The organism is Ruegeria sp. CJ9 (assembly GCF_056536625.1).
The window spans coordinates 1-54,915 of record NZ_JBQFPY010000001.1 but is presented as its reverse complement, the minus strand read 5'-3'; the positions used below and the strand labels follow the sequence as shown (position 1 = coordinate 54,915).

58 protein-coding genes, 2 tRNA genes and 3 pseudogenes are annotated in these 54,915 nt (G+C 53.9%); 37 read left to right on the top strand and 26 right to left on the bottom strand.

Features of this window, described 5'->3' with window-relative positions:
• Window positions 1-168 precede the first annotated feature (168 nt).
• The gene (locus tag ACR0AJ_RS00315; RefSeq protein WP_170348732.1) at window positions 169-522 is read right to left on the bottom strand and encodes a hypothetical protein; all 354 of its coding nucleotides are present in this window, start codon (window positions 520-522) and stop codon (window positions 169-171) included.
• A gap of 422 nt (window positions 523-944) precedes the next feature.
• Here ACR0AJ_RS00315 and ACR0AJ_RS00310 point away from each other — a divergent pair, with 422 nt between their 5' ends.
• From ACR0AJ_RS00310 to ACR0AJ_RS00295, 4 genes are all read left to right on the top strand, one after another.
• The gene (locus ACR0AJ_RS00310; RefSeq protein WP_170348733.1) at window positions 945-1,322 is read left to right on the top strand and encodes a hypothetical protein; all 378 of its coding nucleotides are present in this window, start codon (window positions 945-947) and stop codon (window positions 1,320-1,322) included.
• A gap of 205 nt (window positions 1,323-1,527) precedes the next feature.
• Complete coding sequence (locus tag ACR0AJ_RS00305; RefSeq protein ID WP_170348734.1) at window positions 1,528-2,538, top strand: branched-chain amino acid ABC transporter permease; 1,011 nt, start codon at window positions 1,528-1,530, stop codon at window positions 2,536-2,538.
• Complete coding sequence (locus tag ACR0AJ_RS00300) at window positions 2,535-3,848, top strand: branched-chain amino acid ABC transporter permease (protein ID WP_170348735.1); 1,314 nt, start codon at window positions 2,535-2,537, stop codon at window positions 3,846-3,848. Before ACR0AJ_RS00305 ends, ACR0AJ_RS00300 begins: the two co-directional genes overlap by 4 nt.
• Before the next feature lie 187 nt (window positions 3,849-4,035).
• On the top strand, window positions 4,036-4,287 hold the full coding sequence (locus ACR0AJ_RS00295; protein WP_170348736.1) for a hypothetical protein: 252 nt from the start codon (window positions 4,036-4,038) through the stop codon (window positions 4,285-4,287).
• 45 nt (window positions 4,288-4,332) lie between these two features.
• Here ACR0AJ_RS00295 and ACR0AJ_RS00290 read toward each other — a convergent pair whose 3' ends face one another.
• Window positions 4,333-5,874, bottom strand: coding sequence for a helicase HerA-like domain-containing protein (locus ACR0AJ_RS00290; RefSeq protein WP_170348737.1), 1,542 nt, complete (start codon window positions 5,872-5,874; stop codon window positions 4,333-4,335).
• 438 nt (window positions 5,875-6,312) lie between these two features.
• Here ACR0AJ_RS00290 and ACR0AJ_RS00285 point away from each other — a divergent pair, with 438 nt between their 5' ends.
• Entirely contained in the window at window positions 6,313-6,909 is a 597-nt protein-coding gene (locus tag ACR0AJ_RS00285) for an invasion associated locus B family protein (RefSeq protein ID WP_480646672.1), read from the top strand.
• Between the two features lie 66 nt (window positions 6,910-6,975).
• On the opposite strand, the gene ACR0AJ_RS00280 is transcribed toward ACR0AJ_RS00285, so the two are convergent.
• Genes ACR0AJ_RS00280 through ACR0AJ_RS00265 form a run of 4 tightly spaced genes read right to left on the bottom strand, consistent with a single transcriptional unit; the run spans window position 6,976 to window position 11,215 of the window.
• Window positions 6,976-8,184 carry a beta-ketoacyl-[acyl-carrier-protein] synthase family protein gene (locus ACR0AJ_RS00280; RefSeq protein ID WP_170375382.1) on the bottom strand — a complete coding sequence of 403 codons (1,209 nt, stop codon included), beginning with the start codon at window positions 8,182-8,184 and terminating at the stop codon, window positions 6,976-6,978.
• A gap of 9 nt (window positions 8,185-8,193) precedes the next feature.
• On the bottom strand, window positions 8,194-8,451 hold the full coding sequence (locus ACR0AJ_RS00275) for an acyl carrier protein (RefSeq protein ID WP_170348740.1): 258 nt from the start codon (window positions 8,449-8,451) through the stop codon (window positions 8,194-8,196).
• A gap of 32 nt (window positions 8,452-8,483) precedes the next feature.
• On the bottom strand, window positions 8,484-9,575 hold the full coding sequence (lpxD, locus tag ACR0AJ_RS00270) for a UDP-3-O-(3-hydroxymyristoyl)glucosamine N-acyltransferase (protein ID WP_480646674.1): 1,092 nt from the start codon (window positions 9,573-9,575) through the stop codon (window positions 8,484-8,486).
• A 35-nt stretch (window positions 9,576-9,610) separates the two neighbouring features.
• The gene (locus ACR0AJ_RS00265; protein ID WP_170348742.1) at window positions 9,611-11,215 is read right to left on the bottom strand and encodes a L,D-transpeptidase family protein; all 1,605 of its coding nucleotides are present in this window, start codon (window positions 11,213-11,215) and stop codon (window positions 9,611-9,613) included.
• A 3-nt stretch (window positions 11,216-11,218) separates the two neighbouring features.
• Between ACR0AJ_RS00265 and ACR0AJ_RS00260 the strand changes: the two genes are divergently transcribed.
• Complete coding sequence (locus ACR0AJ_RS00260; RefSeq protein WP_170348743.1) at window positions 11,219-11,437, top strand: hypothetical protein; 219 nt, start codon at window positions 11,219-11,221, stop codon at window positions 11,435-11,437.
• A gap of 132 nt (window positions 11,438-11,569) precedes the next feature.
• Complete coding sequence (mepK, locus tag ACR0AJ_RS00255; RefSeq protein ID WP_170348744.1) at window positions 11,570-12,139, top strand: peptidoglycan L,D-endopeptidase MepK; 570 nt, start codon at window positions 11,570-11,572, stop codon at window positions 12,137-12,139.
• A gap of 392 nt (window positions 12,140-12,531) precedes the next feature.
• Here mepK and ACR0AJ_RS00250 read toward each other — a convergent pair whose 3' ends face one another.
• Window positions 12,532-13,026: a hypothetical protein gene (locus tag ACR0AJ_RS00250; protein WP_170351295.1), complete on the bottom strand. Its 495-nt coding sequence runs from the start codon at window positions 13,024-13,026 to the stop codon at window positions 12,532-12,534.
• 178 nt (window positions 13,027-13,204) lie between these two features.
• Here ACR0AJ_RS00250 and ACR0AJ_RS00245 point away from each other — a divergent pair, with 178 nt between their 5' ends.
• From ACR0AJ_RS00245 to ACR0AJ_RS00205, 9 genes are all read left to right on the top strand, one after another.
• Entirely contained in the window at window positions 13,205-13,465 is a 261-nt protein-coding gene (locus ACR0AJ_RS00245) for a hypothetical protein (protein ID WP_480641185.1), read from the top strand.
• A gap of 212 nt (window positions 13,466-13,677) precedes the next feature.
• Window positions 13,678-14,193, top strand: a complete 516-nt coding sequence (locus tag ACR0AJ_RS00240; RefSeq protein WP_170533628.1) for a hypothetical protein — start codon at window positions 13,678-13,680, stop codon at window positions 14,191-14,193.
• 392 nt (window positions 14,194-14,585) lie between these two features.
• Window positions 14,586-14,679: transfer RNA gene (locus tag ACR0AJ_RS00235), tRNA-Ile, on the top strand.
• Window positions 14,680-14,696: 17 nt separating this feature from the next.
• The gene (locus tag ACR0AJ_RS00230) at window positions 14,697-15,119 is read left to right on the top strand and encodes a hypothetical protein (RefSeq protein WP_170351298.1); all 423 of its coding nucleotides are present in this window, start codon (window positions 14,697-14,699) and stop codon (window positions 15,117-15,119) included.
• The gene (locus tag ACR0AJ_RS00225) at window positions 15,112-15,609 is read left to right on the top strand and encodes a hypothetical protein (RefSeq protein WP_170351299.1); all 498 of its coding nucleotides are present in this window, start codon (window positions 15,112-15,114) and stop codon (window positions 15,607-15,609) included. Before ACR0AJ_RS00230 ends, ACR0AJ_RS00225 begins: the two co-directional genes overlap by 8 nt.
• Before the next feature lie 4 nt (window positions 15,610-15,613).
• Window positions 15,614-16,057 (top strand): hypothetical protein, encoded by a 444-nt coding sequence (locus ACR0AJ_RS00220; RefSeq protein ID WP_170351300.1) that lies wholly within the window; start codon window positions 15,614-15,616, stop codon window positions 16,055-16,057.
• 24 nt (window positions 16,058-16,081) lie between these two features.
• Window positions 16,082-16,903 carry an AAA family ATPase gene (locus ACR0AJ_RS00215; protein WP_170351301.1) on the top strand — a complete coding sequence of 274 codons (822 nt, stop codon included), beginning with the start codon at window positions 16,082-16,084 and terminating at the stop codon, window positions 16,901-16,903.
• Window positions 16,904-16,957: 54 nt separating this feature from the next.
• The gene (locus tag ACR0AJ_RS00210; protein ID WP_170351302.1) at window positions 16,958-17,200 is read left to right on the top strand and encodes a hypothetical protein; all 243 of its coding nucleotides are present in this window, start codon (window positions 16,958-16,960) and stop codon (window positions 17,198-17,200) included.
• Between the two features lie 243 nt (window positions 17,201-17,443).
• Entirely contained in the window at window positions 17,444-17,620 is a 177-nt protein-coding gene (locus ACR0AJ_RS00205) for a hypothetical protein (protein ID WP_170351303.1), read from the top strand.
• A gap of 332 nt (window positions 17,621-17,952) precedes the next feature.
• Here ACR0AJ_RS00205 and ACR0AJ_RS00200 read toward each other — a convergent pair whose 3' ends face one another.
• Both ACR0AJ_RS00200 and ACR0AJ_RS00195 read right to left on the bottom strand, forming a co-directional pair.
• Window positions 17,953-18,171 carry a GDCCVxC domain-containing (seleno)protein gene (locus ACR0AJ_RS00200; protein WP_226689765.1) on the bottom strand — a complete coding sequence of 73 codons (219 nt, stop codon included), beginning with the start codon at window positions 18,169-18,171 and terminating at the stop codon, window positions 17,953-17,955.
• A gap of 4 nt (window positions 18,172-18,175) precedes the next feature.
• Window positions 18,176-18,499, bottom strand: coding sequence for a hypothetical protein (locus ACR0AJ_RS00195; protein WP_170351304.1), 324 nt, complete (start codon window positions 18,497-18,499; stop codon window positions 18,176-18,178).
• Between the two features lie 99 nt (window positions 18,500-18,598).
• Here ACR0AJ_RS00195 and ACR0AJ_RS00190 point away from each other — a divergent pair, with 99 nt between their 5' ends.
• From ACR0AJ_RS00190 to ACR0AJ_RS00180, 3 genes are all read left to right on the top strand, one after another.
• Window positions 18,599-18,997 (top strand): MerR family transcriptional regulator, encoded by a 399-nt coding sequence (locus ACR0AJ_RS00190; protein WP_170351305.1) that lies wholly within the window; start codon window positions 18,599-18,601, stop codon window positions 18,995-18,997.
• Window positions 18,998-19,100: 103 nt separating this feature from the next.
• Window positions 19,101-20,504, top strand: a complete 1,404-nt coding sequence (locus ACR0AJ_RS00185; protein ID WP_170351306.1) for a sensor histidine kinase — start codon at window positions 19,101-19,103, stop codon at window positions 20,502-20,504.
• On the top strand, window positions 20,501-21,148 hold the full coding sequence (locus tag ACR0AJ_RS00180; protein WP_170351307.1) for a response regulator: 648 nt from the start codon (window positions 20,501-20,503) through the stop codon (window positions 21,146-21,148). The genes ACR0AJ_RS00185 and ACR0AJ_RS00180 overlap by 4 nt, the downstream gene beginning before the upstream one ends.
• A 75-nt stretch (window positions 21,149-21,223) precedes the next feature.
• Here ACR0AJ_RS00180 and ACR0AJ_RS00175 read toward each other — a convergent pair whose 3' ends face one another.
• Window positions 21,224-22,081 (bottom strand): hypothetical protein, encoded by an 858-nt coding sequence (locus ACR0AJ_RS00175; RefSeq protein ID WP_174820553.1) that lies wholly within the window; start codon window positions 22,079-22,081, stop codon window positions 21,224-21,226.
• A 159-nt stretch (window positions 22,082-22,240) separates the two neighbouring features.
• On the bottom strand, window positions 22,241-23,122 hold the full coding sequence (locus tag ACR0AJ_RS00170; RefSeq protein WP_170351308.1) for a cation diffusion facilitator family transporter: 882 nt from the start codon (window positions 23,120-23,122) through the stop codon (window positions 22,241-22,243).
• Window positions 23,123-23,356: 234 nt separating this feature from the next.
• Between ACR0AJ_RS00170 and ACR0AJ_RS00165 the strand changes: the two genes are divergently transcribed.
• Window positions 23,357-24,055, top strand: coding sequence for a hypothetical protein (locus ACR0AJ_RS00165; RefSeq protein ID WP_170351309.1), 699 nt, complete (start codon window positions 23,357-23,359; stop codon window positions 24,053-24,055).
• Window positions 24,056-24,518: 463 nt separating this feature from the next.
• Here the strand turns inward: ACR0AJ_RS00165 and ACR0AJ_RS00160 are convergent, their stop codons facing one another.
• Window positions 24,519-25,100 (bottom strand): TetR/AcrR family transcriptional regulator, encoded by a 582-nt coding sequence (locus ACR0AJ_RS00160; protein ID WP_170351310.1) that lies wholly within the window; start codon window positions 25,098-25,100, stop codon window positions 24,519-24,521.
• 124 nt (window positions 25,101-25,224) lie between these two features.
• Here ACR0AJ_RS00160 and ACR0AJ_RS00155 point away from each other — a divergent pair, with 124 nt between their 5' ends.
• From ACR0AJ_RS00155 to ACR0AJ_RS00125, 7 genes are all read left to right on the top strand, one after another.
• Window positions 25,225-25,815 (top strand): YceI family protein, encoded by a 591-nt coding sequence (locus ACR0AJ_RS00155; protein WP_170351311.1) that lies wholly within the window; start codon window positions 25,225-25,227, stop codon window positions 25,813-25,815.
• A gap of 65 nt (window positions 25,816-25,880) precedes the next feature.
• On the top strand, window positions 25,881-26,420 hold the full coding sequence (locus ACR0AJ_RS00150; protein ID WP_226689770.1) for a luciferase domain-containing protein: 540 nt from the start codon (window positions 25,881-25,883) through the stop codon (window positions 26,418-26,420).
• 208 nt (window positions 26,421-26,628) lie between these two features.
• Window positions 26,629-26,964: a hypothetical protein gene (locus tag ACR0AJ_RS00145; RefSeq protein ID WP_170351313.1), complete on the top strand. Its 336-nt coding sequence runs from the start codon at window positions 26,629-26,631 to the stop codon at window positions 26,962-26,964.
• 58 nt (window positions 26,965-27,022) lie between these two features.
• Window positions 27,023-27,490, top strand: coding sequence for a DUF411 domain-containing protein (locus tag ACR0AJ_RS00140; protein WP_170351314.1), 468 nt, complete (start codon window positions 27,023-27,025; stop codon window positions 27,488-27,490).
• Window positions 27,490-27,954: a c-type cytochrome gene (locus tag ACR0AJ_RS00135; RefSeq protein ID WP_170351315.1), complete on the top strand. Its 465-nt coding sequence runs from the start codon at window positions 27,490-27,492 to the stop codon at window positions 27,952-27,954. The genes ACR0AJ_RS00140 and ACR0AJ_RS00135 overlap by 1 nt, the downstream gene beginning before the upstream one ends.
• A 12-nt stretch (window positions 27,955-27,966) precedes the next feature.
• Window positions 27,967-28,311 (top strand): copper resistance CopC family protein, encoded by a 345-nt coding sequence (locus ACR0AJ_RS00130; protein ID WP_226689772.1) that lies wholly within the window; start codon window positions 27,967-27,969, stop codon window positions 28,309-28,311.
• Entirely contained in the window at window positions 28,308-29,186 is an 879-nt protein-coding gene (locus ACR0AJ_RS00125) for a CopD family protein (protein ID WP_170351316.1), read from the top strand. The genes ACR0AJ_RS00130 and ACR0AJ_RS00125 overlap by 4 nt, the downstream gene beginning before the upstream one ends.
• 170 nt (window positions 29,187-29,356) lie before the next feature.
• Here ACR0AJ_RS00125 and ACR0AJ_RS00120 read toward each other — a convergent pair whose 3' ends face one another.
• On the bottom strand, window positions 29,357-29,935 hold the full coding sequence (locus ACR0AJ_RS00120) for a hypothetical protein (RefSeq protein WP_170533625.1): 579 nt from the start codon (window positions 29,933-29,935) through the stop codon (window positions 29,357-29,359).
• Between the two features lie 316 nt (window positions 29,936-30,251).
• The gene (locus ACR0AJ_RS00115) at window positions 30,252-31,196 is read right to left on the bottom strand and encodes an aminotransferase class IV (RefSeq protein ID WP_425082159.1); all 945 of its coding nucleotides are present in this window, start codon (window positions 31,194-31,196) and stop codon (window positions 30,252-30,254) included.
• Window positions 31,197-31,390: 194 nt separating this feature from the next.
• Between ACR0AJ_RS00115 and ACR0AJ_RS00110 the strand changes: the two genes are divergently transcribed.
• Window positions 31,391-32,517 (top strand): IS3 family transposase gene (locus tag ACR0AJ_RS00110; protein ID WP_170351318.1). Its coding sequence is split into 2 segments (ribosomal slippage): window positions 31,391-31,652 and window positions 31,652-32,517, totalling 1,128 coding nucleotides; the frame shifts between segments, so codons are not numbered across the junction.
• A gap of 63 nt (window positions 32,518-32,580) precedes the next feature.
• Here the strand turns inward: ACR0AJ_RS00110 and ACR0AJ_RS00105 are convergent.
• Window positions 32,581-33,741, bottom strand: a complete 1,161-nt coding sequence (locus tag ACR0AJ_RS00105) for an abortive infection family protein (RefSeq protein ID WP_170351319.1) — start codon at window positions 33,739-33,741, stop codon at window positions 32,581-32,583.
• Between the two features lie 397 nt (window positions 33,742-34,138).
• Here ACR0AJ_RS00105 and ACR0AJ_RS00100 point away from each other — a divergent pair, with 397 nt between their 5' ends.
• Both ACR0AJ_RS00100 and ACR0AJ_RS00095 read left to right on the top strand, forming a co-directional pair.
• Complete coding sequence (locus tag ACR0AJ_RS00100) at window positions 34,139-34,342, top strand: hypothetical protein (RefSeq protein ID WP_170351320.1); 204 nt, start codon at window positions 34,139-34,141, stop codon at window positions 34,340-34,342.
• Window positions 34,343-35,071: 729 nt separating this feature from the next.
• Window positions 35,072-37,114 (top strand): ankyrin repeat domain-containing protein, encoded by a 2,043-nt coding sequence (locus ACR0AJ_RS00095; protein WP_170351322.1) that lies wholly within the window; start codon window positions 35,072-35,074, stop codon window positions 37,112-37,114.
• Between the two features lie 34 nt (window positions 37,115-37,148).
• Here the strand turns inward: ACR0AJ_RS00095 and ACR0AJ_RS00090 are convergent.
• Window positions 37,149-37,841, bottom strand: a pseudogene (locus ACR0AJ_RS00090) (integrase core domain-containing protein); the annotation flags it as partial.
• A gap of 1,178 nt (window positions 37,842-39,019) precedes the next feature.
• Here ACR0AJ_RS00090 and ACR0AJ_RS00085 point away from each other — a divergent pair.
• Window positions 39,020-40,051 (top strand): annotated as a pseudogene (locus tag ACR0AJ_RS00085) (recombinase family protein); the annotation flags it as partial.
• 493 nt (window positions 40,052-40,544) lie between these two features.
• Here the strand turns inward: ACR0AJ_RS00085 and ACR0AJ_RS00080 are convergent.
• From ACR0AJ_RS00080 to iscR, 10 genes are all read right to left on the bottom strand, one after another.
• Window positions 40,545-40,621, bottom strand: a tRNA-Arg gene (locus tag ACR0AJ_RS00080).
• A gap of 66 nt (window positions 40,622-40,687) precedes the next feature.
• The gene (locus tag ACR0AJ_RS00075; RefSeq protein ID WP_170358520.1) at window positions 40,688-41,908 is read right to left on the bottom strand and encodes a cysteine desulfurase; all 1,221 of its coding nucleotides are present in this window, start codon (window positions 41,906-41,908) and stop codon (window positions 40,688-40,690) included.
• 13 nt (window positions 41,909-41,921) lie between these two features.
• The gene (locus ACR0AJ_RS00070) at window positions 41,922-42,488 is read right to left on the bottom strand and encodes a Yip1 family protein (RefSeq protein WP_170375388.1); all 567 of its coding nucleotides are present in this window, start codon (window positions 42,486-42,488) and stop codon (window positions 41,922-41,924) included.
• Window positions 42,485-42,970 (bottom strand): YIP1 family protein, encoded by a 486-nt coding sequence (locus tag ACR0AJ_RS00065; RefSeq protein WP_170348747.1) that lies wholly within the window; start codon window positions 42,968-42,970, stop codon window positions 42,485-42,487. Before ACR0AJ_RS00065 ends, ACR0AJ_RS00070 begins: the two co-directional genes overlap by 4 nt.
• Window positions 42,970-44,253 carry a Fe-S cluster assembly protein SufD gene (gene sufD / locus ACR0AJ_RS00060; RefSeq protein ID WP_170348748.1) on the bottom strand — a complete coding sequence of 428 codons (1,284 nt, stop codon included), beginning with the start codon at window positions 44,251-44,253 and terminating at the stop codon, window positions 42,970-42,972. Before sufD ends, ACR0AJ_RS00065 begins: the two co-directional genes overlap by 1 nt.
• The gene (sufC, locus tag ACR0AJ_RS00055; protein ID WP_170348749.1) at window positions 44,253-45,008 is read right to left on the bottom strand and encodes a Fe-S cluster assembly ATPase SufC; all 756 of its coding nucleotides are present in this window, start codon (window positions 45,006-45,008) and stop codon (window positions 44,253-44,255) included. Before sufC ends, sufD begins: the two co-directional genes overlap by 1 nt.
• 39 nt (window positions 45,009-45,047) lie before the next feature.
• Complete coding sequence (locus ACR0AJ_RS00050) at window positions 45,048-45,923, bottom strand: FkbM family methyltransferase (protein WP_170348750.1); 876 nt, start codon at window positions 45,921-45,923, stop codon at window positions 45,048-45,050.
• Between the two features lie 39 nt (window positions 45,924-45,962).
• Entirely contained in the window at window positions 45,963-47,483 is a 1,521-nt protein-coding gene (sufB, locus tag ACR0AJ_RS00045) for a Fe-S cluster assembly protein SufB (protein WP_170348751.1), read from the bottom strand.
• An 18-nt stretch (window positions 47,484-47,501) separates the two neighbouring features.
• Window positions 47,502-48,545 (bottom strand): cysteine desulfurase family protein, encoded by a 1,044-nt coding sequence (locus tag ACR0AJ_RS00040; protein ID WP_480739779.1) that lies wholly within the window; start codon window positions 48,543-48,545, stop codon window positions 47,502-47,504.
• Between the two features lie 60 nt (window positions 48,546-48,605).
• Window positions 48,606-49,064 carry a Fe-S cluster assembly transcriptional regulator IscR gene (iscR, locus tag ACR0AJ_RS00035; protein WP_170348753.1) on the bottom strand — a complete coding sequence of 153 codons (459 nt, stop codon included), beginning with the start codon at window positions 49,062-49,064 and terminating at the stop codon, window positions 48,606-48,608.
• A 177-nt stretch (window positions 49,065-49,241) separates the two neighbouring features.
• Between iscR and ACR0AJ_RS00030 the strand changes: the two genes are divergently transcribed.
• From ACR0AJ_RS00030 to ACR0AJ_RS00005, 6 genes and pseudogenes are all read left to right on the top strand, one after another.
• Window positions 49,242-49,895: an alpha/beta hydrolase gene (locus tag ACR0AJ_RS00030; protein ID WP_170348754.1), complete on the top strand. Its 654-nt coding sequence runs from the start codon at window positions 49,242-49,244 to the stop codon at window positions 49,893-49,895.
• Window positions 49,895-50,140, top strand: a complete 246-nt coding sequence (locus ACR0AJ_RS00025) for a hypothetical protein (protein ID WP_170348755.1) — start codon at window positions 49,895-49,897, stop codon at window positions 50,138-50,140. The genes ACR0AJ_RS00030 and ACR0AJ_RS00025 overlap by 1 nt, the downstream gene beginning before the upstream one ends.
• The gene (locus ACR0AJ_RS00020) at window positions 50,137-51,294 is read left to right on the top strand and encodes an HD domain-containing protein (protein WP_480739778.1); all 1,158 of its coding nucleotides are present in this window, start codon (window positions 50,137-50,139) and stop codon (window positions 51,292-51,294) included. The genes ACR0AJ_RS00025 and ACR0AJ_RS00020 overlap by 4 nt, the downstream gene beginning before the upstream one ends.
• A gap of 392 nt (window positions 51,295-51,686) precedes the next feature.
• Window positions 51,687-52,022: a DMT family transporter gene (locus tag ACR0AJ_RS00015; RefSeq protein WP_226688434.1), complete on the top strand. Its 336-nt coding sequence runs from the start codon at window positions 51,687-51,689 to the stop codon at window positions 52,020-52,022.
• 76 nt (window positions 52,023-52,098) lie between these two features.
• Window positions 52,099-53,916 (top strand): translational GTPase TypA, encoded by a 1,818-nt coding sequence (gene typA / locus ACR0AJ_RS00010; RefSeq protein ID WP_170375397.1) that lies wholly within the window; start codon window positions 52,099-52,101, stop codon window positions 53,914-53,916.
• A gap of 459 nt (window positions 53,917-54,375) precedes the next feature.
• Window positions 54,376-54,915: pseudogene (locus tag ACR0AJ_RS00005) on the top strand (hypothetical protein); the annotation flags it as partial.

Below are 54,915 nucleotides of genomic sequence, written 5' to 3'. Positions count from 1 at the left end.
TTGTAGCGCTCTCCAACTTCGTCCTTGTTTCTGCAGTCGTATAAATTGGCTAATCAAATTTGGTCGTATTGAAATTGCTTCGGTAACTTTACGATAAATAGCTGAGGTGGGGTAAATAGGACTTATTCTCATTAGTACTACCTTCACCACCAATACATTCAGCCTCATTCACCCGATCGGATCACCACACGACCCGAAATCCTGCGCGGCATGCGGTCCTTTAATCGACATGTCGTAGTTCAGATCCTCAAAATCCACGACAAAGGTCACGACGTCCTTGTCCATGATGTGCAGAAAGGTCAGCGAGTTCAGACCGGCAATGATCGTGGCCTCTCCGCGGATGTCATCAGTGACGATAAATCCCTTATCCGTGGTTCCGGACCTCGCCAATGTCACCGCGCCGCCAGTATTGTCCGATACGCAATTAACAACGAAATCCGCCCCGTCCAGAGGGTCGCTTGTTGCGGCTAGCGCCATTGCTGGCAAAGCCGCGCTCAATATCACTACTGCACAGATTTTCATGATGTACCTCCCATTAGTCAGCGCCCTCGAGCACAGGGCAAGATCATCATTTAGATCAATAACTTCAACGGGCTGCACGACGGTCCTCACTTTCAGTTGATCCCAGGTGAAAGGCTGTGTTCGCGTGTCAACGCCTCTTTGACACGGTTAAAACGCGTGCTTTCATGCAACCAATCGTGGCGAGAAGATGGCGTTTGCAGCTTTGCGCCACTGGTCGGATAAACAACCTCCAATAAAACGGTTTATTCCCGGATGGTTATCCCACTCCCCTAAGAATTGTTAAAATTAATCCCTTCAGAATTCCGCCCTGTCTCGGCTCAATTTCCGCCACGATCCGCCCCTAATCACGAACGCGCGAACAGCGGGAATCCTGATTGGATTCTCAAATATTTCGGGCAATTGCCCCCTTCAGGAGACATATTATGAAATATCTGGCTGCGCTTGCCGCCATCGTTCTGCCTGCGACCGCGCAGGCCGTGTCGCAAGCCCCCGCGCAAGGTGAATTTGTTTACGAGTGCCAGATTACCGAAACCTGCAACCCCGGTGGGTGCAATCCAATTGAACCAGCCCACCAGGTCGTGCTGAAACAGATCGAAGGGCAATCCAAGGGCTTGCTGCTGGCCGAGGGTCAAGAGCATGAAGTCCTTGTGATCCCCGGCCTCGGCGCGCAGGAATTTCTACAAATTCTAAGCAACGGAAGTGTGGGATACACGGTTGCATCAGAGACCGGCCACCTTGAAGTTCGCGCCTCTGGCGGGCAACAGCGCAACGAACGCGGGGTCTGTACGCTCAAAAATTGACCACATTTACTATCGCAAGAACAGCAAAGCTGAACCAGCGACGCGTCTGACGGACATGATCCTGTCAGGCGCGCCTTGATTGCCCGAAAGGAACGCTGCCATATGCAGTTTTTCTTCGGAATTCGACCGTCCATAACCGTTGAAATATTGTGTCTTTGCGCGCGGGTATGCCATAAGGCCGCACCCGGCGGAATGAGAAGGTGAGATGGACATACTGAACGCGCTTGTCGCGCTTGCGAATTTTGTGTTGGTGCCTGCAATTGCTTATGGCAGCCAGCTGGCACTGGGGGCGCTGGGGGTCACGCTGATCTACGGTATCCTGCGGTTTTCCAACTTTGCCCATGGCGACACGATGGCCTTTGGCGCGATGATCGCCGTTCTGGTCACCTGGGGGCTGCAGGCCGTTGGGGTCAGTTTTGGTCCGCTGCCGACCGCCCTTTTGGCCCTGCCCTTTGCCATATTGGGCTGTATCGTTCTGGTGCTGATCACCGACCGAATGGTCTATCGATTTTATCGCGAGCAAAAGGCCAAGCCGGTCATTCTGGTTATTGTGTCGATGGGCGTGATGTTCATCATGAACGGTCTGGTGCGGTTCATCATCGGCCCGGACGATCAGAGGTTTTCGGACGGTCAGCGGTTTGTGATCTCCGCACGTGAATTCAAGGCCATGACCGGGCTGAATGAGGGGCTGGCGATCAAGACATCTCAGGGCATTACCGTCATCGTTGCAGTTGTTGCCGTTGTGCTGTTGTTCTGGTTCCTCAACAAAACCCGCACTGGCAAATCGATGCGTGCGTATTCGGATAACGAAGATCTCGCCCTGCTGTCCGGTATCAACCCCGAGCGGGTGGTGATGATTACATGGATCATCGTGGCGGCGCTCGCGACCACGGCCGGGGTCCTGTACGGGCTGGACAAGAGCTTTAAACCTTTCGTTTATTTCCAGCTGCTTCTGCCGATTTTCGCCTCGGCCATCGTCGGCGGGTTAGGCAGCCCTGTGGGTGCCATTGCCGGCGGGTTCATCATCGCCTTTTCCGAAGTCACGATCACTTACGCCTGGAAAAAGGTGCTGACCTATCTTGCCCCGGAAAACCTGGAGCCGTCGGGATTGGTGCAATTCCTGTCCACCGATTACAAATTCGCCGTAAGTTTTGTCATTTTGCTGATCGTGCTTCTGTTCAAACCTACGGGTCTGTTTAAAGGGAAAGCGGTATGACCGAGCCTGTCAAAAATACGCTGCTTTTCGCTGTTGTTGGTGGCCTGATCCTGCTGACCGGATTCACGCAAAGCTGGAACGCCGCGATATTGATCCTGAACATGGGACTGATCTCGGCCATCATGGCGCTTGGGGTGAACCTGCAATGGGGTTTCGCCGGTTTGTTCAACGTCGGGGTCATGGGCTTTGTTGCGTTGGGCGGGCTTGCCGTTGTGCTGGTCTCGACCCCGACAACACCTGGCGCCTGGTCTGCCGGAGGTTTCGGTATTGTACTGGCCCTGCTGCTGGGCGCTGCAACCGTTGTGGCCACAGTTCTGGTGGCGCAGAAGATGCCCAAAGGTCGGGTTCGGACTTTGTCGATCATTGCCATTCTCATCATCGGCTTCTTTGTTTACCGCGCTGTTCTCGACCCCAACACCGCGGCGGTCGAGGCCATTGAACCGGCTGTTGCGGGCAACCTCGGCGGTCTGAATCTGCCTGTTCTGCTGGCCTGGCCCGCAGGTGGACTGCTGGCGGCTGGTGCAGCGTGGCTGATTGGTAAAACTGCTCTGGGCCTGCGCTCGGACTATCTGGCGATTGCAACGCTGGGGATTGCCGAGATCATCATCGCGATCTTGAAAAACGAGGACTGGTTGGCCCGGGGCGTCAAAAACGTCTACGGCATCCCGCGCCCTGCGCCGGTCGTTGGGTACGAGGTCGATCTGCAGAGTGACCCTGGCTTTGTCGCTCGCGCCGAATGGTTGGGGCTGGATACAGTCACGGCTTCGACGCTGGCGGTTAAACTGGGCTATTCGTTTCTGTTCCTGATCGTTCTGCTGGTCCTGCTCTGGATGGCGCAAAAGGCGCTGAACAGCCCGTGGGGCCGCATGATGCGCGCCATTCGTGACAACGAGGTCGCGGCCGAGGCGATGGGCAAGGACGTGACCCGCCGCCATTTGCAGATCTTTGTGCTGGGCTCGGCCATCTGCGGAATTGCAGGTGCTATGATGACAACGCTGGACGGCCAGTTGACCCCCAGCGCGTATCAGCCATTGCGGTTTACATTCCTGGTCTGGGTAATGGTGATCGTCGGTGGATCAGGTAACAATTTTGGTGCGGTACTGGGCGCGTTCGTGATCTGGTTCCTGTGGGTTCAGGTCGAACCTATCGGGCTGTGGCTGATGAACCTGATCACCGCTGGATTGCCTGATGGCAGCGCGCTTAAGGCACATCTGATCGAAAGCGCCGCGCATATGCGCCTGCTGACCATGGGGTTGATCCTACTGATTGTTCTCAGATTCAGTCCAAGGGGCTTGATCCCCGAGAAATAGATCACTTTCAGGGGAATATTCGGAACCGCGCCTCAAAATCGGCGCGGTTTCTTGATTCATGAACCGAACCTTAATAGACCGAATTATCGTTGGGCAGTTTCCGGACCTGCGCCAGATCGCCTTCACGGTTAATTAGTCAGTTGACGCTGATACTACAGGTCACCTCTCGAGAGTAAGAAGACGACACATGAAAACTTCGTTTATCCCAAAAATCCTAATGCTGACAGTTGTTGCCAGCCTGGCCGCATGTATCCCGTCACCCGAAGATCTGGAAACCGATCCAGTTCAGGTCCAGACCTCAAAGGGTGTGGTGACGTGCCAGTTGTACCGCCCGGATCGCGTCATCTGGGATCGTGCCATCGACTACCCCGCGACCAAGATGTCTGTGGCCGAGGCTGACGGCTACTGCCGGCAGGAAGGTCAGCGTCGTCTGAAGTAACCTAAATAGCGCCGCGCAACGAAACCGCTGTGCGGCGCCTTGGGCTTACCTAGCGCGGAACAACCCGCCCAGAATTCCACGAACAATGCGGCGCCCGGTTGTACCTTTTAGCTCTTTGATGACGGCCTCGCTCATTGCTGTAGCAAAGGTATCTTTCTGCCGTTTAACGCGAGAGGAAGATCGCCCGACCCGGCCACCGGAATAGCGCCTGGCCGTGGCGAACTCGCGTTCAGCAACAGATTGTGTCTCTTCTTGTTCTTCTGCTTTTGCAGCAGCCTGCGCGGCCTGATCGGCGCGTGCCTGCAGAATTTCAAAGGCCGATTTCCGATCCTTCAATGTACCATACTTGGCCTGCATCGGTGACGCTGTCATGATCGCCTGACGCTCGGACGCGGTGATTGGCCCAAGTTGTGTTCCCGGTGGACGGATCAGCGTCCGCTCAACAATACCTGGCACGCCCTTCTTTTGCAGCATCGACGTGACTGCCTCACCCACGCCAACCTCTCGGATTGCGGTTTCGGTGTCAAAGGCCGGGTTTTCGCGATAGGTTTCGGCCGCCAAACGCAGGTTCTTGCGATCCCGCGCGGTAAAGGCACGCAGCGCGTGCTGCACCCGGTTGCCGAGTTGCCCCAGAATATCTTCGGGAATATCCGCCGGGTTTTGAGAAATGAAATAGACGCCGACACCCTTGGAACGGATCAGCCGTGCGACCTGCTCTACTTTGTCTACCAAAACCTTGGGCGCATCTTCGAACAACAAATGGGCCTCATCAAAGAAGAACACCAACTTGGGTTTGTCGGGGTCGCCGACCTCGGGCAATTCCTCGAACAGCTCACTCAACAGCCACAACAGGAAAGTCGCATAGAGACGCGGCGACCCCATTAGCTTATCCGAGGCCAGGATGTTCACCATCCCCTGCCCGTTTGCATCAGTACGCATCAGATCGGCCAATTCCAGCGCGGGTTCACCGAACAAATTGGTTCCGCCCTGGTTTTCCAACACCAACAACCGCCGCTGGATTGCTCCAATCGAAGCAGTCGAGACATTACCATAGCGCAGGGATAACTGTGTGCGGTTCTCACCGATCCAGACCAGCAGGGCTTGCAGATCCTTGAGATCCAGCAGCGGCATCCCTTCTTCATCCGCCACTCGGAAAGCAATGTTCAAAATACCTTCCTGCGCCTCGCTCAGGTCCATGAGCCTAGACAACAGCAATGGCCCCATTTCTGTAACGGTCGTTCGAACAGGATGGCCTTGTTCGCCGAACAGATCCCAAAATGTTACCGGGCATGCGGCATAGGTATAATCCTGAAAGCCGATGCGCGCCGCGCGATCCTGAAACGCCTGGTGCAACTTGTGACTTTCACTGCCCGCCATTGCCAACCCGGACAAGTCGCCTTTGACATCGGATAGAAACACTGGGACGCCCGCAGCCGAGAACCCCTCGGCCAGGATTTGCAACGTCACCGTTTTGCCTGTGCCCGTCGCCCCTGCGATCAACCCGTGCCGGTTGGCATATTTGAGGGTCAGGTTTTGAGGCTGGCTGTAATCTTCACCCGCGCCGCCCAGAAAAATGTTTTTGTCCATGTAGGTAAGGCCTTAATTTCCACCGATCTGGACCCAGCATACAAAGTTAACCTTTGACTGCGATAGTCATTTTGCTGCCCTCGCTGTCAGAGGTCGGGTGCGGCAAACTTCCTCCCTGTCGACTGACCGCGCCTTCGGGCGCGGTTTTTTTAAAGCAATGCTGGTTCTTCCATTAAAATTTCAGGTTTTCAGTTGACGCATGCGACCGCCTTTCGTAACGTCTGCGCATAACTAAGTCGGCCAGTCCGACGGGGAGAAAAATTTATGAAAGGGAGCCGCTCCACCGGTTCCCTTTCTTTTTTGTTTCATCCTGGTTTCAAGCACTGGAAAGCGGCAAAAAGCTGACTACGGTCACCCATTTGTGCAGCTTAATGCCTGACACCATGATCCAAGGATGATAGACGGGTCAAAAAGCTCAATCACATTGCCGAGGCATTCATGATCAAGAACACTCTATCTCTCAGCCTTGTGGCCGCTGCGCTTTGGTGTGGTGCCGCTTATGCACAAGAAGCAACGCAGGATGCCGAGGCTCCGCAAACCCAAACCGGTGCTGACCTGGATCTTGGGGAATCCGGCCCGCGTATTGGCGAGCAGTACCTTAAGGAAGAGACCGGCGACTGGGCAGTCATGTGCATCAATACAGGAACTGACAGCGAACCTTGTGTCATGCGACAGATTCTGACCGGTCAGCAAGACCAGCCCATTGCGGAAATTACGATTGAAAAGCTGCCCGAAGAAGCTCCGGCCGTAGCTGCTGCGATCATCGTTGTGCCCCTCGAGGTGCTTTTGCAAGCTCAGATATCCTTGTCGATCGACGGAGCGCCGGGCAAACGATACAACTATCACCACTGCAACCCCGTTGGGTGCCTTGCGCAAGTGGGCTTTACCCAGCAAGACCTCGAAGCTTTGAAGAGTGGGACCAAAGGTACCTTGTCGATGGTTTCTGTTCTGGCACCTTCGCAGGCGCTGCAATTGGAAATATCTCTAGCAGGGTTCACTGCCGGGTTTGACCAGCTGGAAGTCATCAAAAACTAATACTAGTAAAACAGAAAACGCCGCCCAGTCCTTCGGGCGGCGTTTTGTCGTTTTGCTTCCGAAGCTTCAGACCCGTTTCAGAGCCAAAACCGCGTTCAACCCGCCAAAGGCAAACGCATTGCTAAGCGCAACATCCACCTTCGCGTCTCGCGCCTCATTTGGCACCACGTCCAAAGCACATTCGGGATCTGGATCTTCATAACCGATGGTTGGGGCGATCACCCCGTCGCGCAACGCCATGATACATGCCAGCAACTCGACCGCGCCAGTACCCCCAATCAAATGCCCGTGCATGGATTTCGTGGACGATATCATCAGGTCGTCTGCGTGCGGCCCGAACACACCGGCCACCGCCGCGCATTCGGTCTTGTCGTTCGCCGCTGTGCCCGTCCCATGCGCATTGATGTACCCGACTTGGTCCGCATTCAGGCGCGCATCGGTCAGCGCACCTGACATGGCACGTGCCGCGCCCTGCTTACTGGGCATCACGATGTCGGACGCATCCGAGGACATGGCAAAGCCGACAACCTCACACAGGATATCTGCCCCTCGTGCGCGCGCATGTTCGTATTCTTCAAAGACAAAAGCCCCGGCCCCTTCGCCCTGCACCATTCCATTTCGGTTGGCGCTGAACGGGCGGCAAGCGTCCTTGGACATCACGCGCAGGCCTTCCCAGGCTTTGACGCCGCCAAAACACAACATGGATTCTGATCCACCCGTGATCATTGCAGGTGCGGCGCCGCTGCGGACCATCTGAAACGCCAATGCCATCGCGTGATTGGATGAGGCGCAAGCGGTTGAAACCGTAAAACTTGGCCCCTTCAGGTTATGTTCCATAGACACGTGGCTGGCCGCCGCGTTGTTCATCAGTTTGGGCACCACAAATGGATGCACACGGTTTTTACCGTCCTCGTAGACGGAACGGTAATTATCGTCCCAAGTGGACACGCCGCCACCGGCGGTGCCAAGAACGACACCGGACCGAGCAGCAAGATCTCCGTGAAACTCGATCCCGGATTGGTCAATCGCCTCTTTCGCGGCGGTCAGCGTGAATTGCGTAAAGCGATCGTAAAGGCTCATCTGCTGGCGATTAAACCGCCCTTCGGCCTCGAACCCGCGCACTTGGCCGCCGATTTTGATGGAAAGCCGCTCAACATCGCGGAATTCAAGTTGCGAGATACCACAACGCCCTTCGCGCATAGCTTCAAGCGTATCAGGGACAGAGTGACCCAGCGAATTAATCGTCCCGGCCCCGGAAATAACAACGCGTTTCATAATTTCAGGTCAGACCTTTTCCGACACAAGCTTTTCGATCCCGGCAATGATCGCTGCCACATTTGAGATATCGAAATCGCTGGCTTGTGGTTCATTCGCGTTGAACGGGACCGAGATATCGAACTCTTCTTCGATGGCGAAAATGCTCTCGACCAGACCCAGGCTGTCGATACCCAGATCTTCAAGTGTACTTTCGGGCGTGACGTCCGAAGGCTCCAGCACGGCCTGCTCAGCAATGATTGCGATGACGCGGTCGGTGATGCTCATGTCGGTCCTCTGATTTTCCCGTTGCGGATGATTTAATCACTCGGGGGCTGTTTGAAAACAGCCTTTTTCAACGCCTCGACGTCACGCGCCATGCGGGGCAAACGACGTTGTGCTTTGTAGATGTCGGTATGGGTTTCCATTTTGATGGCCGGATATCCCATTAGTACCCGACCCGCAGGAACGTTGGACAGGATTTTAGTGCCGCCCGCCGCTATCACGCCGTCACCGATAAAGATGTTGTCGACCACGCCGGTCTGGCCACCCAGTACCACGTTATTGCCAATCTCGACCGAGCCGGAAACGCCAGCCTGACCACAAATTAGACAATCCTGCCCAACCCGTGTGTTGTGCCCCACATGCACAAGATTGTCCAACTTGGACCCGTTTCCGATGCAGGTATTCCGGATCGTTCCGTTGTCGACGGTACAATTGGCGCCGACCTCAACGTCATCCCCGATCTCAACTGCACCCAGCGAGTGAATGCGAAGCCAGCTTTGCGCCCGCGCATCACCTTTGTCGCCCATTGTTTTGCGGACATTCTCAACATCCGAAACCTCGGGGGTAACAAAGCTGAACCCGTCGCTCCCGATCCGTGCGCCGGGTTGGGCAATGAAACGATCACCGATCTGCGCCCTGGACCCGATGCTAACCATCTCACGCAACATGGCGTTTTCGCCCAGAACCGTATCCATGCCAATCACGCAATGCGGGCCGATAACTGCGCCTTTGCCAATACGAACCCGCGCACCGATGACGGCCAAGGGGCCGATGGCTGCGTCTTTGGGGATTTCCGCGGTCGGGTCGATCACGGCCGAAGGGTGAATACCCGGCGCTACGCCCTGCCCGCGATCCAACATTGTGGTGATCCCGGCCATCGCCATACGCGGACGGGGCACAAAGATGGCCGCCTCCAACCCTAGCGCTTGCCAATCCGCACCTTCCCACAACACGGCTGTCCGTGCCGAGCTGCCGCTCAGCGCCTCGGCATATTTCGGAGACATCGCCATCGCCAGATCAGTCGCCGCTGCATCACCCGGCTCAGCCGCGCGTTCAACGATCAGGCCAGTATCGCCCTGGCAGTCTGCCCCAAGAGCGTCGGCGATTTGCTGGATGGTATAGTGCATATCGGGCTTCCCGGTTTAAGGATCTGCCCCGCTGATTACCCCTGAACGTCCGGCAGGGCCACCCCTGCTTTCTGCAAGGCCTCCCAGATTTTCCGATCACGCTCATAGACATCCCGGCGATACTGAACCTCACCCTTGGGGCCGACATAAGCCGTGCGGTAGATCAGGTGAACCGGAACATGCTGTTCCAATTGCACCGTGGTTTCCTTACCCGTGGCCAGAACACGCTGAAAAAACGCCTTTGGGTTTTCTTCCTGCTTGGCCAACAACGCATAGGCGAAATCAAACGGATCTGCCAGGCGGATACACCCGTGCGAGAACGCCCGCACCTCACGCGCGAACAGACTTTTCTGAGGCGTATCATGCAGATAGATGTTGTACTTGTTGGGGAACATGAACTTCACCAGCCCCAGCGCATTGCTTTTGCTGGGCGGTTGGCGCATCGCAAACGGAAAGTTCCGCGCGTTGAACTGAGTGAAATCCACCGCGCCGCGATTGACCTGCCGACCGCTGCGGTCGGTGATCTGGATATGGCCAACGGCGTTGGGATTTGATTGCAGTTGGGGCAGGTATTCCTTGGTGATGATCGAGCGCGGCACATACCAACTGGGGTTGATGACCATATGCTCCATCTTGTCCGAGAACTCGGGGCTGCGTCGGTCATGTGTGTTCTTGCCGATCACCGCGCGCGTTTCGAACGTGACCAACCCGTCATCGACGATCTTGGCCGAGAAATCAGCCTGATTTACCAAAATGTGCCGCTCACCCCGTTCGCGCGGCAACCAGCGCTCGCGCTCCAATGCGACATAGACAGCCTTTAGACGGTCGGAGGCACTGCGGTTCAACTCAGAAATCGTGCCCTGACCGGCCACACCGTCCGGCGCAAGACCATGATCTGTCTGGAACGCCTGAACGGCACCCAACAAAGCCGCATCAAACTCCGGGCTGGCGGTAGGACGCAAATACCCCATGGAAACCAAACGATTGCGCAGTTTTATTACATTGGGTCCGGTGTCGCCATATTCCAACTTAGCAACAGGAACCGTCGCGCCCCAACCGCCTTGATGGATGAGGTCCTGCAGCACCAACTTCTGTTTCATCAAGGCCCGGTACTGGGTTGTTTGCGGGGCCAATTGATCGAAATACGAGCCATTTTCCCCTGCGATCAACCCCTGCAAGTGCTCCTTTGTCGAAGCCCTTTGAACCTTGCGCACTAACCCATCATCAATCTGGGATGGGCGCAGCGCGCCCGACTGGAGATTGCGCGCGTATTCAGCGAAAGCGCGGGTCAGACTGACCTCAACAGCGCCCAGATCGCGCGTCGTACGGGCCTCTTGCATCTGTTCCACAAGGGACTGGACGCTGTCCGAACCCTGCGGCAATCCATGCATATCGGTCGATGACAAGGCCTGGATCAGCCGTGCGCGGCGCGCCGAATGCAGCGGCGTTTCGCCAACCCAAACCGGGGCAAAACCATTCTCGCGGTAAAACTCGGCGATTCCTGACCCCGAGGGCGCAAATTCGGCAACAGCCATCTGAAACGCCGTCGCTGGCCGGGTGTCTGCATTCACTACGGACGCCGAAGCCAGAAAACATGCGGTGAAAATAATACCAGAACGGGTCCGAATACCTGAGAACATTGGATGGCCTTGATTATTCATTATTTTACGCAGCAGAAATGCGCGCGGATCAAATATGGTTACGCCTTGGGCGCGTTGTCTATTCACAAACGTATCAACCTGGCGCATCTTTCGGTGCGTGATGCGTCTTTGCATCGCCCGGCGGAAATGCGCCGCCAAATGTCTCAATATTATACATATTCGCATCACCTGCGCAAAAAACTGCCGAAATTTCCCCCTTGAATTGATGAATCCGAAAGACTTCTTGGCGGACAAAACCGACTGTGTCATAAATCCCGCATCTGGGATGGGAAAAAATTAATATCGCGCGCGTAACATCGTGTGCAGGCAGGAACAGTACGGGACGAAACTGAAATGACGATGAGCAGTACATCGGGCTTGACCCGGCGTGCCCTTCTGGGCGCATTTGCAGCTACGGCAGTTGTGGCCGCACCGACCTATTCCAATGCAGCAGGTTTCCTTCGAGGCGGCGGCGATATCCGACGTATTCGTATGTATTCCGGTCGCACCGGCGAACGGATTGATATGATATATTGGGTCGATGGAAAATACATCAAGGACGCTGTCAAAGAAGTGAACCACTTCATGCGTGACTGGCGGACTGATCAAAGCAAAGACATGGATCTGCGCACGATCGACATCATGGCTGCATCGCATAACCTTCTGGACGTAAATGAGCCCTATATGCTGCTGTCCGGCTATCGTTCTCCGCAAACCAACGCGATGCTTCGGTCTCGTTCTCGTCGGGTTGCCAAGAACTCATTGCACATGAAAGGCCAAGCGGCTGACCTGCGCCTGTCGTCGCGTTCAGTGTCGCAAATGGCCAAGGCTGCAATGTCCTGCCGCGCTGGTGGAGTGGGCAAGTACTCCCGCTCGAATTTCGTCCATATGGACTGCGGTGAGGTCCGTAGCTGGGGCGGTTAACACTTCCAAAATCTTAAAAAACAACGAGCGCCTCTGGGCGCTCTTTGTTTTTAAGTAACCTAGAATTACTCCTTATGAAAAGAACAGTTCAACCTCGATGAACTGCGTTCCATCGACCAGATATTGTCGCTTACCGGACTGTATCAGAACCAGTCATCATAGCGTCAAATTAAGGGACGCAGTCTCCAATATAAGACACTCAGAATAACTGCTAATGCGAGGTGGTATGGCGCCCCCAAACGAACAAACTTCGAACCGGATCTTGGAGGAACTCGCAGACTGGTCAAAGGTAGTAAATCAGATGATCTGCACCCCCTAGAATCCGCGTTCATTGGCTAACTCTGTGTTGTCACTTACCACAAGGAAAGGATAGTGACTCCTTGCATACCTGATTACATGTCAGCCCATTTAACTATGACTTTCCCCTTTCGCTTGGGTATGTCCTTGCGGTCGACAAGTTTGTGAGACAGGTCAAAGTCTTCGTTAATACGAACCACCAGCAGTTTGCTGAAGTTCCCATCCATGTTGACGACGACCTCGTCTCTATTCTTGAATGGTGTAATCGTCTTTACCTCAACGAAATCATTGCCCATGCGGCCGTCTGACCCCTGTGCGTAGTTCCTATGAAGTTCAAGGCCGTAGGTAATGGCGCCATAAAGCTCACCGATGTCACCGTAGACCTGAAGATGGCTGCCGGTGGCATCATAATACGCGGCAGCAGCATCCAATAGTTGCTCGAAAATAGGCACGAGTGAGAGCCGGGCGTTCGGATACCTTGCTCGCCATTCCTTGCACTGAATCTGCCAGTTGATCTCATCCCAGCTAATCCACTCACCGTCGCCGAGCCAAATTGCGTTGTGGGGACCAAGTTCATTTGGTGTAGTCAAGTTGTAGCTTCCGTTCGATCAAGTATTCGTTGTTAGCAATGCCTTGATACTGCTTGGCAATTGCAAGGAAAAGCAATCTCATCAAGCCATTTTTCCAGCAAAGACTGTTGCAGCGGGAACTTGGCTTATCCCTGAAACTGACCCTTTCTGAACTCTCTAAAAAATACAAAGGTTTGAAATGACCGACCAGACAATAAAGGTGGATTCGATGACAAAAACAGCGATTGAACAATATGAACACATCCAGTTCCGGATTCCGAAGGCGAAGCTGGATGTGTTTAATGCGATGGTCTACGAGCGCTATGGCATGAAGCACGGCGGCAAGACTAAGATGTTTCTCGATCTGATTGCGGAACATCAGACGTCGCAGAGGATCGCGCTGTTGAAAGCCGAGATCGCACGGTTGGAACAAGGCAAGCATGGGAAGCATGCGCTCTAGGAGAAAACCCCACGACCGAGCCAAAATTCCCTGAGGTCATGCGCGACGAGAAGCAGTTGCAAATCCGGCACAAAGAAACGCGACTTTCCTGTAGTAATAGATACTACAACTTGCAGTTGACACTCCAAGCAAAGACCATTTTGTCCAGCGAAGTGCTGCCGGAACCCAATCGGAGCTGACCCCCTACCGGCGGAATTCCAGGAGGACGCGGCATGTCCGAAACCGAAGCCACCATCAATGTGGTCGACTACGACGATATTAAAACAAGCGTTGAACACGAATTGGGTGAGACCCCACTGGGTTGGTCAGGGATCGTGACCGAGCTTTTTGAGCAGATCAAAGCACGCAGTGACGAGATTGGGATCGACTATCCAAAGATTCTCCAGATCAAAGAAAAATTCGGCGAGCTCCGGATCTACTTCAGCAAGGCATCTGAGGATGAACGCATCCGCAGCTGGGTCGCAGCTACTATCAATAGGGCAAACCAGAGCTGCGAGCGATGCGGGAACGCGGCACGCCCACAGATTTTAGAGAGCTGGATCATGACGTTATGCTGTTGGTGTGCACATGAAGAAGCTGCCAGACGGTTCAACGAGCACAAACGCCGCTATTTCCGCCGAACGGACGCAGCCGAGCACCTTACCTGTGCTGTTTGCGGTTATGTTGGACATATTGACCGTTCCGATGACAGGCGGAGGTGCCCCTGCTGCGTGAAAAAAGACTGGTGAGATCTGGGCGGGTTCCACGCCGATCATGAAACCCGTCGCACTACGTTCGATAAAACAAGAACCACTCTCCAGCGGTGTCAGCGAAGACGCGAATACATAAACCCCGGTTGCGCCGACCGAGAAACAGAACGTTCGGGCGCTCTTCATTAGATCAGAATCACCGACCGATTCTCACCTTGAGTGGCGAAATATACGTGCCTGATACGGTCGGGAGGCAGCAATTCACACAACCCATGATAGAAAGTTCCCGGAACTACGCGGTAAACCACGATGTATTGCTCACTTCATCTTGACACGACGGCCCGCGCTGGTTCAGCTTCACCGCATGACCAACACACGCATCCACTGCCAGCGAATATCGACCTGAGGTCGATAGCCCACGCGAAACACGCGGGAGGCAGCATTGGTATGCGGGCGGGGCTTATACCCCTGTGATAGCTCCAGATCAGAGTGCACGAGTCGGTTCGATTCCGACGCCTCCTACCATTCTTTGGAGGCATTCCATGTCACAAGACCCCAAAACAAATGAAGATCTGAGAAGACGCCTGAAGCTCTACGCCAACGACGAGCTTCTATCTGAAGTCAAAACGCGCATCGAGACTGGTGAGCTGAAAGAAACGCTTCTGTTCCATGGCGATACAGGTCGCATGTACTCAGACGATGGGAAGGAAGATAAGCGCCTTCTTCCTCCAGATGCCATTCTGCGGTTGGTATTCCCTTTTCACGAATTCGACCCAGACAGTATCAGGCATCAAAACGTCGCTGAATGCCTGTTCGACTTACCGGACGAACACTTCTCCGCTCTCAAATCGACGGTGGCGGCAGAGACAGAAAAAGGCCTGCATCGTCTCATTGCTGCGCTGGAGGAAATCGCTTCAGCGCAAGAGTCCGAGCCCCCTGGAACCGGGGATCTGACGGATGACTGACACCTTCGACTACGATGACATCCGCGGCTCCGTTGAGAAGCATCTGGGAAAAGACAATCTGGGCTGGGTTCGGATTGTCACTGAGTGTTTTGAAGCGATCAAGAAGCACTGCGATCAGCGAGAGGAAAGCTATCTCACGGTCGGACAGATCAAGCAAAAATTCGGCTCGCTTCGGATCTACCTAGACGGCGTGCAGGAAGACACATTCATTCAACTGCGGTTGCAGCAAGCCGTGCAGGAAGCAGAGATGTCTTGCGAGCGGTGCGGCAACGCCTCCACAACTCAAGTCATTGCTGCCTGGCATGTCAACCTGTGCTGCTGGCACGCGCACGAGGCGGCCAGTGAACGGATGGAGACCTTTCCCACAGTGCGTTTGAATACGCGTGCCAAGCGAGATGTGCTTCAATGCCGAAGCTGCGGCTATATCGGCCAAATTGCCTGGGGCGCATCGGGTCACCGCTGCCCTTCCTGTGTCGCGAAAGGTTGGTAGCCCGATGAGTGAAACAACCTGGGAAGAAGATGAAATCTTTGCGCTGGCTGGCTTCTGCCATGACGAGGCAGACATCCTCCGCCTTGTTTTAAGCGCTCTCAACTCCCGTGCATCCTGGGAAATCGTGAAGCAAATGATTTTGGAAAGAGCCAGTTCTGAAGACCTCCTCAAGGTGATCAAACAACGATCAGAAGAAACCGCAAGATTTAGCGATGATCCTGACAACTGGCGGCAGACGGAAATTAACCGTTTGAGGGAAATCGATCCTGCTCTGGCAGTCTTCGCCCAAGACACGGTGGAACAGATGCCGAGCCTGAAGCGCTGGAAAGAGGTCATGGGCCTCATTTCGGAACGTCACACTGCCGATATGAGCATGGAAGCTTCTCGTGCAGAGGGTGAGAAGACCACTGCTGCCCGATATCTTCTGGACAAAGTGGACTTTGAGTAACTGCCGCGCACCCTCCGAAACGAGATGCCGGAACATATCAAGCAACTCACAACCTGGAGCAATCAGTTCGCCCGACTGGCCTCACTTGATGAGTTGAACGAGCTTCGTGCAGTTTCCCAAAGGTTCCCTCATTGCAACTTCGTCATCGAGGGGATGGTCCACGATATCGAGTGTCGATGGAGCATCGGATCTGACATCCTTCATATCCAACCCACCCTACTGGTTGGCGAGCCCGGCGTCGGCAAAACAGCTTTTGCAAAGACAGCCTGTAAAGCTCTCGGCCTTTATGTGCAAAGCGCAAACGTCGGCGGCAAATCGGAGAACCATTTGTTTGGTCTTTCGGTAGGTTGGAGTAGCGCGCATGCAGGGATCGTGACGGAGGCCGTGGCAACGGCACGCCTCCTTAACCCAATGATCATCCTCGACGAAATCGACAAGACGCACGCGAGCCGCAACGGAGATATCACCGGCGAACTTCTTGCGTTGCTCGAGCCCTCTGAGGCCAGGAGATATCGAGAGAAATATCTGGCGGTTGACGTGGATGCCTCACATGTGAGCTGGATTTTGACCGCAAATCACTTGAGTGGCGTACCCGCCCCTCTTCTCAGCCGTTGCACAATCTATGAAATCCCGCCCCCGACCCAAGAACAACTGCCTGCGATCATTCAAAGCCTGGTGAGCGAATTCGCTGCTGAGTTTGGGTTGAGGCCTGAGTTCTTTCGGCTGGATCTCGGCGATGTTGAAGCTTTGGTGAGTACCTATGGACGGCACCGATCAGTGCGGGTTTTGAGACGGCTGGTGCGCGGCCTTCTGCATCAAAAGACCAAAACCCACTCGTGGAACTAGGACGGATCCACGAGGACCCAAGCATGCAGACACCACAAAATAGGAAAGGCGAAAATGCTAAGAGTTGTTGTTTACGTAAATCGTACCCCAATCGCGGAAGCCCGTGCAGGAAACATGTCCGGGCTTGCGGATATCTCCGACTACAAAGTCAGAGTATTCGAAGACGAAGCCCCGCATCTCGATATCCTGGTCAAGAATGTCACCGGCTGGATCAAGGGTCACGCGCGCCGCAGCAGCGTTTGGTATCTGGTTCGAAAAATCGCCGAGTTGGCTGTTCGGGAGAATGGCAACGTCTGAAAATGAGCGGGATGTGTCGCCAGATGACGCCCATCAAAACGAACAATGAGGAGTATCAGAGCCGATCTCCCGCCCTTCAACACCGTTGCAAATCACTTGCGCTGGAGGACGAGGTTGTTTGCAGAATTAGAGCCTCTCCTGAAGAAGCGCTCGCACGCCCGAGAACTGGCTTTCTTAGGGCGACGAAGTATTATGCAAAGTGAGCCAATTACCCGAAAGCGTCAGATACAGAGGGGAATGGGAATGTCAGAAGAAAGGCCCAATGAAACTACCGAAGAATTCGAGAAACGCTGCGAGGTAGACGCCATCACGGTGGCCTTTCTCCTCGTCAAAGCAGCTCAGTTCGCGTCAGAGGATGGGCTAGCGCGAAAAAGCATGAGCGCGGATGAGTGGAACAAACTCGCCCCAAAGCAGGTCTAAAAAGGGTCAGTGCCGGCGATTTCTGAAATGGTGCGATAGACCGCTCGCAGCCGAGGCTGTGTGAAAACTCTGACAGTCTGGCGAAATACGCCGAAAACACCTTCTATGTGCATTCTCTCGCACTTCTGAGAGAGCTTTTGCTCAGGCGCTCAAAACGAGCGCGACGAGAGAGCTCGTGGGCCGGAGTTTTCACACAGCCTCAGCCCAAAGCAGACATTGAACTCAAGACTTTGCAATTCCGGCTTAGCGCAAAAAGCAGACATTGCAAACTTTGGCGGACGAGCCAATTAAGACACTCAACATCTTTGTCGGATATTGCGGTTGCGGCCCGCTCATCCACAACAGCAATCACCTAACTGAATTGGCGGGCACGGGACAGTTGCGTAGGAACAAAAAACACAGCAATCGCCTTCTAACGGTTTCAAGACTGCCTTGCATGACTTGCATTCATAAAACCACTGGCACGATTCAGTTGGCATTTTCTCGGTTTCAACGTGCCCACACCGAGGGCAGGTCAAAATGCTATTCAGCACCACAGTTTGTTTTGTCATTGTCTCACATCTGCATGATTAGATAATCGTTGATTTGAGCCTCATTGAACACGATGACCCATGCCAACGCGGTAGTCGCCGTGCTTCCGACAAGCCACCATTTCAGATTTGCCAACGTCCCGTTTCGATGCGCTACGAACAACGAAACCGCGACCAGCGCTGTTGAGATGGCGAGAACATAGTAGCTTGCTGCCGCTATTTTTCCGAATATCGCCAACCAACTGCCACCCAAGCCGAGCAACATCATGGCCATTGGAAGAACACAGCATGTCGCGACCCCCAGAGCTGAAACCGATCCCAAGTAGCTGAGGCTCAAATATTTCTTCATCTTTTGCTCCCGAGGTACTCTATTTGATTGTGTTGAGGCACCGGCATTCAGAGCGTATAACTCCTGTAGTAACTACAGGATCAAGTGGAGGCACTTCACATGATTGCGATTGGTGAGGCTTCCCGGCAAAGCGGGGTCGGCATAGAAACTATCCGCTACTACGAACGCGAAGGTATCGTACCAGGACCCGCACGAGCTCTGAACAATCGTCGCCTCTATTCAGCAAACGATGTGGGAAGACTTCGATTTTTGAAGAAGTGCCGCGACCTGGGGTTTCCTCTATCTGACGCAAAGGTGCTTTTAGAGCTGTCAGAAGGAAGTGCTGAAGATTGCCGGTCAGTGAAAGAATTGGCCGAGGCACACATTGCCAGCGTTCGAAGCAAGATTGATGAGCTCAGACAACTGGAGCACGCCTTGAGTGAGCTTACGGCCAATTGTGATAGCGGTAACGTTCACTGCCCGATGCTGCAAAGACTGAGAACGATGGATGATATCTGACTCCGGCCACTGGGCAGAAGCTCAGTATCCGAGATTTAGCCAGATCACGTCAGACCAAGGTCCGTGGTGCGATAACAGATTGTAGTTCATAGTCGATTTCACGATGAGAGCCAAAGTAACTGACCTGACGATTGGAAATTGGTCGTTGTCGCGAGTCTTTCTTGCGGCCAGCATTTTCGTGATGGGTACTGCTACCGCAATCGTCGGGGTCTGGGTGTCTAATCGAATCCAGAACGCAGTCGTGCAAAACTCCGCCAACTCCGCGGCGCTGTATATGGAAAGCGTAGTATCCCCGCTCAGCCAGGAATTGGCACATGGCTACCGCCTTTCCGAGCAGGCGAGCCTAGCGCTGGACGAGATTTTCATGAGCCAGCCAATGCGTGACCGCATTGTTTCCTACAAATTCTGGAAGCAAGGCGGCGTGATTGCACATGCCTCGGATACAGACATCATAGGAAACCGTTTCAATCCAACGGATGATCTGAAACGAGCATGGGGTGGAAATATCTCCGGCTCTTTTGAAGAGCTTGATCATGCCGAAAGCGCTGCCGAGGCAGCACTGGGGATACCACTACTTGAAGTTTACAGCCCTATCCGCGAACTCTGGTCCGGCGAAATCATCGCGGTCGCGGAGTTCTACGAAAGAGCTGACCAGCTGGAGTTAGACTTAGCCAAGGCCAGGCGAACGAGTTGGTTGGTCGTCGGTTCCGCATTTCTTGCAAGTACGATTGTCTTGTATTCCATCGTCGCAATTGGCGACAAAACAATTCGACGACAGGGGACTCTTCTTAAACAGCGCTTGACAGAAAGTGAAAGGATGGCTGAGCAGAATGCCCTGCTGCGGTCGCGTGTGGTCGAGGCGTCAGAAAGATATGCCACGCAAACAGATCGGTTCCTCAAGAAACTCGGTGCCGAGCTGCATGATGGTCCTGCACAATACCTGTCGCTCGCTGCCCTTAGACTGGAGGCGGCGTTTTCCAAAGAGTCCGAAAGGCCTAAAGAGGCAGAGGGAATTCAGCAGTCTTTGCAAAAATCTCTGGTTGAAATTCGTGCAATATCGCGAGGGCTGTCCGCCCCGGACATCGACAACCTGGCGCTTGCCGATGTTGTGAAGAGAGCCGTAGAGGATCACGCCGAACACAGCCCGTTGCGACCGGATATTTCATTCCTGGGTAGCCAGGCCCCAAGGTTGTCATTGTCCGACAAGCTGTGCGTTTTTCGTTTCCTTCAGGAGACGCTTTCCAATGCCGCGAGATATGCTCCAGCTTCCAAGTGCACTGTTATTTCTGAGGCGCAGAACGACCGCATAGTTGTAAAGGTCAAAGACGACGGACCTGGATTTGACAGGTCAGAAGAAGCCGCGTTGCGAGACGATGGTGGCCAGGGGCTTATGGGCTTGCGAGATCGGGTCGAGAGTATTGGCGGCAGGTTCGAAGTCGCATCGAGACCGGGTGAGGGCACGACCATTTCTATGACACTCTTTCCCAGAAAGTTAGGCACATCATGACTACATCTGTCGTAATAGCTGATGATCACCCGATATTCAGGGATGGCTTGCAACGCACGCTGGATGAAGCTGATGGTTTTGAAGTTTTGGCTGCTGGGTCCAGCGCGGAAGATGCAGTATCGCTGGTCGTCACGCATCAGCCGGACATAGCCATTCTTGACCTCTCGATGCCCGGTGGCGGGATAAGCGCAACACGTGAAATTGCGGCAATGGCAAATCCGCCCATCATTGCAATCTTAACGGTCTCAGAGAACAGCAGCGATGTCGCGGACGCCTTGGAGGCGGGCGCGATTGGGTACATTGTAAAGGGCGTAACCGCGAGCGAATTGACCGCTTCCTTACACAGCATCGCCGCAGGTGAAGGGTTCGTTTCTCCGGGCTTGGCCTCGCGGGTATTGCTTCAAATCAACGCTGACACTGGCATGTCTATCAACAGCAGCATTCTCGATGATCTTACGCATCGTGAGGAAGAAATACTTCGACGCGTGGCCAAGGGACTGAGCAATCGTGAAATCGCTGATGAGTTAGACCTTCAGGAAAAGACCGTGAAGCACTACATGACGGCAATCCTGTCCAAGCTTCATGCGCGAAATCGGGTAGAGGCCGCGCTCATTGCGCATGATGTTTGGAACAAGGGAGATTAACTGCGGTCCCTTTGAAGACGATGACGGCCCCTCACTCAAAGAAGCCGCCAACGGATTATCGACTGGAGTTGCTGTTCAGTTGGCAACCGACTGCAACCTCCTGCGATCAGAGGCCGTTGCGTTTCTTTCAACAACAGTTCGGTTGTACGGGTCTTTCAACTCGTAGCGCCCAAACTCGATCTCCTCTTTCCAACCATTGGCATAGTTCACTTCGATGTTGTTGCCCTGGCGTTCGATTTTCGTGGGCCGACTTCCAGCAGCGCCGCTTTGCCCTGAAGAGCGCACGTTGCCGATTGAGATGCCATTTGCCAAAGACCGGAGCCTTGAGACGTCAGCACCAGTCGCGGGGCGCTCCTCAACAGTTCGGTTCTGAGCATTCTTTCTTTCATACCGCCCGTTTTCGATCTCCTCCTTGGTTCCGTCGGCGTAACGCACTTCAATGCCGTTAGCGTTTGTTTCGATCTTTGTTATCCCAGCCGAGCCCGACGGCTTGCCCCCTGTTTGAGACCGATCCTTCTTTCCGCTGCCTTTGTTGGAGCGTTTGGAGGCATCATCATCATCATCATCATCGTCATCGTCGTCGCGACCACTTTTTCCTGATCCCGAATTGTCGTCACGATCATCATCTCGGTCGTCGTCGCGATCATCGTCCCTATCGTCATCACGATCATCGTCCCGGTCACCACCACGGCCGCTATTACCTGACCCCGAGTTGTCGTCGCGGTCATCATCTCTGTCGTCGTTACGATCATCATCCCGATCATCGTCGCGACCATCCCCGTCTTTCCCCTTGCCGCTCTTGGCAAAGGCATAGGACGGTTCAAAATGTAGGCGACCATCGGCATCAAACGCTGGCACATAAGGCGTAGCCGCAATCAACGAAGCCAACGCTGCTGTACTAAGAAGTTGACCCAGCTTTCTTTGAATTTTCATGTTCGCCTCCATTTCTAAGCGTCACGCTTCGTGACGTTGGAGACAGGTTACTTCTGGTTCGGCTTTCCCACATCGGGCTTAGGTCTGACGAATTTCAAGCCGAACGTCTTAGTCAGATCAGTCAAACCAATAGAGTTTTTGCTGAGCCATTTGACCAGTTTAGTGGGAATTAACCCCGTCACCCTTCAACTCGTCATCAGGTTCGAGGTGAATGACAAAGACGGAACCCGGATACAAACGATCCAATTCTTCCTCGATGTCATTGCATATATCATGCGCCGCGCTGACTGGCATTGTGCCGTCCACAACAAGATGAAACTCCACGAAGATGACATTCGCGGATCTGCGCCCTTTGAGGTCGTGGTACTCTAAGGCTGCGCCGAGATTTGCTTCGATTGCGTTAGAAATAGCCCGCAAGTCATGGTCTGAAAGGCTCACATCCATCAGGCCATCGATGGATGCCCGAATAACTTTCCATCCCTCCCACAAGATGTTCAGTGCAACAAGAATTGCCAGAATCGGGTCGAGGATCAGCCAGCCGGTGACAAGTGCAAGTATCAGACCTGCTATGACACCAACTGAAGTCATGACATCCGTAAAAATGTGCCGGGCGCTTGCCTCCAATGCAGGCGAACCCTCGCGCCGGCCGATTTTGAGCAATAGGTAGGCCCATGCGCCATTCACACCTGTTGCAATGACATTGACGGCAATTCCAAGCAGCGGCGCATCCTCAAGATGCGGGTTAGGGAGCGCCAGCACAGCTTCTCTGATGATCAGGAAAGCTGCCAGCACAATCAGTACGCCCTCGGCGACGGCGGAAAGATACTCAGCTTTTTTGTGACCAAATGGGTGGTTTTCGTCAGGAGGCTTGTTTGCAACGCGAACTGCGAAATACGCCAGCAGCGCCGCAACGACGTTCACGGTTGATTCCATTGCGTCTGACAACAACGCCACCGAGCCCGTCAGCCACCAGGCCAGCAGTTTCAGAGCCAGTACCGCAATGGAAATCGGAATGGACCAAAGAGCAAATTTTTGTGTCATTCGGTCACGAGCCTCAGTCAATCGTTACAAGAGATCCTAGGAACAGATGAGCTATCGTGCTTAACACGTAAGACAGGATTAGGATAAAGATGAACAGGGCCGTAGGGTCGGTCATGCTCGACCGGCTGTCGTGAATGGCGCTGGCACCACAGCGTCATACATCTGTTACTCGGATGGACCCGATTGTTACATACGGCTAGCATCAGTGATCACACAGCACGAAGAGAGACACACATGTCGAAGTTCACCAAACGAAAAACTGCCCACGGGGTTGTTGCACTCCTAATCTGCTGTATCGCGGCGACCGCACAGGCGCAATCGGCAGGCGAGGAGATGTCGTTCTTCATCACTAGTGTGGGCAAGGGCGACGGTGCCAACTTAGGTGGCCTCGAAGGCGCCGATGCTCATTGCAATGCGCTTGCCTCCGCGACCGGTTCTTCCAAGACTTTCGCGGCCTATCTGAGCACCTCAATGTCCATTGATCGCAGCACCGACCCGATGACAATCACCAATGGCATTTCTGCACGCGACCGGATCGGATCAGGCCCCTGGTACAATGCCAATGGAGAGCTCATCGCCAACAATGTTGAAGAACTGCACCGCGACAGCGTGAACATTAGTCTACAGACAGCGCTCGACGAAAACGGTAACCCCGTCAATGGGCGTGGTAGCCAGCCGAACAAACATGACATTCTGACCGGCTCCGATTCCGCAGGTTACTTCTCTACGGCAGGCGGTGACACAACATGCAGTAACTGGACTTCGAACAGCGAGGATGGATCTGCGATTGTCGGGCATCATGACCGTATCGGTCTCAACGATGCCCGAAACATGGTGTCCTGGAACTCATCGCACGGCTCGCGCGGTTGCGGAGAGGAACATCTGCCACGTTCAGGCGGGGCAGGTCTGTTTTATTGCTTCGCAACGGACTAATCGGGCAGCATTGGTACGCGTGACGCCCGCATTGAACCTGACATTACCAAGTCAGTCTGGGGGATCGCGTTTTGGAAGCGGTTTTTGGGCGGAAATAGTCTAAATGCCGCTTCGTTGCGAGTTTACTAAATTGCAATGCTTGGGTGAGAAGGTTCAGTTTGGGCTGCTTCAAGTCACTTATGTGCAAGTCAGAGAAAGGCGCATCCGAGGAGGATACTGGACATTGCATTGTTTGGCCGGTTCCCGAAAGTCGACATTGCCGTGGGCGACACTGAACCCAAAGGTATTCATGTTGCATTGTGAATTAGCGGCAGCGACAAATCAGAGTGCAGTCGTCAACGTTGTGAGGAGCGCATCGAATTGACCCTGCGACGTGCTGATGTCAAGCGGCGAACGTAGCCATACTGCGATCTTGGAAACTGTTATGTTTATTGGCCGCTTTGTTTGCAATTTCAGGCGGTTCTCACCGTCCAGAATTGGTTTTCGCAAAACTGCAAAGCAGATCGACATGTCGATCCAACCAATCTTCGTCCAGGGCCTCGTGACGTATGAGCTTGCGAAAATAAGGTGCAGCGACTGCTAGTTCTATGAGCTGGTCAACCGGAACGTCGGCGGTGATCTCACCGCGGCCGATTGCGGCTGCAAATACTGCTTCTACACTTGCGAACCTGTCTTTCATGAATTCAGTTATCACTAACCGCGCCTCTTCGTCGGTGGACGCAGCAGCGACCACTTGAGGCGCGATCTGGCCCCATGGTGTGTCATTTAAGGCTCCCATCAGTACTCCGAGTAACCAGCGCAGATCAGATCGTAGCGGGCCATGGGTTTTGGGCGGTATGTTCGGCGGGGTTGCTATGCGCCTGAATGCTGCATCACGCAGACTGCGCGCATCTGGCCAGTGCCTGTAAAGTGTGCTGCGCGAAATGCCCGTTGCCTTTGAAACCGCGCCATGAGTTACGTGCAGCACGCCCTCATCCATCAGTATCCTTTGCGCCGCATCAAGTGCGGCCTGTCGTGTGGCGATCAGCCTGGGATCTTCTTTCAATCGCCCCTCCTATAGAACATATTGTTGCATAGCAGAACATTTTGTACTAAAAGTATGGCCAGCTAAAAACTAAAGCTCAATACTCAATTCCGCGAACACGTCTTGTCAAAATGGGAGCGTATCAATGTTCAAAGTGGCAGCAACCCCGCTGGCGGTACTCTTATCGATTGGTGCGACAACCGCGCTGTCCGAGAGTGGCACTTACGAGCTGGATCCTGGACACAGCCAGGTCTTGTTCAGCTACAACCACATCGGGTTCTCAGAAACGTTTGGAATGTTCTCAGGTTTTAGCGGCGAGATAGAGTTCAATGAAGATGATCCGTCTGCGTCATCTGTCACAGTGTCTATGCCTGTAAAATCCATGATCACCGGCTGGGACGCCCGTCTGCAACACTTCATGTCCGATGACTTTTTCAGCGCGAGTGACGATGACGTGGTCACCTTCGCCTCAACCAGCATTGAAGTGACCGGGGACAATACCGCGAATATTTCTGGCGACCTGACCATGAATGGCATCACCAAACCTGTGGTTCTGGAAACAACGCTTAACAAGTCAGCGCCATACCCGTTTGGCCAAAAAGAGGGCACGCCGACCTTGGGTCTGGCAGCCACGGCGACTATCGTGCGGTCTGAGTTCGGACTTGGGGCCTTTGCACCTGCGGTGAGCGACGAAATAGAGCTCTTGATCAATATCGAAGCGCTAAAAGCTGAATGATGTGTGCAGGGGCACCGATACGGCGCTGAGCACTCAATCTTTAATTTTGGCGGATGGTCAAAGCGATGAATGTCTACCTGAGAACATTGGCGGTTGCTGTAACGGTGGTGGCATTGATGTGCCCGATGGTATCCGCACAAGAGCGCTCCTTGCCAGAGCGCACCTCGCCCCGTCCGGAAACGACAAGCGGCGTACCGCATACTCAGATTGGTGTCAAAATTGATGCCGAATTGGCCCAGCTATTGCTGGAGCGTGTTGCGCAATTCCCGGGGGTCACACTAGGCCCCACACGCATATCACTACCTGGCGCGATTGGTTTTCAACTTGATCCCGACATGTTGTTGTCTCACCCGAACTCTATCGTTGGTGGGTTTGAGTTTGCGCACATGCATCCTGATGGCAGCTTGCACGCTTCGCTAGACCCCGCAATGGCGCGACGGGCAGTTGAGGCGGGTTGGGCCGTAGCGCACCCGTGGGCCAATCAACGTCCTGGGTGGAGCGGCTTTGTTATGATCTATACACCGACGACACCCGAAGAGTTGGATGTCGTCATCGATCTGGTTGAAAGCTCGTACACCTTCATCACCGGCAACACCTTGGGCTAAACGCCTACCTGCTGACATTGCCGTTGCCAACTAATGCGCAAGTCAGTCAATAATCAGTCTTACCGGAATTTCAGGTGATCTGTGTTCCACTGTTCCGGACGGGCATGATCCAGAGATGTGGCGCACCCATAATGAGTGCAACTAGGATGTATATGGCGACCCATCCTCGCAACTTGTCAAAACCACATACCCCCAGTAGGTATTTGGTATGTTTCGCCTGGTCCTGTCGATATTTCTAGTTGTTGCATTCTCTGGCGCATCCGCAGCGTCCGCGAAGCATGGCTTGACCCATGGATCGGATCATTCTGGTCATCATGCTCAAATGGCGGGCGACGATCCGTTGGCTGATGCCGAAAAAGCTGCTGCGGATTGTTGCGACACCAGTAGCGGCATGGGTTCAACATCCTGTTTTGGTGATTTTGTCGCCACGGCGGGGATTTCGCCGATTGCTCCATTGGTGATCTCAGTGGGTGGTGTGACGCACGCTGGTTCCGATTATTCGAGCCTCGCACTGGGTGTCCCCACCGGTCCTCCGAAAGCCTGAATGGCTACGGGCGCTCGCCCGCAATCCGTTCAAATTTCACTTCAAAGGACCGACAGACATGATCACACGTCGTTACTTCACAGCACTGTCTGCAACTGCTCTCATCGCGACCGCTCTTCCCGTTCGTGCAGGCACCCCAATGCACGTGCTCAGCTCACCAGGTTGCGGATGTTGTCACGCATGGGCCGACTTGGCTCGCGCACGTGGCTACGCCGTTACCGTTGAGGAACTGACCGACCCCGAGGCACAGAAGTCAGCGCGGGGTATCCCGTTGAACCTCGCATCCTGTCACACCATAGAAGCCGATGGTTATGTCTTTGAAGGCCATGTGCCGTTTGAAGCACTGGAAGCCGTGTTGAAGGATCGGCCTGACATCACAGGGCTTGCTGTTCCCGGCATGCCAGTGGGGTCCCCTGGTATGGGCGACGATCCGTCCGCCCGCTATGATGTCATTGCATTTGGGGGAAAGGCTGGAACCGGAACGGTGTACTACCGCGCGGGCACCGCGCAGCCGTTCGACACCTGATGGCTGGGCGCACAACATTATTGGTCACCGGCGGGCTTACGCTCGCCGGTTTCACCGTAGCATTCGTTCTGGCCCAGCCCACCAAAGCGGTCGGTCTATTGACACCGGATGACGCTGAACTGGTCGCCATTGGCCAAATAATTTACGCGGAACAATGTGCTGCCTGCCACGGAGCACGCCTGGAAGGACAGCCAAACTGGCGGATACGCGGCGAGGATGGTTTGCTACCGGCACCTCCGCATGACGCCACAGGGCATACGTGGCACCACGATGATGAAACGCTTTTCACCCTGACCAAATTTGGCCTGGCCGGGCTGATAGAGAATGCGCCCGCAACTGGTATGCCGGTCTATGAAGGTGTGCTCAGCGATGACGAAATCATTGCGGTGCTATCCTTTATCAAATCAACCTGGCCCGATGACCTTCGTGAGTATCATGACGAACTGAATGCCCAGTCCGAATAGGAAACAACTCAGATGATCAAACAAACTCTTTTCGGTTTGGCCGTTGCAATGGCTCCGATGCTTGCGGCTGCGCATTCAAAGTCTGAAGCAACGACACCGGCTGACGGCGCGACTGTCACGAACGCGCCGGAGATTTCCATGCGGTTCGATGATCCGATGCGCATCATTTCGATTACGCTGACCTCCTCAGATGGCGACGTCGAAATTGAACGCGAGACAGGTATGGACCCCGCCACAGAATTCCGGGCCATGCCGTTGGAAGAGCTTGCACCGGGAAGCTACCGCTTCGACTGGCGAGGTATGGCGTCAGACGGTCACCCGATGCAGGGCAGCTTCTCTTTCACGGTCGCTGAGTGACCGGACTGGCCCCCATTGACGGTGTTGTCGTCTTGGCCATTTTGGCGAAAGCACTTGGCTACGGCGCGGCGCTGCTGGCGATGGGCAGCATCCTGTTCACCGTTCTCTTTGCCACGCGCGCCGAGGCGTCCGTTTTGCGCCTTGCACGTCACCTCTCGGTCGGTGCGGCGCTTCTCGGTCTCGCCGTTCTGGCTCTACGTTTCGGCATCAGAGCGGCGCGGATATCCGGAATGGGCTTTGAGGGCGCGACGGACCCAATGATGCTTGGCATTGTCTGGGACAGCCCGCTTGGCACCGCTGCGATTTGGCGAGGGGTGGGCGAACTCGCGATATTGGCAATCCTGCTCCCCCGCGTAGGGCAGTGGGTCGCTTTGGCGGGCAGCCTTGCCATAGCGATTTCCTTTGCTCAGGTGGGACACTCGCTTGGAGAGCCCAGGGCGCCTCTCGCAGTCTTACTGGTTCTTCATCTTCTGGCAGTCGCCTTTTGGGTTGGCGCTCTTCTGCCCCTGCACAAAGCGGCGCTCACTCCCACTGGGGCCGATCTACTGCACCATTTTGGCAATGTCGCTGCTTACGGAGTTGCCGTCCTGATTGTTGCTGGCGCAGCACTCGCATGGCTGCTTTCGGGCTCTGTGGTCGCCTTGTTCGGAACGGCCTATGGATTGGTACTTTTGGCCAAGGTCGTTATCGTTTCTGCCCTTCTTGGCCTGGCGGCGCTGAACAAGCTGAGATTTGTTCCGGCTCTCAGGGCTGAGAAGCGTGGCGCGGAAATTGCTCTCCGGCGGTCGATTTCAATGGAGATGTTGGCTGTTGTCCTGATCCTGTTTGCAACGGCGATGCTAACCAGTGTGACGACACCTCCTATCAATCTCTGACGGCCTATGGTCCGAAGCAGGAGCTGAAAATACTTGTTACGAATGTCCGCTTGGGGCTGCCTGCGGCTTGTTGCAGTAGCTATATGGCTAGAGGTGGGAGAGTGAGTTTATTGGTTGATGCTCCCTGCGTTTCTTAAGATATGGGCTTCCCAGGCGTGCAGCTCACACGCTCAGCGTAGCCGCGTGGCACCCAATACCTGTGGGGCAACGAACGACACGACAATTTCTGCCATTACACCCATCTTAGCAACACTAGCTTTGTCGAACTCGACGTTTGGCATCGGACAGGCCAGCTGAGGATTTCCCTGCGGCATCTCGTCCATCAGAAACCGCATTTTGGCAGTCTGTCTCGGGTTGATATGCTTGAGCTTCACAGTGCATTCTTCAGCATCGGTTCTTTCGATGTCCCACAGAGACAGATATCCAGGTGGGAGATCAATAAAATGTCCAGGGATCAAGTAAGTGGAGCCTGGGAGTTGCACGACAACTTCTGCGTCCTCGACTGCGCTATGGCCGGAATTTGTAATTTCTAACGTCATCAATGTGGGCTCAGGAAGTTCCTCACCGCGATATAGTACTTTGAGATCTAGCGATAGATCAGGGTCGTCGTTTTTGACGAGCCTTTCGATGTCATAAGAGTAAGTTAGTTTTTTCATTGCAAACTGTCTCTTCGCCAGTTTCCAAGTCACAAACACTCCCAGAAGTGTTGCGACCACACCGGCCAATGCAATGTATTCAGCGTGTTCCAAATTGCTCTCCAAAAAAGAAATTTCCGCGGCGCATCCTGACACCGCTCACTTGGCACGGCATATCTGAACTGATGAAACCAAGCTAGTCTTCCCAAACAACTAGGTACGGGACGGTAAATGATGCACATCTATTGGTTGCCGAATACTAGTTCGGGGGGCTTCCGCGCAGCTGCTACCCGAGACTCGAATGTCCGCTTAGGGCTGAGACCGGTCACAGAAAAGCTCTGTTTTGGTCCGCTATTTTGGCGTGTCTTGCCGGGGTCCGTCTTGCAGAAAAGCTTCCGTTTCTCCGAGCCAACCAGACACCGACTGAAGGCTATTTGTCATCCAAGTATCTGACAAACATCCTTTTGTTCTCTTCCTTGTGCAGTTCCCAATAACTCATGGTAATCTGACTTGTGATTTGGCCGGGAGATCCAGCACCGATATTTCGTCCATTTACTTTGGTCACTGGCATGATCCCACCGGCGGTTGAAGATATAAAGACTTCGTCTGCAACTAGGAGTTGGTCTTGGGGTATGTCGACGGCTGAGCAGTCGATATCCAGGTTCGTGCAAATGTCGAAGACCGTCTGACGAGTGACCCCGAGAAGCACACCGAACTTCGGTGTTAGAACTTTTCCGTCGATGACGGCAAAAATATTGAATCCGGGCCCTTCAGATACGTTACCATTTGTATCGACAAGGATCGCAGTGTCAGCACCGCGGTCGTAAGCCTCGTAGAGGCCTTTGACCAGATCCAACCAATGATAGTTCTTCACGGTCGGATCGACTGACTTTGGAGAAATGCGGACTAAGGATGATATTGCTGCATTTAGTCCATGTTTCATCTGCTCTGGATTGGCCACCGATCCAAACGGTATTGCGAATGCAATGAACTGGTTGACCGCATCACGTGGATCCCGACTGAATGTCGGAGACATACCGCGTGTGCAAATGTACTCGACGTAGGAGTTCTTTAACCCTGACAGTGCGACGCAGTTGTGCAGTATCTCGATGACCTGTTCTCGGTCATACTCAATCGACATATGCAGCTTTTCCAAACCTGCAAAGAACCGATCAAGGTGATTTTCGAGTCGAAAGAAAGCTCCGTTCCAAACATGGACGACATCATACGTCGCGTCAGAATGAAGTAGCCCATAGTCCAGCACCGAAATCTTGGCTTCCGAAATCGGCAAATACTGTCCGTCCAGGAAAGCCACACCAGGAGGATATGTTTTAGGGTCTGAGTAATGCTCGGAGAGGTAAGGTAGTACATTCATAATGTGAAAGCTACCGGAGTACGGACTGCAATCGCAATGTCTGTTTTGGGCTTCCTTCGGTCGCTTGTCCGGGGCGCAGAGATTGGCAGCGGAGTGCTCGTTGTACCAACGTGCCTTCGCCCTGCGAACGTCTGGTCTTGAGCCTCCCCAACTGAACTGGTCCACCGTTATGTTTAGGAAACGGAGGGCCACGAATGGCAAATAAGAGACCGAAGCCTGAAGAGATTGTCTCGAAGTTACGGCAGGTTGAAGTTCTGATGGGGCAAGGCATGTCCCGTCTTGATGCGATCAGACAGATCGGAGTTGTCGAACAAACCTATTACCGCTGGCGGAGGAAGTACGGTGGAATGGGTGTTGATCAATTGAAGGAACTGAAACGGCTTCAGAAAGAGAACGAGCGGCTGAGACGCGCAGTTTCAGATCTGACGCTGGACAAACTGATCCTGACGGAAGCCACAAAGGGAAACTACTGAGCCCCGCTCGTCGTCGTGCTTGTATTAACCATGTACGCAACCAGCTGAACGTTTCCGAGAGACGCGCCTGCCGCGTGCTGGGGCAACACCGGTCCACGCAACGGCGCGTCCCACAAGGTCGCGCAGACGAAGACCGACTGGTGGCCGACATGATCGAGTTGACCCGACAGTACGGCCGATATGGCTATCGCAGGATCGCAGCGCTGCTGAGAGAGGCTGGATGGTCTGTTAGCGACGGGCGGGTTGAACGCCTGTGGCGACGAGAGGGGCTGAAAGTGCCAGTGAAACAACCGAAGAAAGGACGGCTCTGGCTGAACGATGGGTCGTGTGTTCGGCTGAGGCCGGAGTATCGCAATCATGTATGGAGCTATGACTTCGTTCATTGTCGAACCGACGATGGCAAAGCCTTTCGGACGCTGAACATCCTTGATGAGCACAGCCGGGAGTGCCTGACGATTAGAGTGAAGCGCAAGCTGAACTCAACGGACGTGATTGATGCTCTAACGGATCTGTTCATCCTGCGTGGCGCGCCCGGTTTCATTCGTTCAGACAATGGGCCGGAATTTGTTGCCCTGGCCGTCAGGGATTGGATGGCTGCTGTCGGGGCCAAGACAGCCTACATCGAACCTGGAAGCCCTTGGGAGAACGGATATTGTGAAAGCTTCAATGGCAGGTTCAGAGACGAGCTGCTCAACGGCGAAATCTTCTACAGCCTGCGCGAAGCACAAATCTTGATCGAACAATGGAGGAGACACTACAACACAAAACGTCCCCACAGTGCACTGGGCTACCGCCCGCCAGCGCCCGAAACCATCATCTCAATGGATCACAGGCCAATGATGCACTAACAATCAACTTGGACCAGTCAGATGAGGCTGCTCAGCCAAACCTGCCAACCAGTATCTGTGTTTCTACTTTTCTGCTTGCCTCGCGTTCCAAGTGGAAACAAGAAACGTGGCCATAGTACCTGACAAGTTGACGGCCAACTCTGCGTGTCTAGCCGCTGGTTTGATGCGCTTCGGTCCAATACTATGAGCATCTCCCAGCTTGTTTCTGAGCGCACCGAGTGCCGTCACAACCGATTGTGACCCACTCAAAATCTGTTTGAATACTTGTTCCGTGTAATCATCAGGGGCCAACCTTAGCGTCTTGGAGAGTTTTTTGTATAGAACTGGAAGATCATCTTTTTCTTCCCAGCTTTCACCTGCCTCGTGCAAGATCCACTTGCAAACGTCTTCCATTAGAGTTCGGGCCAATGTGATTGCGCGTTCAGCGTCTTTTGACCTGCTGTCGAGTGCACTTTGCCATCTTTCGCCAATTTGATCCGGGTTAAAGGTGCTCAGGGTCGCCGTGATCTCAATATCAGCCGGATTTCCTTCTGGCAGCGGGTTTACCTCGAAAATCGGTGATCCTGAGATTCTTCCGGCTTCAGACAGCGTGTACCCATCATGGCGCAGCAAATCGTCGACCTTCCCAGATAGTATCCTCTGGCGTTCCTCACTTTGATATTCGGCAGAGGTGAGCTGTTCGATAAAGCTAAACAACAAACGGGTGGAGCAAGTCAGCAGCCCAAGAGCTTCCAAGTACTCCTGTTGAGTCAGATCATCGTTTCGAATTGTGTGTTGGATTAAGTATTCTTCGAGTGTGCGATTATCATTTCGATGGGGTGCGGACATGTTTTCCAGTGGAAAGACAGCCGCCACAAACGTAAAATCATCAACTTCACTCACCAGTGGGCCCACGGTCAGCAGTTTGACTAATCTTCGGCGCGTGATGCTAGTAATCTCGGGCCGTTCCAGATCCGCGATCTTATCAACCAACTCAAGGAGGTTGAAAGCGTCGATCTCTTGAAGAAGCGAACGAGCCATTTTTACGAGTGGTTCGACCTCAACTGCTGCCAACCTGCTGGACGCATACTTGTACTTACTCTGAAACGCTTCTTCTTCGCTTCCTTCGGCCAAACCCAATCGTGCGCAGACACCCGGCACTTCATAGGCCTTATAATCTGATATCGCGGATGCTAACTCATCCCTCAAACTTTGTATCAGTTTTGTCGGAATTGCTCTGCTCATCGTATATCTTTGCTGAAACCAAACTCGCATAAACGTGCTACAATCTGTCACTGATACCCAGCATTAACGCAACGGCTTTCATATGTCTGATTTGACGAAGCAGCACAGCAGAGATGGCCACCAAACTTTGCAAAGTCCGCTTGCTGCGCATCGCAGACCTTTGAGTGCGAAGAAGCATTTTGAACTTAGGGCTCAAGGCTGTCACCTATCGAAGTTTCACGACTGGTCGATGTTCGGATGCAGCGGGTAGCAGGCTGACGAAAGCGCAATCACTCTATAATCGCAACTTATGTTAAATCCCAATCAGTCTCTGGATCGGGGCAAAATCCGCAATTCTTATACCTGAGATTAATTTCGACCTGCAATGGTTGCCCGGTATTCTAGATGAGGATTTGACATGAAAAAACTTGCAACCATCGACCTGCCCAGGACAAGCGGCAACGCCTTTGAAGTGCTGGCACGCTGCCAGACCGCAGCCGAAAAAGCCGGAGCCGAACAAGCCAGAGTTCGGGCCTTCCTCGAGGACGCCGTCCAGGGTGACTTTGAGCACTTGTTGCGTGTGGTGAATACCCATTTCGAAGTCTCTAGCGCAGGGTCTTGATTACACAGGGCAAAGACGAGCAGACCGCGTGTCGCAGTGTCAGTGATACTGTATGAGAGATTTGGCGGCTTCACTGAGTAGTATGCGTAAAAGGGGTTACTGAGCCCGTTGGACGCGCAACCTCAACCCGACCTTCCCTAAAAATGAAGATTGGTGTCCCGAGTATGTCTCTCGATTTGTTTCTTGGTGCTTGCCAAATATTGGCCATCTACAACGCAACAAGGAAGACGTTATGAGAAAATCAAAACCAATGACTGCAAAAGCTGCTGCGCGAGTACAGAGTGCCTCCGCGAAAAGCAACGGTGGCAAAGTGAGTAAAGGCAGCTTTCCGGCCCGTGCCCAGGCTGCTGCGGCAAAGCAGACAAAAAAATAATATCATCGAGGTGATGAGGCTTTCATCACCTCCCCCCAAATCTCACACATGAAGTACTGTAAAAACAGAGATATAGACAAAATGATCCGTCAAGAAGTAAAAGCAGGAGCACGCTTTGCAATTGGTCGAAAGCACGGCAAATTGCGGTTAGCGAATGGCGGAATTTTGGTCGTAGCAAGATCCCCAAGCTGCCGGAGAGCTTACCTGAACACGCGCATGCAGCTAGAGAATCTAAAACGAATAGCCTCCCAATGAAGCCAATCCCACAACCCGGCGAAATCTTAGAGTTTATACTTCGTAATTTCACGCACGTTGACGGTGAGAACAACTCTGCTCTCGACAAGAAACTTCAACGAATGGCTGATCTACAGGGTTTTCTTTCTGAAGAAATCCGCGAACTCTCACTTAAAAAGCTTTCGAGTTTGTTGAAGTCCTGCCCCGATTCTACTGGGATTCTAGAAACTCTGGTCAACTATAAGGACCACTACTTTTTTGCCGTCCGAGAACTCGAGTGCGGATCTCGTGGTGCTATTGAAGTTAGAAGCGTCTTTGACAGCTACGCTGTTTCTTTGTTTGTCGAACTCCTGACGCCGCTTTCGCAGAAACTCGGTTTCAAGGTTGAAGATGTTATTGGTCATCCTGCGGAAGGTGTCTCCGTTGTATGGAGTGCACGTCTTCAGGGTAAAACCATCCGGGCGCTATCTGCTGACCTACAAAAAAAAATTCCGATAGAGGCGCGCAGTTGGGAAACTGAGATCGGTCGATGGTCGCGTAAGTCCGGCATGAGCGTTTCGAAGATCTTAGCAATCCAGAGCAAATATGACTTTGATCTCGGTTTTGCTTTGGCACTTGCGAATGCATACAGAAACTATTGCTGTCTCGAAATGGTAGATACTTCTCGGCACACTTCGCGTTACGAGAAGTCGGTCGAGACGGTCCTTGAAGAAATAAAACTCCAAAACTCTATTTCGCATGAGCAATTTCGAGAAGCCCGTTGTAAAAACTTATTGGAGCTCTCGGAGCTCACAGCCCCTAGTAGAGAGAAGGTGGCTGGAGATGTAGCAAGGGCCGAAGCTTGTATCGAGCTGCTTAAGGAAGAGCTTTGCGATAGCTTCAGTCTGGCTAACCTTTCTTTGATGGAAGGGATGCACTTGGCACAGCTTGGAGATCGCAAGGCCGCGCTGAAGTGTTTTGATGAAGCGGGCGCAGCGTTCAGCTACCATAGTGCCGCCGGATTTGAATGCGCAATGACCTACTTGTTCGCCACTTCAGCCGCCATCAACGAAAAGCAAATTCGCAACCGCTGGACTGCGCGTTGTGAAACAATCGGACTAGAGGTAATGCCTCAGGAGACGGATACTTCTTTCAAGTCTTTGTTTCCAAATTCTTATCCTGAAGCACTTGGTTGCCTGCCAATAAAGACATCGAAAGTCGGGTTTCCCGCAGCAGCTAAATGGAAAGGCCGGACACCAGATTTATCTAACCCGGGCAGGAGACTTAGGGATTGGGGCGATGGACCCGTGAGCCAGCTTCATATTTACACATTCCTCCTCGACAGGGAAAATATCCAAGCACTTTTGAAGAAGGGAGCTGATCCAGGCGACCTCGATAAGCGGGAAAGGTCACCTTTGTTTTTTGCGATTAAGCGAGGTGACAAAGATGTCTTTTACGAACTAATCGACGCCACAAAGAAGGCTACAATCGATACGAAGGCAAAAAATGGCGAGACATGCTTGCATGAAGCAATAAAGGAGCGCCACTCGGGTTTTGTTGAATCTTTGCTTTCTAAAGGTGCAGATTTCGAAATTGAAGGGCCGCAAGGAGGTTCGCCTTTATTTGCAGCAGCAAATAACTTCCGGTCGCCACAAAGGTTGTTGGAAGACTTCCTTGATCCTCACCAACGTGCTCAAAAGGTGTCCATTTGGGGTGACCGGCATTGGCAGACACCATCTCCATTCAGGCATAGGCATGCAGAAGCGTGGGAGAGTTTTATCAACAAAAACCCTCGGATCGTGCCGCAAATGGATGAGTATTTTCAGAAGCAACAGAGCGAACTTGTAAACTGTAAAGAGATCGTTTTGTCCCTTCTAGACGCAGGGGCAGACATCACCACAAAAGTCTCTTGCGACGGAATGACTCCGTTTCTTTTTGCGGCTGAAATAGGAGATCCCTGGCTTTTTCGCACACTGATAGAATACGGAGCAAACGTGAGAGACAAACTTGACGACGGAACAACTGCACTAACGCAGCTCTACACGCACAATCACAACGAGTTGGCAAAGTGGTTCCTTCTCGAGGTATCCGCCGAAGATCGGCTCTGGTTTCGAGAGGCAACGCGAGTTGTAAGCACTGGAGCGAAGCTGGAGCTTGGTTTGAAACGGCTTACCGAAGAACAATGAGATGTAAAACTTCAGACTTGATCTGACGGACACCTCAGCGAACAGGGCTGAGAATGGGTTGTTGGCCGTCCGATTGATCGGAACCCCTGATTGTCTTGTCCACGGCGATGTGTAGCGTTTCTCGGAAGGTCTGCATAGGTGTTTTGCCGTAGCAGTATCTTCCCGAATGTGGCCGCTGTTCGTTGTATTTGGCCAGCCAAATATCCAGATCGGTCTGCAACTCCTCCACCGAGCGGTAGAGCTTTTTGCGGAAGGCAATGTCGTAGAACTCATCCTTGATGGTCCTGTGGAAGCGCTCGCAGATGCCGTTGGTCTGTGGGCTGTTTGCTTTGGTCCTGGAATGATCCACATCCACGACCGCCAGATAAAGCTGGTAGGCGTGGTTTTCGACCTTGCCGCAATACTCGGTGCCCCGGTCGGTCAGGATGCGCAGCAGGTTGATGCCTTGTTCGACGAAGAACGGGATCACCCGGTCATTCAGCAGGTCTGCGGCGGAGATCGCCGTCTTCTCGGTATAGAGCTTGCAGATCGCCACGCGGGCAAAGGTATCGACAAAGGTCTGCTGGTAGATGCGCCCCACGCCTTTCATCGTGCCCACATAGTAGGTGTCTTGGCTGCCAAGATAACCGGGATGGTGGCTCTCGATCTCGCCATGCGCCTCCCTCTGCTGCTTGGCCTTCTCCAGCGCCGCCATCTGTTCCTCGGTCAGCAGGATGCCGTCCTGGGCAGCACCGCTTACTATCAAGCGAACCGTTAGGGAGTGGTTTTTCGAGGAATACGAGAAAGCAACCGTCCGCGGCATGGAGATACCCTGCCCTGATTTCTTCGACATCCGGTGGACTGGCAATGATGGACTCATCACGCAGCATGAGGACACGCCCACGGCAGGCATCCTGGCATCGAGGCTGCGAGCGAAGCTCCAAGCCAACGTCATTCAGATCGAGAAGTTCATTGTTCGGTGGCAGTTGTGACTATCGTCAGTGTTGTTTTCTGCGATCTATCTATCATGGCTGAACGAGGCCAGTTTGCCTCCGCTGGCCATCCCTGGAGATGCCTGCGACCGTAGTGTTCAAAACTGATCCCACTTCATGAGCGGCATGGCGCTACCTGTACTTCCATTCGGGAAACCCCAAACTCAGGAATTTTCTCCTAAGTTGAGAAGACTTGGGACTCAAGTCAATTGCTAACAGGTAGGCCCGAAAATCGCGACAGCACTCCTGACTGATTCGCTTTTTTTTCTCGTAGAATTTTGAGTTTGACTGGCTACCATTTTCCCAATGGCAAATGGAATTCCACACCAAAATACTTACCAAGACTTCAAGGCAATATTCGTATTTTTAGATCTAATGGGTGCCAAATTTATTCTTGCCAACATGAATAGATGAGTCCGATAGGAGATTTTGAAAGAATAGACCTCACAGAATTTTAGCACCAGGAATTCAAGGATAAATGAACTGGTCTAGAATTAGTGACGCTACTCCACCGAGCTTGTTTTTTCATTACCCTTGACGAATTGAGTTTCATTTGAGGCAATAGGGAAGTCAGTTAATGTAATAAATGGTTTGTGAAATGATCCGATCAAAAAAGGAAAAGAAAGATAAGCCAAGCATCTCGTGGAAGTCGACCAAGGGAGCCAGCACAGTCGGCGCAATTTCAAATGGTTGGGGCGCGGTATGTTCAGACGTAGACGCGTTGGCTACGCGAACAAGTTCTCTATGTGTGACGGCGAAATTTAATGAGAATTTCGAAAAATATTGCACCGAGCTCAACTGGGTAGCGGGTCAAAGGAGAATTGGAAGATCACATTTATGGGCCTCATGGCAAATCGTGCTCGCTATTGCGAATATTAGTGAATGAAATATCAAAAATAGCGGAATTACATCGAATAAAAAGGGAGAATTAAAAATGAGCAACCTTGACACAAAGATCGCGGCAGTAATTTATGTCAGAGTTTCGAGTTCCAAGCAAATTAAGGAAGGCGATGGGTTAGAATCGCAGCTAACCATATGCCGCGAGTTTGCACTTAAAAACAACTTAGATGTCGAAAAAGAATTTAGAGATATAGCGTCGGGTCGATTGGATAAAAGAAAAGGCATGAGCAGTCTGCTTAGTTATCTAAAACGATCTAAAGGGCATACGAAAGCCGTCATCATTGATGACGTCTCTCGGCTTGCCCGAGGTATGAAGGCATACTTGCGAATAAAGGAGGAAATCGAAAGCGCGGGCGGTAAATTGGTAAGCCCTCGACTTCGCTTTGGCGAAAGCGCCGATGAAATCCTGTTTGAGATGATGCAAGCAGTGTTCTCTCAGCACTTTAGCCAAAAAAATGCAGAGACAAACAAGAGCCGCACTCGTGGTCGAATGTTGAACGGATATTATGCTTTCAGCCGCTTGCCGGTTGGCTACCTGTATGTTCGTTCGGACAATCAAGGGCGAAAAAAGGTTGTAAGGGACGAGCCCGTGGCATCCATTCTATCAGAGATGTTATCAGGGTTTGCCGCTGGTCGCTTCGAAACTGTGGGAGAATCCAAATCGTTCCTTGAGAATGATCCTACATTCATGCGCTATATCGGAAAAAGCAAACTTACTTACTCATACGTCTCAGCGATATTGCGGCGCCCGTTATATGCAGGGCGCTACAGCAACCTCAAGTGGAACATCCCACTCACCAAAGGAAAGCATTCTCCACTGATCTCATATGAGGAACATCAGAAAATTCTGAAGCGTTTGGATGGAAAGGTGGTGGCTCGTGTCAGGCAAGATGTCAGCGAGGATTTTCCTCTCCGTGGATTCGTCCTTTGTGAAGCTTGCGGGAACTTCATGACCTCGAATTGGTCAGGAGGAAGATCAAAGCACTATCCTTACTACATTTGCCGAAAACACGGATGCAGCAGGGCCGGAAAGTCAATTCGAAGAGAGCAGCTTGAAGGTGAGTTCGAATCTTTGTTGCGCCAGATTCAACCCGAGCCTGGTTTCGTGAAGGTCTTTTCCCAAATGCTGCGAGATGCGTGGGAGCTTCGGAGGCTCAAGGATAAACAGTCACGTAAGGAGCGCAGAAAGCGAATCTCTCAGATAAACAGTGAAATCGAAAAGACGACTGACAAGTACGTAGACACTGAGTTGGAAGTTGTGTCTTCGGCCCTGGAGAGAAAGCTAGAAAAACTACACAATGAAAAGGCCCATGAGGAGCACAAATTAAGAGAATTCGACCAAAACAGCCCAGACTTCTCAGATGCGTTCGAACCGGCAATGCGGATTCTCTCAAGCCCTTTTGATATATGGAAAAAGTCAACGCTCGAATGGCGAAAATCTATGCTTCGAATGATCTTTGCCGCTCCAGCGGTCTACAGCCATAAACAAGGGTTTCGAACCGTGAATCTGACTTTACCTTTCAGAGCGTTAGCGGATTGCAACGCTTCTGCGTCTGGTTTGGTGCACCTGAGAGGATTCGAACCTCTGGCCTCTGCCTTCGGAGGGCAGCGCTCTATCCAGCTGAGCTACAGGTGCCTTGGCCGTTAGCTATCCTTGTTCCGATCCGGGTGCAACTGAAAATCCACCCGGATCGACCAGCTTTTAGGCAAACAAATCATGCGCCAGTTCAAGGGCATCGACCAGCGTGTCGACCTCATCTTTGGTGTTGTACAGTCCAAAGCTGGCGCGGCAGGTGGCGGTCACGCCGAAAAAATCCATCAGTGGACCAGCGCAATGATGACCGGCCCGCACGGCAACCCCTTTTTTGTCGAGGATCGTCGACACGTCATGCGCATGCCCTGCCCCATCCAGCGTAAAGCTGAAAATAGCGGCCTTATCGGGACGTGTGCCTTGTACCTGCAGCCAGTTCAAACCGGTCAGCCGCTGCATCGCATAGTCGCGAAGCGCGCCTTCGTGGGCGGCGATGTTCTCCATCCCCAGGTCCATCATATAGTCAAGCGCCACGCCTAAACCAATCGTTTGCACGATACCGGGTGTTCCGGCCTCAAACTTCATTGGGGGGTCGTTGTAGATCACCTGATCTTTGCTGACCTCTTTGATCATGTCGCCGCCACCGATGAAGGGGCGCATCTCGGCCATGCGTTCGGATTTAATATAGATCGCGCCCGAACCGGACGGGCCATACAGCTTGTGCCCGGTGATTGCATAAAAGTCGCAGCCGATATCCGACACATTGACCGGCATATGCACGGCACCCTGGCTGCCGTCGACCAGCACCGGAACGCCTTTGGCATGCGCACCTTCGGTAATGGCCTTAACATCCACCACCGTTCCCAGCACGTTCGAGCATTGCGTGACCGCGACCAGCTTGGTCTTGGGACCGATTGCATCGATCACGGCCTGCGGGTCCAGCCCGCCATCCGCATCGATATCGACCCACTTCAGGACAACCCCCTGCCGTTCGCGCAGGAAATGCCAGGGAACGATGTTGGCGTGATGCTCCATGACGCTAAGGACAATCTCATCCCCGGCCTGAAGGCGCGGCATCGCCCAGCCATAGGCCACAAGGTTGATCCCCTCGGTCGTGCCCGAGTTCAGGACGATCTCATTCTCATCCGCCGCCCCAAGGAAACGGGCGATGGTGCCGCGGACGGACTCGTACTTTTCGGTCGCGAGGTTGGACAGGTAATGCAGGCCACGATGCACATTCGCGTATTCCTCGGCATAGGCGCGGGTCACCGCGTCGATCACAACCTGAGGTTTCTGCGCAGAGGCACCATTGTCCAGATAAGTCAGCGGTTTGCCGTTTACCTCACGCGACAGAATCGGAAAGTCCGCGCGGATTTTTTCTACGTCATACATGGTCTTCATATCCCTATACCGGGCCGCTGGGTGTTAGAGCGAGGACAAAGGGGGCTGCGATCAACGCAGACAACACTATGACCCCAAAGGATTTCCAAAGCGTTCCAAACTTATGCGCTTCATTGAGGAAATGCAGCGTGACGTAAAGGCTCACCAGCGCTGTGGCAAACAAAAACAGCACCATCAAAACCGGAACGAAAATTGCCAGCACAAGCGTTACGAACATCGCCGCGCTTTGCAGGAACTGCAACCAGACCGTCAGCGTCATGATCTCGTCGAATGACGCGCGCCCGCCCAGCAAACGCCCGACGAACAGGAACGCCGCAATGCTGAACATCATTAGGGCTGCCGAGCGGATAAGGCTCATGAAAATCGGTTCGGGTGCAGGAACATTCAGGCCTTCCGGCGAAGGAACCAGATATTCGATCCCAAACTGCACCAGCCCATTCAAAACGACGGCCAGACAGAAGGCCAGCCACAGAACTTCGCGCCCGACGCGAAAGGATAATAGGTGCCGGGCCGCTTCAGCCGGGTTGACCAGCGTCAGGACCGCAATGTTACCTAGGGTCGAGAAATTCATTCCGCCTGCCTTTGTGTTTGTCTCAGGCCCGCCAGCCAGAACCAGATAAACACGCCAAACCAGGCTGCCCCTACCAGGGTTAACGCAGGTCCTGGCCCGATGAGACCCGCCACCAGACCGTTCAACAACACCAATGGTGTCGACGACAGTAAAGCCCAAAACAAAGCCAGACGGGCACCGTAAGCCGTGCCGCGACCGCCAACCAAACGAGCGGCCCCGTAGGATACGAACGCCAGAAGGTAAAACAGCAACGGCAGTATGAAAACAGTGCCTAGCAAAGCCGCGGCCATCAGCGCGTTCAGCTCAAGCCCTTCCAAATGCGCCCGCCGCGCGAGGCCGGGAAGCTGTGCGATGAAAGCCACCACGCAAAACCCCATGACAAAGACCAAGGCCCTGTCTTCCCGCTGCCCCAAATCCAGAAGCCGACGCACGACGCGCCCCGGCCCCCGGTACGTGGCCACGATATCCGATGTGACTGGCATCAGCTGCGGCGCGCCAGCCAATCTTCCAAACGGTTCACGATCTTTTCAGCAACTTCGCTGTCTTCGATCTCGTCCACCGCTTCGGCCAGAAAGGCCAGTGTCAGCATGTTGGTTGCGTCTTTGACCGGAACGCCGCGTGATCGCAGGTAGAACAGAGCCGTCTCGTCAATCGCGCCCGAGGTCGAGCCGTGTGAACAGGCCACATCATCGGCATAGATCTCAAGCTCGGGCTTGGCGAGGAACTGGCTGTCGTCGTCCAACAGAAGCGACTGGCTGATCTGATAGCCATCTGTCTTCTGCGCGCCTTCTTTCACGAGGATCTTACCCTGGAAGACGCCGGTCGCACCGTTGCGCAGAACCTTCTTGAACACCTGGCGGCTTTCGCAGTTCACCGCGTCATGGGTGATAAACACTGTGTCGTCATGGTGAAAATCACCGTCTCCGACACATGCACCTGCCACATGGGCAACCGCATCATCTCCGGTCAGTTCCACGACCTGCTCATTGCGGGTCAGAACGCCGTTTGCGGTCAGGGTAAATGACTTATAGGTCGATTCCGTTCCCAGACGGGCGAACATATGAGTCATTGCCCGACGTTCATGATCGCGACCTTGCGCGCGCACATGATGCAGCGTCCCATTGTCGGCGATGTCGATCTCCATCACCTTGTTAAAGCGCGACGCGGCCGGACCAACCTCAAGCACGGTGACTTCGGCATCTGGTTCGACACGGATCACGTGATGCAGCATCGCGTCCGATGTTTCCGAGGCGTGACGATACATCAGGCAGATCGGCTTGGACGGTTTGCCTGTCACATGGATGGCAACACCATCTTTGGCAAAGGCTGTGTTCAGCGCAGCCAGCGGACGCGGCACTGGGGTCTGGCCACGGCTCTCTAACGCGCCATACAGCTCTTTGGCCCAGTGAATATCCTTGCCGCAGATATCCTCGATCCGGTCGATCATCACCCCCTCAAGTGTCAGATCATCGGATTCCTCGGGGCTGAATACTCCGTCGACGAAGACAATTTTCAGATTGTCCATGTCTTCGAAAATCATGGGCTCGCCCGCATCGAAAACCTCGGCGCGCGGTGCTTGAGCCGAGATCAGCGTATCAGGACGTGTGTACTTCCAGTACTCATCGCGACGGCCAGGCAGGCCCATCTCTTGCACACGCGCAAGCGCATCCTCGCGTGCGGCACGGGTGCATCCGCACATCTCGGGCATGGCCAGGGATGCCAGCCGCTCCTCGGTTGCGGTCAGTTTCTCTTGTGGCAAAGCCATCAGTTCACCTCGGCCAGAATGTCGGCATAGCCGTTATGTTCAACTTCCAACGCCAGCTCGGGTCCGCCGGTCTTCACGATACGACCGTCAGCCATGATGTGTACGACGTCCGGTTTGATGTGATCCAGCAGCCGCTGATAGTGGGTGATGACCAAAAAGCTGCGACCTTCGTTGCGCAGCGCGTTCACGCCTTCGGACACCAGCTTCATCGCATCCACGTCGAGACCCGAGTCGGTTTCGTCCATGATGCACATCTTGGGTTCCAGCATAGCCATCTGCAGGATCTCGTTGCGCTTTTTCTCACCGCCCGAGAAACCAACATTGACCGGACGCTTGAGCATATCGGCGTCGATTTTCAGCGTCTTGGCCTTGGCGCGCACTTCTTTCAGGAAGTCTGCCGCTGACAGCTCCTCTTCTCCGCGCGCTTTCCGCTGAGCGTTTACCGCCGTGCGCAGGAAAGTCATGTTGCCAACGCCGGGAATTTCGACCGGATACTGGAACGCAAGAAAGACGCCAGCGGCAGCACGCTCTTCTGGCTCCATGTCCAGCAGGTCTTCGCCTTCCAACGTCGCCGTACCTTCGGTGACCTCATAGCCGTCACGTCCCGAAAGCACATAGCTGAGCGTCGATTTGCCCGAGCCATTCGGTCCCATGATCGCGTGTACCTTGCCAGGCTCGACCGTCAGGTCCACACCCTTGAGGATTTGCTTATCTTCGTCTTCAAGCTGTACGTGCAGGTTTTTGATTTCCAGCATGTTTTCTCTTTCTGCCCCAGTCAGGGAGCGCGTATCGTTTCAGGTTGTTTTGTGCAATTGGTCAACATAACTATTCGCGGATTCCTCAGAAATTTCTCCACGTTTCAATAGTTCTGTCAGAGAAAGAGCCGCGACATCGAAGCTTTCGAATACCGAGTCGGCCAGAATGGCGAGGTGCTTTAGTTTTTCGCTTTCCACTTTATCCAAGTTCAACAAGTTTCGCAGAAACACTGCGTCCCCATCGGTCAACTGGTTGGCGTGAAACCTTGGGCGCAGGCGTTTGGACAACTTGCTTCCATGCAACGCTCTCGGTTTGAAGAAGAGAAACTTGTGAAGAGAGTATCCGTATCTTTCCAAAACAGTCATCTGAGCATTCAACAGTGGTTGGTCCTGGTAGATGGGAATCGCAGCCACTTCAGAAATAACCGCGCATGCCTCGCTCAGCTTTTTGCCACCTTCTTCAAAAATCTGGGTCTCGGCACCCTGAACGTCGATTTTGAGCAAATCAAACTCGGGCAAGCCTTCAATATCGTCCAGACGATGTCCGACAACATCCAACTTTTCTTTAAGCGTGAGTTGTTTGTCCCACTTCCCTAGAGTTGCCAACCAATCCGGATTTGGCTCGTAAAAAGACGTAAAACCACTGCTCCTGTAGACGTTGAGCGTTTGTTCACCTCCGCACCCCACAGCATACGGTAGATAGTGTTCCTGCGATCCTGCTGACTCAACCAATTGGGCATATGCCTCTGGTTGAGGTTCAAAACCCCACACTTCACACAGCTTCGCATCCCTGAGTTTGTAGTACGGTGATTCATCTAGTGGATTGGCTCCGATATCCACGACGCGCGTTAATCTTGCCGGACCGAGAAGATCGATCAGGTGGTGCAACCTGTTGATGTCAAAAAATTTTGGCATTTCACAGTCGTCCCAGAGGAAGCCTTTTCCAGAATCCTTCTACCCAACCGAGCCTTCCAGCGAGATTGCAACAAGCTGCTGCGCTTCCATGGCAAACTCCATCGGCAATGCCTGCAGCACGTCCTTGCAGAACCCGTTGACGACCAAGGCCACGGCTTCTTCCTCGTCCATACCGCGCTGGCGGCAGTAGAACAGCTGATCGTCGTCCACTTTGGATGTCGTCGCTTCGTGTTCCACACGGCTCGAGTTGTTCTTGACCTCGATATACGGAACCGTATGTGCGCCGCATTTGTCACCGATAAGCAGGCTGTCACACTGCGTATAGTTCCGGCTGTCCTTCGCCTTTGGGTGCATCGAAACCAGCCCGCGATAGGTGTTCTGCGCCTTGCCCGCGCTGATGCCCTTGGACACGATGCGCGACTTTGTGTTCTTACCCAGGTGAATCATCTTGGTGCCGGTGTCGGCCTGCTGATAATTGTTGGCAATCGCGATCGAATAGAACTCACCCTGGCTTTCATTGCCACGCAGGATGCAGGACGGGTATTTCCAGGTCACGGCCGAGCCGGTTTCGACCTGCGTCCACATCACCTTGGACCGGTCGCCCCGGCAATCCGCCCGCTTGGTCACAAAGTTATAGATACCGCCCTTGCCGTTTTCATCACCGGGGAACCAGTTTTGAACGGTCGAGTATTTAACTTCAGCATCTTCTTCGACGATGATCTCAACCACAGCGGCATGCAACTGCGCGGTGTCACGTTGCGGCGCGGTGCAGCCTTCCAGATAGGACACATATGATCCCTTATCGGCGATGATCAGCGTGCGTTCGAACTGACCAGTGTTTTCGGCGTTGATGCGGAAATAGGTGCTCAGCTCCATCGGGCAGCGAACACCCGGTGGGATGTAAACGAACGATCCGTCCGAGAATACGGCCGAGTTCAGCGTGGCATAGAAGTTGTCGGATACCGGAACCACAGTGCCCAAGTATTTCTTAACCAGTTCAGGGTGTTCCTTGATCGCCTCAGAGATCGAGCAGAAGATCACACCAGCCTTGGCAAGCTCATCCTTGAAGGTTGTACCAACAGAGACCGAGTCAAATACCGCGTCCACAGCGACCTTACGGCCTTCGGCGGGCGCATTCTCGGCGCCTTCGACGCCGGCCAAAATCATCTGTTCTTTCAGCGGAATGCCCAGCTTTTCATAGGTGGCCAGCAGTTTGGGGTCGACCTCGTCCAGCGATTTTGGCTTTTCTTCCATCGACTTGGGACGGGCATAGTAATACTGGTCCTGAAAGTCGATCGGCGGGTAATGTACCATCGCCCAGGTCGGCTCTTCCATCTTGGTCCAGCGTTCAAAGGCCGACAGACGCCATTCGGTCATCCATTCGGGCTCTTCGTTTTTGTCAGAGATCAGTCGAACGATATCCGGGTTCACACCTTTGGGCGCGTACTCCATTTCGATATCGGTATCCCAGCCGTATTTATAAGTGCCAGCCTCGCGCACCGCGTCCACGGTTTCCTGATCGACACCTTCTTTTACCTGGGTCTGGTCCAAAGCGGCCATTTCCTTCACTCCGTCAAGTCACGCGGCACGCGCGCGATGCTTTTTCTCTTTTTCCAGCCACGTTTCGGCGAAACGCAGCACATCTTCTTTCGTCGTAAAAGGTCCCAGCGAAACGCGTATTGCGCTGGCTGCCGTGACCTCATCATACCCCATTGCCGTGAGGACCGCGCTGGCGCGCACCTTGCCACTGGAACAGGCAGAACCCGCGCTGATGGCAAACCCCGCCAGGTCCATTTGCATGACCTGCGTTTCGCCTTTCCATCCCGGAGTGGCAAAACACAATGTGTTAGGCAGGCGATCCTGATCCTTCCCGACAAAAATAGTCAATTTAGAACCGGCCTCAAGGGCATTTTCTAGAATATTTCTAATTTCTTTGACCTGGTCCCAAACCCCATTGGCAAGATCCCGTGCAGCGGCTTCTGCTGCGGCCCCGAAGCCCGCGATTCCAATGACATTTTCGGTACCCGACCGGCGCCCCATTTCCTGACCACCGCCTTGAATTTGGGCAGGCAAATCCGTGCCGCGTTTCATCACAACAGCGCCGACACCCTTGGGGCCACCCAATTTATGCGCTGAGATCAGCGCCATTTGGGCACCCAGCCAGTTGAAGGCCGCCGGTAGTTTTCCAAAAGCTTGCGTCGCATCGGTTACGGCAAGCCCCGCAGGCAAAGCCTGCACGATACCGGTTTCCGAATTCGCCAGCTGCAGGGTCGATTGAGCAGGATCGGAGACTTGAACGCGGCCCGAGGTGTCCGTTGGCAAATCTTCTGTAATCCAGGATCTTACCGCGTCATGCTCAACAGCAGATCCATGCAGGCCACGCCCGCGTAACGTCAGCGCCGCCCCCTCGGTGGAACCTGACGTGAAAACGATATCCGCCCCATCCGCACCAAAGGCCGCCGCGATTTGCGCCCGCGCCTTCTCGATCAAGGCCTTGGCGGCACGTCCCTCGGCATGTACCGAGGACGGGTTGCCGCAAACCTCCATCGCCGCGATCATCGCCTCTCTGGCCTCGGAGCGCAAAGGAGTCGTGGCATTATGATCCAGGTAAACACGACTCATGGAGTCACCTTTTCACGAATGCGAAGTGGTATCGCGTTTTCATAGACCAAGTGCATAATCTTACTCGTCCACCACTGCAAACAGGCTCGGAACCGCGGGACACGGGGCCAAATCGTTCCTGATTACGTCCGACAGTCGGGTTTGATGCAGGAAAACATAAACATGGGCGCTTAGCCCTTCCCACAAACGGTTGCTTAGCGATTGCGCCCGGCTTCCTGATGACGCACCCGACGCCCCTGCGCCTTTTTGCAGCGCATCCACTGTTTCGTCGACCGCCGACAGAATCTCGACCACGCGAATTTCCGAAGGCGACCGCGACAACCGATACCCGCCACCCGGTCCGCGAACCGATGAGACCAGATCGGCTCGGCGTAGTTTCACGAACAATTGCTCAAGATAAGGCAGTGAGATGTCCTGCCGCTCAGAAATCTCACTCAGCGTTACAAGCGTATCTGTCGGTTGCAGGGCGATATCGGCCATAGCTACCATCGCGTAGCGACCCTTGGTCGAAAGCTTCATTCTCGTCCCCTTTTGGTCGATACCGCGCGAAAACATTGACGCCGCCGCTGCCAGTGCGTATCTCCGACGGGCAGCGCATTGCGCAATGCAAAATTATTAGAACCGTTCTAAGGTGCCTGACGATAACCGTCAAGTATATCCCGGCACCAAGAAGAAAAAGACAGGACCAAAGCACACATGCCCGAGGTGATTTTTCCCGGACCCGAAGGCCGACTGGAAGGCCGCTACCACCCGCAAAAGGAAAAAGACGCACCGATCGCCATCGTGCTTCATCCGCATCCTCAATTTGGCGGGACCATGAACAACAAGGTGGTCTACAACCTGCATTACGCATTCTACAACATGGGCTTTACCGTTTTGCGGTTCAATTTCCGTGGCGTGGGTCGCAGCCAGGGTGAATACGACCAGGGTGTTGGTGAGTTGAGCGACGCAGCCTCGGCGCTGGATTACCTGCAGTCAATGAACAACAACTCGAAACACTGCTGGGTCGCGGGTTTCTCGTTTGGTGCATGGATCGGCATGCAGTTGTTGATGCGGCGCCCGGAAATCACCGGCTTTATCAGCGTGTCACCCCCTGCAAATATGTACGACTTTTCGTTCCTGGCGCCCTGCCCGTCCTCGGGCCTGATCATCAACGGATCAGCCGACCGCGTGGCACCACCTGCGGACACAACCTCGCTGGTGAACAAGCTGCACGAACAAAAGGGAATCACCATCACCCATAACGAGGTTGATGGCGCCGATCACTTCTTCCAGGATCGTCACATGGATACTCTGATGACCGATGTCAGCGACTATGTGAAACGCCGCCTGACCGAGAACACACGCTGATGTCTGACACCATCACCACCCTGGCCGCCAAGCTGGCCGAGGACACAATGAAAGTGATGGATGAAACCGGCGACGACCGTTTCTTTGTCGAAGTGGGCGAACATCTGGGAGCGTCCTCGCAGACTTTGGAAGAGGCCTTCCTGACCGAAATTCGCGTGCGCTTGGCCGAGCGCAAAGCCCGCAAGTTCGTGATCCAGAGGCTCTCGGATCACCGCTCCAAATTGAAAGCGATCGAAAAACAATGACGAACAGACTGTCCGCGCAAATCGAATTTCTCAAACGCGTGGACAGGCTGAAATCGGTCAATCGCGCGAACTTTCTTCTGGATCAGTCCCGCGCTGAAAACGCCGCTGAACACAGCTGGCAACTCGCGCTTTGGGCGCTGGTTATGCAACCCTTGGCTGATGAAGGTGTCAGCATTGATCGGGTCATCCGCATGCTGTTGCTGCATGATTTGGTCGAAATCATTGTCGGCGATCATCCGATCCATCTGCAAACCGATTGGCAAGCGGTCGAACGGGCCGAGCAAGCCGCCGCATCAGAATTGTTCGATCTTTTGCCCGAAGATCAGGCCGAGGCTTGTCTGAACCTGTGGCAAGAGTTCGAGGCCGATCAGACCCAAGACGCCAGATTCGCGAAATCGCTTGATCGCTGCCAGCCGATGTTTCAGGTCCTCTGCGCCGCGGCCCCGAGGGCGGATCACAAAGCTATTGTTCAGGACAATCTGAACGGCGGGCGGGCCGCTTATCTGAAGACCGAATTTCCAGACGCCTATACCGCAGCGCAAAGCCTGCTGAACGGAGACACCCCTGCACAGACTTCGTTCTCAGCTCGCCTTGGATTTCTTGCCGAAAGCGACCAACTGAAATCCGTCTACCGGGCTTCGCGCCTGCTCAGCGGTGAGCGGTTCGAGAATTCGGCCGAGCATTCATGGCACATCATGCTGTACGCCTGGATTCTGTCCGAATACGCAGCACCCGATGTGTCCATTGACCGTGTTTTACAAATGCTTCTGCTGCATGATGTTGTTGAGATCGACGCCGGGGATAACCCCATTCATGGTCATGTCGACCACGCGGCCCAAGAAGCCGAAGAACAAGCCGCAGCAGAGCGCCTGTTCGGGATGCTACCGGATAATCAAAAGGCGACCTTTCTGTCTCTGTGGCATGAGTTCGAAGCAGCCGACAGTCCCGATGCCCGCTTTGCCAAGGCAGTCGACCGTTTTCAGGCACCAGTCGGAAACCTGGCAACGGGCGGCGGATCATGGGTGGATTATGATGTCAGTTATGCGCAGATCGAAACCCGTGTCGGCACTCCGGTCAAACGCGGCGCACCTGACTTGTGGGCTTGGCTGCAACCCCAGCTAGATGCCTATTTCGCTGCCACGGCCACCACGTAGGAAAAGAAAAAAGAGGCGCAAAGGCCTCTTTTTCCCTTGTTTCGGCAGGCGCTCAAACCTGAAAACTATCTAACCGTTCAACAAACTTGGCCGCGTTTTTGTCGACGGACCCCCCGCCAGCAAGCCACCCAAGCGCCACGATCAAAGCCGAAACAAAAACTATTATTCCTGCAAATTTAGTCATGCGATGTAACCTGGAAAACAAAAATCATTAAAAAACAACGCGTTTTTAACATAACCTAGGGTCAAAAAATAGTCAGGTTATCCATACTTCCCAAATGGCTAATGTTTTTGCCTTAGCGTCATTGCGCATGCCGAGATTCCGAAATTTTGCTTGCTCGCTTTGCCGTTTTCATGCTCAACCTCGCAAAACATTTGTCGAGATACCTACCGTGCCCAAAGCCTATCTGATCTTGTTGCTGGCGGTCATCGCAGAGACCATCGGCACAACGTCCCTGCAAGCCAGCCAACAGTTCAGTCGTTTCTGGCCCTCCGTTCTGGTGGTTGTCAGCTATGGCATTGCTTTTTACCTGCTGGGCCTGACGCTAAGATACATGCCAGTCGGAATTGTTTATGCGATCTGGTCCGGGCTTGGCATCTTTCTGATCGCGATCATTGGCTTCATTGTTTTCGGGCAAAGGCTGGACTGGCCAGCCGTCATTGGATTGATCATGATTTTGGCCGGAATCCTTATCATTCACCTGTTTTCCAAGACGGCCGGCCACTGATCGCCGGTTAGGGCTGGTCTATTTGGTCAAACCACGCTATGCGCGCGGCAACTTCCCGTTCAAAGGCTGACCTCTCATGGACCTGCGCAATATCGCAATCATCGCTCACGTGGACCACGGCAAGACGACCCTGGTGGATGAGCTGCTCAAACAATCCGGCGCGTTCCGGGAAAACCAAGCTGTGGCTGAACGCGCCATGGACAGCAACGATCTTGAACGCGAGCGTGGCATCACCATCCTGGCTAAAGCCACCTCGGTCGAGTGGAAGGGCACGCGCATCAACATCGTCGACACACCCGGCCACGCCGATTTTGGTGGCGAAGTTGAGCGGATTCTCAGCATGGTTGACGGCGTTGTATTGCTGGTCGATGCCGCCGAAGGCCCGATGCCACAGACCAAGTTTGTGACCTCCAAGGCGCTTGCGCTGGGACTGCGCCCGATCGTCGTTTTGAACAAGGTCGACAAGCCCGACGCCGAACCCGACCGCGCGCTGGACGAATGTTTCGACCTGTTCGCCAACCTTGGCGCTGATGATGACCAACTGGACTTCCCGGCAATGTACGCATCGGGCCGTTCGGGCTGGGCAGATATGGAACTGGACGGACCGCGCAAGGACCTGACCGCGCTGTTCGACCTGATCGTTGATCACGTCCCTGCCCCGCAACAGGCCGAACGCAAGGACGAACCGTTCCGCATGCTGGCGACCACGCTGGGCAGTGATCCCTTCATCGGCCGTATCCTGACCGGCCGCGTGGAAAGCGGCACGCTGAAGGCGGGCGACAGCCTCAAGGCGCTGTCCCGCGATGGCACCCTGATCGAGAACTTCCGCGCGTCGAAAATCCTGGCGTTTCGTGGCCTCGCGCAACAACCCATCGACGTGGCCGAAGCTGGGGACATCGTTACCATCGCAGGGATGAGCAAAGCCACCGTTGCGGATTCGTTGGTATCCCCGCAGGTCGAAGAAGCCCTGCCCGCCCAGCCCATAGATCCACCGACCATCACTGTGACCTTTGGCATCAACGATTCCCCTCTGGCAGGTCGTGACGGCAAAAAGGTCCAATCCCGCGTCATTCGTGACCGACTGATGAAAGAGGCCGAATCCAACGTCGCCATCCGCATCACCGATACCCCCGGCGGCGAGGCGTTTGAGGTCGCGGGTCGTGGCGAATTGCAAATGGGCGTTCTGATCGAGAATATGCGCCGCGAAGGGTTCGAACTCAGCATTTCGCGCCCTCAGGTTTTGTTCCGTGAGGAAGACGGCCAGCGTCTGGAACCCATCGAAGAAGTCACCATCGACGTCGATGACGAGTTTTCGGGCTCGGTGATCGAAAAGATCACCGGTGCACGCAAAGGTGAATTGGCCGAAATGCGCCCCGCCGGTGCAGGCAAAACCCGGATCATCGCACACGTCCCTTCACGCGGGTTGATCGGGTATCATGGCGAGTTCCTGACAGACACACGTGGCACCGGCGTTCTGAACCGCGTGTTCCACGGCTGGGCCGCGCACAAGGGCCCGATCCCGGGCCGTCGCGCAGGCGTTCTGATCTCGATGGAGAAAGGTCAGGCCGTGGCTTATGCCCTGTGGAACCTGGAAGAGCGCGGCCGCATGTTCGTTGCCCCACAAACTGACGTTTATCAGGGCATGGTTATCGGTGAGCATTCGCGCGACAATGATCTGGAAGTGAATCCGCTCAAGGGTAAAAAGCTGACCAACGTCCGCGCAAGCGGATCTGACGATGCCGTACGGCTGACGCCCCACGTTCAGTTCTCGCTAGAAGAGGCGATTGCTTATATCGACGATGATGAATTGGTTGAGGTCACCCCAAACGCTGTACGTCTACGCAAGCGCTTTCTGGACCCGCATGAACGCAAGCGTATGGCGAAGTCTGCTTGAGTCTCCCTTAAGTATAGTTGCCGCAATTGCAACAATGCCACACTTCTGACAATTTTGTGCGCGCATGAACTGCGCAAATATACGAAAAGCCCGCCGTTTTGGCGGGCTTTCTCTTTGTTTTAAGTGTATTTTTTTCGCGTAAAATTTGTTCCTAAAATTAATTCAAATTAAACACCACTTGTAAATGTGACCCAAAATGGGTGTAATTATGGTTGAAGTATGGCACAATTGATGTACCAAAACGTAAAGCACAAACTGTAGTGCAATAGTGTTAGTAACGAGTTCTGAAGGAGCGGCGCCATGCGCGTGAAATCCCATTTATTATCTTTTGTATTTGTCTCTGCAACATTACCGTTCATCACCGCCAGCGCGGCGCAGGCGGAAAGATGCAACATCAAAACAGCCCGACAATCGGTATCGACAGAAACGTTGTGCGGCTGCTCAGTCGTCGATACGCGCATGTTGCGCTATATCCAACGCCGAGCTGATTTCGAGGACATTCTGGCCCGTACACTTGATAGTTGTCCGGCTTTTGCGGCTGTCCTGACTGATTTGCCAACGGCGTCCACGGCTGCATCTGATCGCGATAGTGATAGCGACACCTTTGGCGATTCAGGCAACGGTGATAACGGTGGCGGCAGCAGTGACGACGGTGGCGGCAACAACGGCGGCGGTGGCGGCGGCGGCAATAACGGTGGCGGCGGCGGCGGCGGCAATAACGGTGGCGGCGGCGGCGGCGGCAATAACGGTGGCGGCGGCGGCGGCGGTAATAACGGTGGCGGCGGCGGCGGCGGTAATAACGGCAATGGCAACGGCGGCAATAATGGCGGCGGTGGCAATTCCGGTAACGGCAACGGCGGCAACAATGGCGGCGGTGGCAATTCCGGCAACGGCAACGGCGGCAACAATGGCGGCGGTGGCAATTCCGGCAACGGCAACGGCGGCAACAATGGCGGCGGTGGCAATTCCGGCAACGGCAACGGCGGCAACAATGGCGGC

What these genes read in the sequence shown, in the direction of transcription:
- ACR0AJ_RS00190 (WP_170351305.1), top strand. Translation starts at nt 18,599, where the DNA reads ATGATTGCGATTGGTGAGGCTTCCCGGCAAAGCGGGGTCGGCATAGAA.
- ACR0AJ_RS00315 (WP_170348732.1), bottom strand. Translation starts at nt 522, where the DNA reads ATGAAAATCTGTGCAGTAGTGATATTGAGCGCGGCTTTGCCAGCAATG.
- ACR0AJ_RS00195 (WP_170351304.1), bottom strand. Translation starts at nt 18,499, where the DNA reads ATGAAGAAATATTTGAGCCTCAGCTACTTGGGATCGGTTTCAGCTCTG.
- ACR0AJ_RS00210 (WP_170351302.1), top strand. Translation starts at nt 16,958, where the DNA reads ATGCTAAGAGTTGTTGTTTACGTAAATCGTACCCCAATCGCGGAAGCC.
- ACR0AJ_RS00025 (WP_170348755.1), top strand. Translation starts at nt 49,895, where the DNA reads ATGTCTGACACCATCACCACCCTGGCCGCCAAGCTGGCCGAGGACACA.
- ACR0AJ_RS00260 (WP_170348743.1), top strand. Translation starts at nt 11,219, where the DNA reads ATGGCCTTGATTATTCATTATTTTACGCAGCAGAAATGCGCGCGGATC.
- ACR0AJ_RS00130 (WP_226689772.1), top strand. Translation starts at nt 27,967, where the DNA reads ATGATCAAACAAACTCTTTTCGGTTTGGCCGTTGCAATGGCTCCGATG.
- ACR0AJ_RS00245 (WP_480641185.1), top strand. Translation starts at nt 13,205, where the DNA reads ATGACCGACCAGACAATAAAGGTGGATTCGATGACAAAAACAGCGATT.
- ACR0AJ_RS00095 (WP_170351322.1), top strand. Translation starts at nt 35,072, where the DNA reads ATGGCTGATCTACAGGGTTTTCTTTCTGAAGAAATCCGCGAACTCTCA.
- ACR0AJ_RS00150 (WP_226689770.1), top strand. Translation starts at nt 25,881, where the DNA reads ATGAATGTCTACCTGAGAACATTGGCGGTTGCTGTAACGGTGGTGGCA.
- ACR0AJ_RS00105 (WP_170351319.1), bottom strand. Translation starts at nt 33,741, where the DNA reads ATGAGCAGAGCAATTCCGACAAAACTGATACAAAGTTTGAGGGATGAG.
- ACR0AJ_RS00140 (WP_170351314.1), top strand. Translation starts at nt 27,023, where the DNA reads ATGATCACACGTCGTTACTTCACAGCACTGTCTGCAACTGCTCTCATC.
- ACR0AJ_RS00220 (WP_170351300.1), top strand. Translation starts at nt 15,614, where the DNA reads ATGAGTGAAACAACCTGGGAAGAAGATGAAATCTTTGCGCTGGCTGGC.
- ACR0AJ_RS00265 (WP_170348742.1), bottom strand. Translation starts at nt 11,215, where the DNA reads ATGTTCTCAGGTATTCGGACCCGTTCTGGTATTATTTTCACCGCATGT.
- ACR0AJ_RS00135 (WP_170351315.1), top strand. Translation starts at nt 27,490, where the DNA reads ATGGCTGGGCGCACAACATTATTGGTCACCGGCGGGCTTACGCTCGCC.
- ACR0AJ_RS00285 (WP_480646672.1), top strand. Translation starts at nt 6,313, where the DNA reads ATGATCAAGAACACTCTATCTCTCAGCCTTGTGGCCGCTGCGCTTTGG.
- ACR0AJ_RS00030 (WP_170348754.1), top strand. Translation starts at nt 49,242, where the DNA reads ATGCCCGAGGTGATTTTTCCCGGACCCGAAGGCCGACTGGAAGGCCGC.
- ACR0AJ_RS00170 (WP_170351308.1), bottom strand. Translation starts at nt 23,122, where the DNA reads ATGACACAAAAATTTGCTCTTTGGTCCATTCCGATTTCCATTGCGGTA.
- ACR0AJ_RS00100 (WP_170351320.1), top strand. Translation starts at nt 34,139, where the DNA reads ATGAAAAAACTTGCAACCATCGACCTGCCCAGGACAAGCGGCAACGCC.
- ACR0AJ_RS00230 (WP_170351298.1), top strand. Translation starts at nt 14,697, where the DNA reads ATGTCACAAGACCCCAAAACAAATGAAGATCTGAGAAGACGCCTGAAG.
- ACR0AJ_RS00065 (WP_170348747.1), bottom strand. Translation starts at nt 42,970, where the DNA reads ATGCCAGTCACATCGGATATCGTGGCCACGTACCGGGGGCCGGGGCGC.
- ACR0AJ_RS00115 (WP_425082159.1), bottom strand. Translation starts at nt 31,196, where the DNA reads ATGAATGTACTACCTTACCTCTCCGAGCATTACTCAGACCCTAAAACA.
- ACR0AJ_RS00215 (WP_170351301.1), top strand. Translation starts at nt 16,082, where the DNA reads ATGCCGGAACATATCAAGCAACTCACAACCTGGAGCAATCAGTTCGCC.
- iscR (WP_170348753.1), bottom strand. Translation starts at nt 49,064, where the DNA reads ATGAAGCTTTCGACCAAGGGTCGCTACGCGATGGTAGCTATGGCCGAT.
- lpxD (WP_480646674.1), bottom strand. Translation starts at nt 9,575, where the DNA reads ATGCACTATACCATCCAGCAAATCGCCGACGCTCTTGGGGCAGACTGC.
- ACR0AJ_RS00070 (WP_170375388.1), bottom strand. Translation starts at nt 42,488, where the DNA reads ATGAATTTCTCGACCCTAGGTAACATTGCGGTCCTGACGCTGGTCAAC.
- sufC (WP_170348749.1), bottom strand. Translation starts at nt 45,008, where the DNA reads ATGCTGGAAATCAAAAACCTGCACGTACAGCTTGAAGACGAAGATAAG.
- ACR0AJ_RS00185 (WP_170351306.1), top strand. Translation starts at nt 19,101, where the DNA reads ATGAGAGCCAAAGTAACTGACCTGACGATTGGAAATTGGTCGTTGTCG.
- ACR0AJ_RS00145 (WP_170351313.1), top strand. Translation starts at nt 26,629, where the DNA reads ATGTTTCGCCTGGTCCTGTCGATATTTCTAGTTGTTGCATTCTCTGGC.
- ACR0AJ_RS00280 (WP_170375382.1), bottom strand. Translation starts at nt 8,184, where the DNA reads ATGAAACGCGTTGTTATTTCCGGGGCCGGGACGATTAATTCGCTGGGT.
- ACR0AJ_RS00165 (WP_170351309.1), top strand. Translation starts at nt 23,357, where the DNA reads ATGTCGAAGTTCACCAAACGAAAAACTGCCCACGGGGTTGTTGCACTC.
- ACR0AJ_RS00020 (WP_480739778.1), top strand. Translation starts at nt 50,137, where the DNA reads ATGACGAACAGACTGTCCGCGCAAATCGAATTTCTCAAACGCGTGGAC.
- ACR0AJ_RS00295 (WP_170348736.1), top strand. Translation starts at nt 4,036, where the DNA reads ATGAAAACTTCGTTTATCCCAAAAATCCTAATGCTGACAGTTGTTGCC.
- ACR0AJ_RS00225 (WP_170351299.1), top strand. Translation starts at nt 15,112, where the DNA reads ATGACTGACACCTTCGACTACGATGACATCCGCGGCTCCGTTGAGAAG.
- ACR0AJ_RS00310 (WP_170348733.1), top strand. Translation starts at nt 945, where the DNA reads ATGAAATATCTGGCTGCGCTTGCCGCCATCGTTCTGCCTGCGACCGCG.
- mepK (WP_170348744.1), top strand. Translation starts at nt 11,570, where the DNA reads ATGACGATGAGCAGTACATCGGGCTTGACCCGGCGTGCCCTTCTGGGC.
- ACR0AJ_RS00040 (WP_480739779.1), bottom strand. Translation starts at nt 48,545, where the DNA reads ATGAGTCGTGTTTACCTGGATCATAATGCCACGACTCCTTTGCGCTCC.
- ACR0AJ_RS00200 (WP_226689765.1), bottom strand. Translation starts at nt 18,171, where the DNA reads ATGACAAAACAAACTGTGGTGCTGAATAGCATTTTGACCTGCCCTCGG.
- sufB (WP_170348751.1), bottom strand. Translation starts at nt 47,483, where the DNA reads ATGGCCGCTTTGGACCAGACCCAGGTAAAAGAAGGTGTCGATCAGGAA.
- ACR0AJ_RS00290 (WP_170348737.1), bottom strand. Translation starts at nt 5,874, where the DNA reads ATGGACAAAAACATTTTTCTGGGCGGCGCGGGTGAAGATTACAGCCAG.
- sufD (WP_170348748.1), bottom strand. Translation starts at nt 44,253, where the DNA reads ATGGCTTTGCCACAAGAGAAACTGACCGCAACCGAGGAGCGGCTGGCA.
- ACR0AJ_RS00205 (WP_170351303.1), top strand. Translation starts at nt 17,444, where the DNA reads ATGTCAGAAGAAAGGCCCAATGAAACTACCGAAGAATTCGAGAAACGC.
- ACR0AJ_RS00180 (WP_170351307.1), top strand. Translation starts at nt 20,501, where the DNA reads ATGACTACATCTGTCGTAATAGCTGATGATCACCCGATATTCAGGGAT.
- ACR0AJ_RS00175 (WP_174820553.1), bottom strand. Translation starts at nt 22,081, where the DNA reads ATGAAAATTCAAAGAAAGCTGGGTCAACTTCTTAGTACAGCAGCGTTG.
- ACR0AJ_RS00300 (WP_170348735.1), top strand. Translation starts at nt 2,535, where the DNA reads ATGACCGAGCCTGTCAAAAATACGCTGCTTTTCGCTGTTGTTGGTGGC.
- ACR0AJ_RS00155 (WP_170351311.1), top strand. Translation starts at nt 25,225, where the DNA reads ATGTTCAAAGTGGCAGCAACCCCGCTGGCGGTACTCTTATCGATTGGT.
- typA (WP_170375397.1), top strand. Translation starts at nt 52,099, where the DNA reads ATGGACCTGCGCAATATCGCAATCATCGCTCACGTGGACCACGGCAAG.
- ACR0AJ_RS00240 (WP_170533628.1), top strand. Translation starts at nt 13,678, where the DNA reads ATGTCCGAAACCGAAGCCACCATCAATGTGGTCGACTACGACGATATT.
- ACR0AJ_RS00075 (WP_170358520.1), bottom strand. Translation starts at nt 41,908, where the DNA reads ATGTATGACGTAGAAAAAATCCGCGCGGACTTTCCGATTCTGTCGCGT.
- ACR0AJ_RS00050 (WP_170348750.1), bottom strand. Translation starts at nt 45,923, where the DNA reads ATGCCAAAATTTTTTGACATCAACAGGTTGCACCACCTGATCGATCTT.
- ACR0AJ_RS00275 (WP_170348740.1), bottom strand. Translation starts at nt 8,451, where the DNA reads ATGAGCATCACCGACCGCGTCATCGCAATCATTGCTGAGCAGGCCGTG.
- ACR0AJ_RS00305 (WP_170348734.1), top strand. Translation starts at nt 1,528, where the DNA reads ATGGACATACTGAACGCGCTTGTCGCGCTTGCGAATTTTGTGTTGGTG.